Source organism: Streptomyces sp. NPDC054786, from assembly GCF_053611685.1.
In genome coordinates, this window is sequence record NZ_JBSHAW010000035.1 from 1 (window position 1) to 57671 (window position 57671).

50 protein-coding genes, 1 tRNA gene and 1 pseudogene are annotated in these 57671 nt (G+C 72.0%); 22 read left to right on the top strand and 30 right to left on the bottom strand.

The features are described from left to right. Window positions 1-148: 148 nt before the first annotated feature. The 6 genes from ACWGI6_RS27020 to ACWGI6_RS27045 form a co-directional block, all read right to left on the bottom strand. A complete protein-coding gene (locus tag ACWGI6_RS27020) occupies window positions 149-1336 on the bottom strand; it encodes a serine hydrolase domain-containing protein (RefSeq protein ID WP_453269912.1) in 1188 nt (395 codons plus the stop codon). 148 nt (window positions 1337-1484) lie between these two features. After that, entirely contained in the window at window positions 1485-2258 is a 774-nt protein-coding gene (locus ACWGI6_RS27025; RefSeq protein WP_453269913.1) for an energy-coupling factor ABC transporter ATP-binding protein, read from the bottom strand. Beyond that, a complete protein-coding gene (gene cbiQ, locus ACWGI6_RS27030) occupies window positions 2246-3007 on the bottom strand; it encodes a cobalt ECF transporter T component CbiQ (RefSeq protein WP_453269914.1) in 762 nt (253 codons plus the stop codon). Before cbiQ ends, ACWGI6_RS27025 begins: the two co-directional genes overlap by 13 nt. A gap of 1 nt (window position 3008) precedes the next feature. Further along, window positions 3009-4142, bottom strand: coding sequence for an energy-coupling factor ABC transporter permease (locus tag ACWGI6_RS27035; protein WP_453269915.1), 1134 nt, complete (start codon window positions 4140-4142; stop codon window positions 3009-3011). A 380-nt stretch (window positions 4143-4522) separates the two neighbouring features. Beyond that, the gene (locus ACWGI6_RS27040) at window positions 4523-6775 is read right to left on the bottom strand and encodes an MMPL family transporter (RefSeq protein ID WP_453269916.1); all 2253 of its coding nucleotides are present in this window, start codon (window positions 6773-6775) and stop codon (window positions 4523-4525) included. A gap of 116 nt (window positions 6776-6891) precedes the next feature. Continuing rightward, window positions 6892-7467 (bottom strand): TetR/AcrR family transcriptional regulator, encoded by a 576-nt coding sequence (locus ACWGI6_RS27045; protein ID WP_393907555.1) that lies wholly within the window; start codon window positions 7465-7467, stop codon window positions 6892-6894. 252 nt (window positions 7468-7719) lie between these two features. Here ACWGI6_RS27045 and ACWGI6_RS27050 point away from each other — a divergent pair, with 252 nt between their 5' ends. Continuing rightward, window positions 7720-11088, top strand: coding sequence for a S41 family peptidase (locus ACWGI6_RS27050; RefSeq protein WP_453269917.1), 3369 nt, complete (start codon window positions 7720-7722; stop codon window positions 11086-11088). A gap of 60 nt (window positions 11089-11148) precedes the next feature. Here ACWGI6_RS27050 and ACWGI6_RS27055 read toward each other — a convergent pair whose 3' ends face one another. Then, window positions 11149-12138 carry a hypothetical protein gene (locus ACWGI6_RS27055; protein WP_453269918.1) on the bottom strand — a complete coding sequence of 330 codons (990 nt, stop codon included), beginning with the start codon at window positions 12136-12138 and terminating at the stop codon, window positions 11149-11151. 240 nt (window positions 12139-12378) lie between these two features. Between ACWGI6_RS27055 and ACWGI6_RS27060 the strand changes: the two genes are divergently transcribed. Next, window positions 12379-13008 carry a hypothetical protein gene (locus ACWGI6_RS27060; protein ID WP_453269919.1) on the top strand — a complete coding sequence of 210 codons (630 nt, stop codon included), beginning with the start codon at window positions 12379-12381 and terminating at the stop codon, window positions 13006-13008. 166 nt (window positions 13009-13174) lie between these two features. Here the strand turns inward: ACWGI6_RS27060 and ACWGI6_RS27065 are convergent, their stop codons facing one another. The 4 genes from ACWGI6_RS27065 to ACWGI6_RS27080 all read right to left on the bottom strand — a co-directional run bounded on the left by ACWGI6_RS27065 (window position 13175) and on the right by ACWGI6_RS27080 (window position 17091). Next, on the bottom strand, window positions 13175-13459 hold the full coding sequence (locus ACWGI6_RS27065) for a hypothetical protein (RefSeq protein WP_453269920.1): 285 nt from the start codon (window positions 13457-13459) through the stop codon (window positions 13175-13177). A gap of 148 nt (window positions 13460-13607) precedes the next feature. Beyond that, window positions 13608-14489 carry an SDR family oxidoreductase gene (locus ACWGI6_RS27070; RefSeq protein ID WP_393907550.1) on the bottom strand — a complete coding sequence of 294 codons (882 nt, stop codon included), beginning with the start codon at window positions 14487-14489 and terminating at the stop codon, window positions 13608-13610. Further along, entirely contained in the window at window positions 14486-15565 is a 1080-nt protein-coding gene (locus tag ACWGI6_RS27075) for an alpha/beta fold hydrolase (protein ID WP_453269921.1), read from the bottom strand. Before ACWGI6_RS27075 ends, ACWGI6_RS27070 begins: the two co-directional genes overlap by 4 nt. After that, a complete protein-coding gene (locus ACWGI6_RS27080) occupies window positions 15562-17091 on the bottom strand; it encodes a flavin-containing monooxygenase (protein ID WP_453269922.1) in 1530 nt (509 codons plus the stop codon). Before ACWGI6_RS27080 ends, ACWGI6_RS27075 begins: the two co-directional genes overlap by 4 nt. A 211-nt stretch (window positions 17092-17302) precedes the next feature. Between ACWGI6_RS27080 and ACWGI6_RS27085 the strand changes: the two genes are divergently transcribed. Then, window positions 17303-18109, top strand: coding sequence for a MerR family transcriptional regulator (locus ACWGI6_RS27085; protein WP_453269923.1), 807 nt, complete (start codon window positions 17303-17305; stop codon window positions 18107-18109). Between the two features lie 25 nt (window positions 18110-18134). On the opposite strand, the gene ACWGI6_RS27090 is transcribed toward ACWGI6_RS27085, so the two are convergent. Continuing rightward, window positions 18135-19934: a BTAD domain-containing putative transcriptional regulator gene (locus ACWGI6_RS27090; RefSeq protein ID WP_453269924.1), complete on the bottom strand. Its 1800-nt coding sequence runs from the start codon at window positions 19932-19934 to the stop codon at window positions 18135-18137. Between the two features lie 416 nt (window positions 19935-20350). Between ACWGI6_RS27090 and ACWGI6_RS27095 the strand changes: the two genes are divergently transcribed. Further along, window positions 20351-20863 carry a stress protein gene (locus ACWGI6_RS27095; RefSeq protein WP_453269925.1) on the top strand — a complete coding sequence of 171 codons (513 nt, stop codon included), beginning with the start codon at window positions 20351-20353 and terminating at the stop codon, window positions 20861-20863. 108 nt (window positions 20864-20971) lie between these two features. Here the strand turns inward: ACWGI6_RS27095 and ACWGI6_RS27100 are convergent, their stop codons facing one another. Next, entirely contained in the window at window positions 20972-21775 is an 804-nt protein-coding gene (locus tag ACWGI6_RS27100; RefSeq protein WP_453269926.1) for an exodeoxyribonuclease III, read from the bottom strand. Between the two features lie 67 nt (window positions 21776-21842). On the opposite strand from ACWGI6_RS27100, the gene ACWGI6_RS27105 reads away from it, so the two are divergent. The 7 genes from ACWGI6_RS27105 to ACWGI6_RS27135 all read left to right on the top strand — a co-directional run bounded on the left by ACWGI6_RS27105 (window position 21843) and on the right by ACWGI6_RS27135 (window position 28338). Beyond that, the gene (locus ACWGI6_RS27105; protein WP_453269927.1) at window positions 21843-22325 is read left to right on the top strand and encodes a GNAT family N-acetyltransferase; all 483 of its coding nucleotides are present in this window, start codon (window positions 21843-21845) and stop codon (window positions 22323-22325) included. Between the two features lie 134 nt (window positions 22326-22459). Further along, a complete protein-coding gene (locus ACWGI6_RS27110) occupies window positions 22460-23389 on the top strand; it encodes an ABC transporter ATP-binding protein (RefSeq protein ID WP_453269928.1) in 930 nt (309 codons plus the stop codon). Next, the gene (locus tag ACWGI6_RS27115; protein ID WP_453269929.1) at window positions 23386-24402 is read left to right on the top strand and encodes an ABC transporter permease subunit; all 1017 of its coding nucleotides are present in this window, start codon (window positions 23386-23388) and stop codon (window positions 24400-24402) included. Before ACWGI6_RS27110 ends, ACWGI6_RS27115 begins: the two co-directional genes overlap by 4 nt. 169 nt (window positions 24403-24571) lie before the next feature. After that, window positions 24572-24967: a GntR family transcriptional regulator gene (locus ACWGI6_RS27120; protein ID WP_393907541.1), complete on the top strand. Its 396-nt coding sequence runs from the start codon at window positions 24572-24574 to the stop codon at window positions 24965-24967. Window positions 24968-25149: 182 nt separating this feature from the next. After that, a complete protein-coding gene (locus tag ACWGI6_RS27125) occupies window positions 25150-25935 on the top strand; it encodes a MerR family transcriptional regulator (protein ID WP_453269930.1) in 786 nt (261 codons plus the stop codon). A gap of 366 nt (window positions 25936-26301) precedes the next feature. Beyond that, entirely contained in the window at window positions 26302-27570 is a 1269-nt protein-coding gene (locus ACWGI6_RS27130; protein WP_453269931.1) for a glycosyltransferase, read from the top strand. Window positions 27571-27789: 219 nt separating this feature from the next. Next, window positions 27790-28338 (top strand): M23 family metallopeptidase, encoded by a 549-nt coding sequence (locus ACWGI6_RS27135; protein WP_453269932.1) that lies wholly within the window; start codon window positions 27790-27792, stop codon window positions 28336-28338. A gap of 293 nt (window positions 28339-28631) precedes the next feature. Here ACWGI6_RS27135 and ACWGI6_RS27140 read toward each other — a convergent pair whose 3' ends face one another. Then, window positions 28632-28832: a hypothetical protein gene (locus ACWGI6_RS27140; RefSeq protein ID WP_453269933.1), complete on the bottom strand. Its 201-nt coding sequence runs from the start codon at window positions 28830-28832 to the stop codon at window positions 28632-28634. 709 nt (window positions 28833-29541) lie between these two features. On the opposite strand from ACWGI6_RS27140, the gene ACWGI6_RS27145 reads away from it, so the two are divergent. Continuing rightward, window positions 29542-29850: a tyrosine-type recombinase/integrase gene (locus tag ACWGI6_RS27145; RefSeq protein WP_453269934.1), complete on the top strand. Its 309-nt coding sequence runs from the start codon at window positions 29542-29544 to the stop codon at window positions 29848-29850. Between the two features lie 73 nt (window positions 29851-29923). On the opposite strand, the gene ACWGI6_RS27150 is transcribed toward ACWGI6_RS27145, so the two are convergent. The 7 genes from ACWGI6_RS27150 to galU all read right to left on the bottom strand — a co-directional run bounded on the left by ACWGI6_RS27150 (window position 29924) and on the right by galU (window position 35165). Beyond that, window positions 29924-29996: transfer RNA gene (locus tag ACWGI6_RS27150), tRNA-Ala, on the bottom strand. Between the two features lie 75 nt (window positions 29997-30071). Continuing rightward, window positions 30072-31118, bottom strand: coding sequence for a divisome protein SepX/GlpR (gene sepX, locus ACWGI6_RS27155; RefSeq protein ID WP_453269935.1), 1047 nt, complete (start codon window positions 31116-31118; stop codon window positions 30072-30074). Window positions 31119-31269: 151 nt separating this feature from the next. After that, complete coding sequence (locus tag ACWGI6_RS27160; RefSeq protein ID WP_393907536.1) at window positions 31270-31884, bottom strand: GNAT family N-acetyltransferase; 615 nt, start codon at window positions 31882-31884, stop codon at window positions 31270-31272. Between the two features lie 14 nt (window positions 31885-31898). After that, window positions 31899-32402, bottom strand: a complete 504-nt coding sequence (locus ACWGI6_RS27165; protein WP_393907535.1) for a MogA/MoaB family molybdenum cofactor biosynthesis protein — start codon at window positions 32400-32402, stop codon at window positions 31899-31901. Next, complete coding sequence (gene moaC / locus ACWGI6_RS27170; protein WP_453269936.1) at window positions 32399-32881, bottom strand: cyclic pyranopterin monophosphate synthase MoaC; 483 nt, start codon at window positions 32879-32881, stop codon at window positions 32399-32401. Before moaC ends, ACWGI6_RS27165 begins: the two co-directional genes overlap by 4 nt. Before the next feature lie 60 nt (window positions 32882-32941). Further along, on the bottom strand, window positions 32942-34258 hold the full coding sequence (gene glp, locus ACWGI6_RS27175; RefSeq protein ID WP_453269937.1) for a molybdotransferase-like divisome protein Glp: 1317 nt from the start codon (window positions 34256-34258) through the stop codon (window positions 32942-32944). Between the two features lie 4 nt (window positions 34259-34262). After that, complete coding sequence (gene galU / locus ACWGI6_RS27180; RefSeq protein ID WP_453269938.1) at window positions 34263-35165, bottom strand: UTP--glucose-1-phosphate uridylyltransferase GalU; 903 nt, start codon at window positions 35163-35165, stop codon at window positions 34263-34265. Between the two features lie 144 nt (window positions 35166-35309). Between galU and ACWGI6_RS27185 the strand changes: the two genes are divergently transcribed. Then, entirely contained in the window at window positions 35310-35885 is a 576-nt protein-coding gene (locus ACWGI6_RS27185; protein WP_453269939.1) for a 5-formyltetrahydrofolate cyclo-ligase, read from the top strand. Between the two features lie 130 nt (window positions 35886-36015). Here ACWGI6_RS27185 and ACWGI6_RS27190 read toward each other — a convergent pair whose 3' ends face one another. Next, complete coding sequence (locus tag ACWGI6_RS27190; RefSeq protein ID WP_453269940.1) at window positions 36016-38739, bottom strand: penicillin acylase family protein; 2724 nt, start codon at window positions 38737-38739, stop codon at window positions 36016-36018. Window positions 38740-38919: 180 nt separating this feature from the next. Here ACWGI6_RS27190 and ACWGI6_RS27195 point away from each other — a divergent pair, with 180 nt between their 5' ends. The 5 genes from ACWGI6_RS27195 (at window position 38920) to mscL (ending at window position 44684) form a co-directional block, all read left to right on the top strand. Then, on the top strand, window positions 38920-40440 hold the full coding sequence (locus tag ACWGI6_RS27195) for a potassium/proton antiporter (protein WP_453269988.1): 1521 nt from the start codon (window positions 38920-38922) through the stop codon (window positions 40438-40440). 320 nt (window positions 40441-40760) lie between these two features. Further along, window positions 40761-42062 carry an MFS transporter gene (locus ACWGI6_RS27200; protein WP_453269941.1) on the top strand — a complete coding sequence of 434 codons (1302 nt, stop codon included), beginning with the start codon at window positions 40761-40763 and terminating at the stop codon, window positions 42060-42062. 112 nt (window positions 42063-42174) lie between these two features. Further along, a complete protein-coding gene (locus ACWGI6_RS27205; protein WP_453269942.1) occupies window positions 42175-42528 on the top strand; it encodes an FmdB family zinc ribbon protein in 354 nt (117 codons plus the stop codon). Window positions 42529-42643: 115 nt separating this feature from the next. Beyond that, window positions 42644-43477 carry an S-methyl-5'-thioadenosine phosphorylase gene (locus tag ACWGI6_RS27210; RefSeq protein WP_453269943.1) on the top strand — a complete coding sequence of 278 codons (834 nt, stop codon included), beginning with the start codon at window positions 42644-42646 and terminating at the stop codon, window positions 43475-43477. Window positions 43478-44183: 706 nt separating this feature from the next. After that, window positions 44184-44684 carry a large conductance mechanosensitive channel protein MscL gene (gene mscL / locus ACWGI6_RS27215; RefSeq protein ID WP_453269944.1) on the top strand — a complete coding sequence of 167 codons (501 nt, stop codon included), beginning with the start codon at window positions 44184-44186 and terminating at the stop codon, window positions 44682-44684. Between the two features lie 43 nt (window positions 44685-44727). Here mscL and ACWGI6_RS27220 read toward each other — a convergent pair whose 3' ends face one another. From ACWGI6_RS27220 to ACWGI6_RS27245, 6 genes and pseudogenes are all read right to left on the bottom strand, one after another. Further along, window positions 44728-44976: a hypothetical protein gene (locus ACWGI6_RS27220; protein ID WP_453269945.1), complete on the bottom strand. Its 249-nt coding sequence runs from the start codon at window positions 44974-44976 to the stop codon at window positions 44728-44730. Between the two features lie 226 nt (window positions 44977-45202). Continuing rightward, window positions 45203-45772 (bottom strand): MepB family protein, encoded by a 570-nt coding sequence (locus ACWGI6_RS27225; protein WP_453269946.1) that lies wholly within the window; start codon window positions 45770-45772, stop codon window positions 45203-45205. Between the two features lie 260 nt (window positions 45773-46032). Beyond that, a pseudogene (locus tag ACWGI6_RS27230) lies at window positions 46033-46510 on the bottom strand (GNAT family N-acetyltransferase). Between the two features lie 492 nt (window positions 46511-47002). Further along, window positions 47003-47236 (bottom strand): hypothetical protein, encoded by a 234-nt coding sequence (locus ACWGI6_RS27235; protein WP_453269947.1) that lies wholly within the window; start codon window positions 47234-47236, stop codon window positions 47003-47005. Window positions 47237-47654: 418 nt separating this feature from the next. Continuing rightward, on the bottom strand, window positions 47655-48188 hold the full coding sequence (locus tag ACWGI6_RS27240; protein WP_453269948.1) for an AMP-binding protein: 534 nt from the start codon (window positions 48186-48188) through the stop codon (window positions 47655-47657). 537 nt (window positions 48189-48725) lie between these two features. After that, window positions 48726-50318, bottom strand: a complete 1593-nt coding sequence (locus ACWGI6_RS27245) for an MBL fold metallo-hydrolase (RefSeq protein ID WP_453269949.1) — start codon at window positions 50316-50318, stop codon at window positions 48726-48728. A gap of 278 nt (window positions 50319-50596) precedes the next feature. Here ACWGI6_RS27245 and ACWGI6_RS27250 point away from each other — a divergent pair, with 278 nt between their 5' ends. The 3 genes from ACWGI6_RS27250 (at window position 50597) to ACWGI6_RS27260 (ending at window position 53640) form a co-directional block, all read left to right on the top strand. After that, window positions 50597-51397: a GntR family transcriptional regulator gene (locus ACWGI6_RS27250; RefSeq protein ID WP_453269950.1), complete on the top strand. Its 801-nt coding sequence runs from the start codon at window positions 50597-50599 to the stop codon at window positions 51395-51397. Next, complete coding sequence (locus ACWGI6_RS27255; protein ID WP_453269951.1) at window positions 51382-52347, top strand: sulfite exporter TauE/SafE family protein; 966 nt, start codon at window positions 51382-51384, stop codon at window positions 52345-52347. Before ACWGI6_RS27250 ends, ACWGI6_RS27255 begins: the two co-directional genes overlap by 16 nt. Window positions 52348-52425: 78 nt before the next feature. Further along, entirely contained in the window at window positions 52426-53640 is a 1215-nt protein-coding gene (locus ACWGI6_RS27260) for an FAD-dependent oxidoreductase (RefSeq protein ID WP_453269952.1), read from the top strand. Window positions 53641-53803: 163 nt separating this feature from the next. Here the strand turns inward: ACWGI6_RS27260 and ACWGI6_RS27265 are convergent, their stop codons facing one another. Then, window positions 53804-54919 (bottom strand): MerR family transcriptional regulator, encoded by a 1116-nt coding sequence (locus tag ACWGI6_RS27265; protein WP_453269953.1) that lies wholly within the window; start codon window positions 54917-54919, stop codon window positions 53804-53806. Between the two features lie 70 nt (window positions 54920-54989). After that, window positions 54990-56339: an amidohydrolase gene (locus tag ACWGI6_RS27270; RefSeq protein WP_453269954.1), complete on the bottom strand. Its 1350-nt coding sequence runs from the start codon at window positions 56337-56339 to the stop codon at window positions 54990-54992. A gap of 213 nt (window positions 56340-56552) precedes the next feature. On the opposite strand from ACWGI6_RS27270, the gene ACWGI6_RS27275 reads away from it, so the two are divergent. Then, window positions 56553-57584, top strand: coding sequence for a methyltransferase (locus ACWGI6_RS27275; RefSeq protein ID WP_453269955.1), 1032 nt, complete (start codon window positions 56553-56555; stop codon window positions 57582-57584). Window positions 57585-57671 lie beyond the last annotated feature (87 nt).

The window sequence follows — 57671 nt, forward strand, 5'->3', positions numbered from 1 at the left end:
GGGGTGTGCGGACGTAAAGCGCAGCAGTCCGCACACCCACCCCGGAGGCCCCGCCACCGGCACCCACCACCCAGGCCGGGCCCCACCCCACAACCCAACCCGCCCCCGCCAAAGGCGGGAAAAAACAACAGAAACAAAAACGGCGGCGTCACCCGGCAACGTGGGAAACCGCCCGCAGCAACGCCTGCGCACGGGGATCCGCCGTCACATTCCGCTGCATCCCATTGGTGACGTAGCCGAACGCGAACCCGGTCTCCGGGTCGGCGCAGGCGAGCGAGCCCCCGCGGCCGGGGTGGCCGAAGGAACCGGGCGCCAGGAGCGGCGAGGCCGGTCCGTGGAGCATGAAGCCCAGTCCGAACCGGGTGGGGACGAGGAGGGTGCGGTCGGGCCCCGCGGACTCCTCGGTCCGGGCGAGGGTGAGCGTCGCGGGCGCGAAGAGCCGGGGGTGGCCGTCGACGGCGCCGATGAGCGCGGCGTAACAGCGGGCCAGCGAACGGGCGGTGGCGATGCCGGCGGAGGCGGGCAGCTCGGCGGCCCGGTATGCCGGGGCGTTCTCGTCGGGCGCCGGAGTGATCGCGGCGAAGGCGCGGCTGGTGAGCGAGTCCGGATCGGCGTACGCATCGGCGACGGACTGTTTCGGGCGTACCCGCAGCCCCGTCGCGGCGGGCGGGGCCGGTGTGCCGACGGCGGCCAGCCGGCCGAGGCGGGACTGCGCCGCCTCGGGCAGGCCGATCCACAGATCGAGGCCGAGCGGCCCGGCTATCTCCTCGGCGATCCAGCTGCCGAGGGTGCGGCCGGTGACCCGCAGCACCAGCTCGCCGATCAGCCAGCTGAAGGTCTGCGCGTGGTAGCCGTGGTCGGTGCCGGGCTCCCAGACGGGTTCCTGGGCGGCGACCGCGGCGGGGCCGCTGACGCCGTCGATGGCCTGGTCGGGGGTGAGCGGGGTGTCCAGGACCGGCAGTCCGGCGCGGTGCGAGAGCAGATGACGGACGAGTACGCGTTCCTTGCCGGCGGCCTTGAACTCGGGCCAGTACGTGCCGACCGGCGCATCGAGGTCGAGCTGTCCGCGCTGGTGCAGCAGCAGCGGAACGAGGGCGGCGACGCCCTTGGACGCGGACCGGATCACCTGGGCCGTGCCGGCCTCCCAGGGCGCCGCATCCGCCGCTTCCTTGTCCGCGTCCCCGTCTTTCGTGCCGCCCCACAGGTCCACGACCTTGCGCCCGTGCCGGTACACGGCGACCGCCGCGCCCCGCTCCCCGCGCCGGGCGAAGTTGGCCATGAAGGCGTCCCGGACCGGCTCGAAGCCGTCCTCGACCGTGCCCTGGACGTCCACCACTGATTCCTGCTTCCGCTCATCCGTCGCATTCGTGACCCATCCATGGTGCAACGCGCGGATCAGTGCTGATGACCAGGACCGCAGCCCGTGGCGTTCGTCACACGAGAACGCCACGGCGGCGGAGCGCCGGAGACGGTTCAGCGGCGGGTCACCGCGGTACGTCGACCGACCGCGGGTCGAATCCGAAGGGGAGCTCCAGCCGGTGGGTGCGCATCAGTTCCTCGTCGCACAGCAGCTCCTGGGTGGTCCCGTCGGCCACGATCACGCCGCCGGAGAGCACGACGGAGCGCGGGCACAGCTCCAGCGCGTACGGCAGGTCGTGCGTGACCATCAGGACGGTGACGTCCAACGACCGCAGGATGTCGGCGAGTTCACGGCGGGAGGCCGGGTCGAGGTTGGAGGACGGCTCGTCGAGGACCAGGATCTCCGGCCGCATCGCCAGCACGGTCGCGACGGCGACCCGGCGGCGCTGCCCGAAGGAGAGGTGGTGCGGCGGCCGGTCGGCGAAGTCCGCCATGCCGACCCGGGCGAGCGCCTCGGTGACCCGCTCCTCCAGTGCGGCGCCGCGCAGTCCCGCGGAGGCCGGCCCGAAGGCGACGTCTTCGCGGACGGTGGGCATGAACAGCTGGTCGTCGGGGTCCTGGAAGACGATGCCGACGCGGCGGCGGATCTCGGCGAGGTGCTCCTTGGCGACCGGGAGCCCGGCGACCGCGACACTGCCGGCGCCCGCTTCGAGGATGCCGTTGAGGTGCAGCACGAGGGTGGTCTTGCCGGCGCCGTTGGGCCCGAGCAGCGCGACCCGCTCGCCGCGGCCGACGGTCAGGTCGACGCCGAAGAGCGCCTGGTGGCCGTCGGGGTAGGCGTAGGCGAGCCGGGAGACGGCGAGGGAGGGGGCGGGTGTGGTGGTGCTCAAAGGGTCCATCCCAGGAGGCAGACGGCGAGCGCGGCGAGGGGGAGGGCGGCCGCGCGGGTCCATTGTGTGCCGGTGGCGGTGGTCTCGGTGACCTGGGGCATGGTGCCGGTGTAGCCGCGGCTGACCATGGCGAGGTGGACCCGCTCACCGCGCTCGTAGGAGCGGATGAACAGCGCGCCGGCCGACTTGGCGAGCACACCCCAGTGGCGCATGCCGCGCGCTTCGAAGCCGCGGGAGAGCCGGGCGATCCGCATCCGCCGCATCTCGTCGGCGATCACATCGCCGTAGCGGATCATGAACGAGGCGATCTGGACGAGCAGTGGCGGCATCCTGAGCCGCTGCAGGCCCAGCAGGAGTGCGCGCAGTTCGGTGGTGGAGGCGAGCAGCACGGAAGCGGCGACGCCCAGCGTCCCCTTGGCGAGGATGTTCCAGGCGCCCCACAGCCCCGACTCGCTCAGGCTCATCCCGAGGGCCTCGACGCGCGGCCCCTCGGCGACGAACGGCATCAGCAGGGCGAAGGCGACGAACGGCACCTCGATCAGCAGTCGCTTGAGCAGGAATCCGGCCGGGATCCGGGCGGCCCCGGCGGCGGCCGCGATCAGCAGCGCGTAGAGCCCGAACGCCCAGGTGGCCTCCCGCGGGGTGGAGACGACGACGAGGACGAAGCAGAAGACCGCGGCGATCTTGCAGTGCGCCGGCAGGGCGTGGACCGGTGAATGCCCGTGCCGGTACAGCTTGTGCGCATGCCCGGCACCCATCTCAGACGCCCTCCGACGGGCGCTCGGTGCCCACGCCCGGCTGCTCGCCGCTGCCGGCGTTCCTGCGCCGCCGCAGGACGACGAACACGCCGGTTCCCACGGCCAGCGTCGCGCCGACCCCGATGACGCCGGCCAGGCCGCCGGCCAGGCGCGGGTCGGTGATGTCCTTGACGCTGTAGTCGGCGAGCGGGGAGTCCTTGGCGGCGTGGTCCCTGGCCTTCGCGTCGATGCCCTGGTCGTGGGCGACCTTCTCCAGGCCGTCGGGGCTGGCGGAGGCGTAGTAGCTGATGCCGCCCGCGCACACCAGGGCGGCGGCGAGCCCGGCCAGCCAGACGCGGCGGGCGGAGCGGCGCGGGGCCGCGGCGGCCGGGGCCACGGGCTCGGACGCGGGAGCGGCGGCCGGGGCGGGCTCGTCGGCCGGGGCGGCGAGCGGCGAGGTCCGCAGCTCCAGCGGCTCGGCCAGACCACGTGCGCCGTACACCAGGTCGGGGCGTACGGCGATCACCGCGCCGACGGTCAGGGCGGTGATCGCCGCCTCGCCGATCCCGATCAGTACATGGACGCCCACCATGGCGGTGAAGACCTTGCCGATCGGCACGTCCGCGGTCCCGCCGAGCGCATAGATGGCGGTGAAGGCCACCGCGGCCGCGGGCACCGACAGCAGCGCGGCGACGAACGAGGCCACGGTGATCGAGCGACGGCGTCGCGGCAGCACCTTCACCAGCCCGCGGAACAGGCCGTAGGCGACCACGGTCGTCACGAGCGCCATATCGGTGATGTTCACGCCCAGTGCGGTCAGCCCGCCGTCGGCGAACAGCACGCCCTGCATGAGCAGCACGACGGAGACACACAGCACACCGGTGTACGGGCCGACGAGTATCGCCGCCAGCGCACCGCCCAGCAGATGCCCGCTGGTGCCCGCCGCGACCGGGAAGTTCAGCATCTGCACGGCGAAGATGAACGCCGCGACCAGTCCGGCCAGCGGCGCCGTGCGCTCGGCACCCGCGGTGCCGCCCGCTCCCGCACCCGCCAACTCACGCCGGGCGCCGCGCAGGCTGACCGCGACCGCGACGGCGGCGACCGCACCGGTCGCCACCGACACCGGCGCATTGATGAATCCATCGGGTACGTGCATCTCAGGCTTCTCCGCTTCAGGCTCTGCAACCCACCAATGGTGGTGCCTCCTGCAAATAACTTGCAAGAGCGCCCATGATGCGAAACGGCCACGGCGACCGCAAAACCGGGCCCCATCTGCACACCCCGCCCCCAGGGGCACATCCGTACGAACGGGCCGAGGGTGCGCCGTACCCCGGCGTGCGGTGCGGCCCCGGCCCCGGCACCTCCTCCGCACCCGGCCCGGCGACGGCCCCGCCCCCAGGGGAGGCCGTCGCCGGGCCCTTTGGTGCGCCGCTCCCCGTCCCCACGGGCCGGCGCCGGCTCCGGGTGACCGCTCCGCTCATACAGCGGTCCCGGAGGTCTGGGCGCACCGGCCGGAGCCGGTGCGGTGGCGGACCGTCAGACGCGCGCCGGTTCCGGTGCGGTGCTCGCGTCCGGTCCGTCGGCGGTGCCGGCGTCGCCGAGCTCCGTACGCAGGCCCTCGCCTTCGACATCCACGTTCGGCAGGAGCTTCTGGAGCCACCGCGGGAGCCACCAGGCGGAGCGGCCCAGCAGCGCCAGGACCGCGGGGACCACGGCCATGCGGACGATGAAGGCGTCGAAGAAGACGGCGATGGCGAGGCCGAAGCCGATCATCTTGATCATCGAGTCGGTGGAGCCGATGAAGCCGGCGAAGACGCTGATCATGATGACCGCGGCGGCGGTGACCACTCGCGCGCCGTGCCGGAAGCCGGTGACGACGGCCTCGCCCGGCCGCTCGCCGTGGACGAAGGCCTCGCGCATCCGCGTGACGAGGAAGACCTCGTAGTCCATCGCCAGGCCGAAGACCACGCCCACCATGAAGATCGGCATCATGCTCATGATCGGCCCGGTCTGCTCGACTCCGAACACGTCGCCCAGCCAGCCCCATTGGAAGACCGCGACGACCGCGCCGAGCGCCGCCACCACCGAGAGCAGGAAGCCGAGGGCCGCCTTGAGCGGGACGAGCACCGAGCGGAAGACCACCATCAGCAGGAGGAAGGCCAGGCCGACGACCAGCGCCAGGTAGGGCACGAGCGCGTCGTTGAGCTTCTGCGAGACATCGACATTCATCGCGGTGGTGCCGGTGACCAGGGTCTTCGCCCCGGTGTCCTGGGCGATACCGCTCGCCGTGGACCGGATGTCGTGCACCAGGTCCTCGGTCCCGACGCTGCTGGGCTTGGACTTGGGGACGACGTTCAGCATCGCGGTGTCGCCGGCCTTGTTGAAGGCGGGCCGGGTGACGACGGCGACGTCGTCCAGCTTGCCGACCTCCTTCGCGACCCGCGCGGCGGCGGACCTGGCGGTCTGCCCGGTGTGCGCGTCCCGGCCGTCGACGACCAGCATCAGCGGGCCGTTGACGCCGGGGCCGAAGCCGTCGGACAGCAGGTCGTAGGCCTTGCGCTGGGTGGTGTGGGCGGGCTGTGAGCCGTCGTCCGGCAGGCCCAGTTCCAGCGAGGTGGCGGGGATCGCGACGGCGCCGAGGCCGACCACGGCCGCGAGCAGTACGGCGACGGGGCGGCGCAGCACGAAGCGCGCCCAGCGGGTGCCCATGTTGGGCCGCTCCCCGCCGGTGCCGGGCCGGCCGGGCCCCTCGCCGGCCGCACTCGCCTTACGGGCCTTGCGGGGCAGCACCCGCGCCCCCGCGAAGCCCAGCAGCGCCGGGATGAGGGTCAGCGCGATGAGTACGGCGATGACGACGGTGCCGGCCGCGGCCAGGCCCATCTTCGTCAGCATCGGGATGTTGACGACGGTGAGGCCGACCAGCGCGATCACCACGGTCAGCCCGGCGAAGACGACCGCGGAGCCCGCGGTGCCCGCCGCGCGTCCGGCGGCATCCTCGCGCTCGCGGCCCTCGGTGATCTCGGCGCGGTAGCGGGAGACGATGAACAGGGCGTAGTCGATGCCGACGGCGAGGCCGATCATCGTGGCCAGCGTCGAGGTGGTGCTGGACAGGTCGAGCGCACTGCTCAGCGCGGCGATGGTGGAGACGCCGATGCCGACGCCGATCAGCGCGGTCAGCAGCGGCAGTCCGGCCGCGATCAGCGCGCCGAAGGTGATGACGAGGACCACCGCGGAGATCGCGATACCGATGACCTCGGTGGCGCCGGTCTCGGGGATGGCCTGCAGGGCGTTGCCGCCGGTCTCGACGGTCAGCCCGGCGTCCCGGCCGCCCTTGGCCGCGTCCTTGAGGGCGTCCTTGGAGGCGTCGGTCAGCTCGAAGCCGGTGACCTTGTAGGAGACCTGCGCGTAGGCGGTGCGGCCGTCCTTGCTGAGGGCCTTGGCGGTGTACGGGTCGGTGACCCGGTCGACCTGCGGGGAGCCCGACTGCAGGGCGTGGACGGTCCGTTCGACGGCCGCCTTGTTCGCCGGGTCCTTCATCGACTCGCCCCCGGGGGGCCGGAAGACCACCCGGGCCGTGGCGCCGTCGGCGTTCGTGCCGGGGAAGCGCTGGTCGAGGAGGTCGAAGGCGCGCTGAGCCTCCGTGCCGGGGATCGAGAAGGAGTCGGCGGCAGGTGCGGAGGCGGTGGCGGCCCCGACGCCGGCAACGGCCAGCAGGGCGACCCATATCAGGGCGACGAAGCGGCGTCGCCGGAAGGCGAAGCGGCCGAGCTTGTAGAGGAAGGTGGCCATCGGACCGGGTGCTCCCGTCGGAGGAGGGGCGTACAGAGGCGTGCGCCACCGCCCCGGCGACGAGAGCGGCGAGCCGGGTACGGGGGCTGGGACGAAGGGGAGTCGGGCGGGTGGGGTCAGACGCCGAGGGCGGGGAGGACCACGGCGTCGAGATAGGCGGAGAGGAACGCGGCATCGGCGCTGCGGTCCTCGATGAGCTGCCGGGCGATGAGCGCACCGACGAGCATGTGCGGGGCGAACTGGAGCGCGGGGCAGTCGGCCGCGATCTCGCCGCGGTCGATGGCGCGCTGCAGCATCGCGTTCAGTCCGGTCACCTCGGGGTCGAGGAGGACTTCACGCAGGGCCTGGTGCAGATCGGGGTTGCCGTGGATGGCCATCCCCAGCCCCCGCATCAGGGCCGCGTCCTTCTCCACCTGCCCCTCGTCGTCGGCCCGGCGCACCAGCTCGGCGAAGTCGCCGCGCAGGCTGCCGGTGTCGACGTCCACGGTGCTGACCGGCTTGCAGTGCCGCAACGCCCTGGCCACCAGCTCCGGCTTGCCCTGCCACTGGCGGTAGAGGGTGGCCTTGCTGGAGCGCGTACGGGCGGCGACGGCGTCCATGGTCAACGCGTCGTAGCCGACCTCACGCAGCAGATCGAGCACGGCGTTGAAGAGCTCGGCCTCCCGCTCGGGAGTCAGCCGGCTGCGTCCCATGACACGCACCTCTCGGTCGGACCGTACGAACGCGGCCACCCTATCGGCGACTGCGAACGAAACGGTTTCGTACACTTCGAAGCTACTGCCGGACCGAGCGAAACGGAACCGTTTCGCTTGTGGTCTGCGTCACCCGACCGACTTGCCGCCGCACCCACGTCCCGGAACGATGGGTGAGTGAGCGATGCACCCGAGGCTGTCGGGCCGCGCCCGGAGCCGAACCCCGCAGAGTCCCGCGGTCGGTTGCGCCGGATGCCGGCCACACCGGGCCCGCCGAGCTCGTCCGACGGCGCGTATCTGCGCTATCCCCATGTGCACGGTGATCTGCTCTGCTTCGCCACCGAGGACGATCTGTGGCTCGCCCCGGTCGCCCCCGACGGGCAGGAGCCCGGCCGCGCCTGGCGGCTGACCGTCGACCGCACCCGCGTCGGCCACCCCCGTTTCTCCCCCGACGGACAGCACATCGCCTTCACCACCTGGCGCAGCCTCGACCCGGAGATCCACCTCACGGCGGTCGACGGCGGCCCGGCCCGCCGGCTGACGTACTGGGGCAGCACCGACGCCCGGGTCTGCGGCTGGACCCCGCCCGACCACGAAGGCCAGTCGCACATCCTCGCGGTCTCCTCGCACGGCCAGCCGTTCTCGTACTACTCGTGGGCCTACAGCCTGTCCACCGACGGCAGCCCCGGCGGACAGCTGCCCTGGGGACCGGTCTCCGACATCGCGGTCACCGACGTCGAGGGGGAGCGCCGCACCCTGCTGCTCAGCGGCAAGCCGCCGCACGAGCCCGCGTCCTGGAAGCGCTACCGGGGCGGCGCGATGGGCCGGATGTGGCTGCACGGCACCCGGCTGATGCCGGACCTGTACGGGCACCTCGACTCGGTGATGTTCGTCGGCGGCCGGGTCGCCTTCCTCTCCGACCACGAGGGCATCGGCAACATCTACTCCTGTCTTCCCGACAGCACCGATCTGCGCCGGCACACCGACCACGCCGACTTCTACGCCCGGCACGCCTCCAGCGACGGCTCGCGCATCGTCTACCAGTGCGCCGGCGACCTCTGGCTGATCGACGACATGGGCCCGGACGCGGTACCGCGCAAGCTGGCCGTACGCCTGGGCGGTCCGCGGGCCGGACGGCGGACCTACCAGGTCCCCGCCGCCTCGCACGTCACCTCGCTCGCGGTGGACACCACCGGGCGGGCCAGCGCGGTCGGCGTACGCGGCAGCCTGTACTGGCTCACCCACCGCGACGGCCCGGCCCGCACGATCCATGACGTGCCGGGCGTACGGGTCCGGCTTCCCGAAATGCTGGGCGCCACCGGCCGGATCGCCTACGTCACCGACGCAGAGGGCGCGGACGCGATCGAGATCACCAATCTGCCGCGGGCCGGGGCGCCGGGCGAACCGCGCCGGCTGGCCGCCGGTGAGCTGGGCCTGGTCCAGGAGATGAGCTCCGCGCCGGACGGGGAGCGGCTGGCGGTGGCCTCGAACGACGGGCGGCTGCTGCTGGTGGACGTGTCCCGGCCGGAGGAGGGGTCGACCGAGGAGGACCGGTCCGCGGAGGAGGCGGCCGCCGGTCCCGGCGGCGTCACCGAGCTGATCCGCTCCGTCAACGGCCCGGTCCGCGACCTGGCGTTCTCCCCCGACTCCCGCTGGCTGACCTGGTCGCACCCCGGCATCGGCCGGACGCTGCGGCAGATCAAGATGGCCCGGCTGGCCGACCGGCACATCGTGGATGTCACCAACGGCCGGTTCGAGGACGAGCAGCCGGTGTTCACCCGCGACGGCCGCTATCTGGCGTTCTTGTCCTGGCGCGGCTTCGACCCGGTCTACGACGTGCACACCGGCGATCTGTCGTTCCCGCTGGGCTGCCGCCCCTATCTCGTACCGCTGTCGTCGGCGACCCCCTCCCCCTTCGCGCTGTCCCCGGAGGGACGGCCCGCGGCGGGCGGTCTGGACCCGGACGAGAATCCGCCGCCAGCCGGTGAGGGGCCGGTACTGGTGGAGGTGGAGGGGCTGGAGAACCGTGTCACCCCGTTCCCGGTGTCGGCGTCCAAGTACTCCTCGCTGAAACCGGTCAGCGGCGGTGGGCTGGTCTGGCTGCGCTGGCCCATCTCCGGCGCGCTGGGCGAGACCTTCGCCAACCCGGCCGACACCTCGGGCCGGCCCACCCTCGAACACTTCGATCTGACCAAGGCGCGGCGCACCGAACTCACCAGCTCCCTGGACGGGTTCGCGCTCAGCGGCGACGGCACGCGGCTGGTCGTCAACGACGAGGGCGAACTGCGCGCGGTGCCCGCGACCGAGCCGCCGGACAGCGATTCGACGGTCTTCCTGGACCTGCGGCGCATCCTGCACGATGTCGATCCGCCGGCGGAGTGGCGCCAGGCGTTCGACGAGGCGGGCCGGATCACCCGGGCCTATTTCTGGGATCCGCAGATGTGCGGCCTCGACTGGGACGGGGTGCTGGCGCAGTACCGGCCACTGCTCGAACGGATCGCCTCCCCCGACGAGTTCGCCGATCTGCTGCGCGAGGTGATGGGCGAACTGGGGACGTCGCACGCCTATGTCGCGGGCGCCCGGCGCAACGAGGGGCCGCCGCACTACCAGCGCGCCATGGGCCTGCTCGGCGCCAACCTCGTGTGCCGGGACGGCCGTTGGACGGTGACCCGGATCCTGCCCGGTGAGTCCTCGGACTCCAGGGCCCGCTCACCGCTGGCCGGTACGGGAATCCGTGAGGGCGCGGCGCTCACCCATGTCGACGGCCGCCGGGTGGACCCGGTGACCGGCCCGTATCCGCTGCTGGCCGCGGCCGGCGGCACCACCGTGGAGCTCACCTTCTCCCCGCCGGAGGGCGAGGGCCCGCCCCGCCGGGTCGCGGTGGTCCCGCTGATCGACGAACGGCCGCTGCGCTACCAGGACTGGGTGGCCAAACGCCGGGCGGTGGTACGGGAGCTGAGCGGCGGGCGGTGCGGCTATCTGCACATCCCCGACATGGGCGGCTCCGGCTGGGCACAGTTCAACCGCGATCTGCGCATGGAGGTCTCCCGGCCCGCGCTGATCGTGGACGTACGGGGCAACGCGGGCGGCAACATCTCCGAGCTGGTGATCGAGAAGCTGACCCGCACCATCATGGGCTGGGACCTGACCCGCGACGCCGAGCCCGTCTCGTACGCCAGCAATGCGCCGCGCGGCCCGGTCGTGGCGGTCGCCGACGAGATGACCTCGTCCGACGGCGACATGATCACCGCGGCCTTCAAACTGCTGGGCATCGGCCCGGTGGTCGGCATGCGCACCTGGGGCGGGGTGGTCGGGATGACCGGCCGGCACCGGCTCGCCGACGGCACCACGATCACCGTCCCGATGAACGCCGCGTGGTTCCGGCTCTACGGCTGGGACGTGGAGAACCACGGCGTCGAGGTCGACATCGAGGCGCTGCGCTCCCCGCTGCACTGGGCCGAGGGCCGGCATCCGCAGCTGGGCGTCGCGGTGCGCACGGTGCTGGAGCTGCTGGAGCGGCATCCAGCGGCGACTCCTCCGGACCTGTCGGACGTGCCGGACCGTCGGCGGCCCCCGCTGCCGCCACGGAGCGGGGACGCGTCCACGGCGGCCGGCGCCTGAACCGCGCCGTCCCCGCCGCACCGTTCAGCCCCCGGGACCGCTCGGCCCCGGACCGACCGCTCACGCCGGGCCGATCAGGAACTTCTGGTCGTCGGCTCCGGTGCAGCGCTGTGCCAGTGCCGTGACGCCGGGCCCCTCACCGCTGAGCGCGACACAGCGGTTGCCGTCCTCGCCGCTCAGCCGCAGCCGGTACGCCGTCCCGCCGGTCCCCGCCCGCCCGCCGGCCGGCTCGATACGGAACAGCGCGGCGGGCCCGCCCGCCGTGCAGTCCTCCCACGGCTCCAACAGCCCCGCAAGCCCCGGCTGCTGCAGCAGGACCAGACAGCCCTTGCCCTGGTCACGATGGGTCCACTGGATACGGTGGCGCCCCGCTCCGGCCGCCGTCAGATGCGTATGCGGCGGCACCGCTTCCGTACAGGGCCGCTGTACGGCGACCGTGCGGTACCGGTGCCGGCGCAGCACCCGTCCGTCCGTCAGACACAGGGCGGGAGCCCGCAGCGGACGGATCCGGACCTCGCCCGCAGGCAGCGGCGCGCTCGCCGTGGCGGACGGCCGGGGCGTCTCCGCCGTGGCGCGGGGCTGCCCACCGCCGTCCCCGGTCAGCAGCGGTATGCCCACCACGAGCAGCAGCGCCACCAGCGCGACGGCGCCGCCCGTCAGCACCTTCCGGTTCCCGTAAGGGCTCCGGCGCACAACGCCCGGTGCGGCGGCGCCGGACGTCTCCCCGGCGCCCGGTGGCTCCCCGGCCGTGGCCGCTTCCCGCTCCTCGATGCGCTGCCGGGCCGCGAGCCACTCCCCGGCCTCGTCCTCCGTGCAGCCGCACGCGCGGACGAAGACGGCGAGCAGCTCGGCCCTCGGCAGGGTCCGTCTGCGCAGGACATCGGCGAGCGTGCTGCGGGCGAGGACCTCGCCCCTTTCCGCCGCCCGCTGTTCGAGCCGGCGGTACGTCAATTGTGTGCGGTCCTTGAGCTGTTGCATCAGCTCGACGAGTGCGGCCGCATCACCGGCCTCCCGTGGGCATAAGCCGCCGGATCCCCCCGTGCTTCCCATGCGAGCCATTGAACCGTCGCCCGGCCGCGGCCACAACACCCGTTCCCGTCGCCCCGGACAGCGTCCTTCCGCCCTCCGGACAAGACCTCGCCCCCTCGTCCGGCCTGCCCGGACAGCCGCGGCGTGTCCGGGTCGGCCGTTTCCCCTTGCCGGACACCGCCGACCCCAGCATCGTCATGTCCTGCCCGGCCGGCACCGTCCAGATCATCAACGGCTCACCACACAACGGGAGATATTCCGATGGGAATGCGTCACCGGATCGTTCCGCTCGCCGCCGCACTGGCTCTCACCGGCGGTCTCGCCGCCACCGAGGCCGCCCCCGCGCTCGCCGCCCACCCGGCGTCCGGACCGTCAGCGCGGGCGGCCGCCGCGGGCGGGACGTACCTCTACTTCAACAAGAACCGGAGCAACCCGAGCAACTCGGCGCTCTACCTGATGAAGAGCGTCCCGAACGCCAAGGACAAGGTGCTCGCCAAGTACCGTGCGGGCTCCGGCAACGGCGGGCGCAACGGCAAGAACGAGTGCGCGAGCATGCAGGGCTGGCTGCCCAACGGCAACTACCGGGTGCTGGCCCACACCCCGCACCACAACGGCGGGTCCCGGGGCATCAACGGCTACGCGATCCAGGTCCAGGACAAGGTGTGCAAGAACGGCAGGACCAAGCGCACCGAGCTGTTCGTCCACAGCGAGATGAAGCCCAACGGCACCCAGGGCGCCCGGCAGCCCGGCCGGGACAACCCCTACCGCTGGGACGGCGTCCGCGACTACTACTCGCTGGGCTGCATCAAGCTGACCCCGGCCCACATCAAGAACCTCTTCTCGAAGGCCGCGCACTACGGCTGGCCGAAGAAGCTCAAGGTCGTCAGCTGAACCGTCGGCACCGGCCGACCCGGTAGGCACGGGGGCCACGGGGGGTACGGGGGTACGGGGGTACGGGGGTACGGGGGAACACTGGTGGGGCGCACCCGGTCGACCGGGTGCGCCCCTTCACGCATGACGCGTACGCCGCCGCGCGTGATGTTCAGGACGAGCCACGTCAGCTCTGGAAGCGGCCCTCGGCGGCGTCCATCGAGTCCTGGGCGGGCTGGCGGCTCTGCTGGCCACGCTCACGCGGCTGCGTGCCACGCTCCTGGCCACCCTGGCGCCGGTCCTGGTCCTGGCGCTGACCGCCACGCTCCTGGTCCTGACGCTGACCGCCGTGCTCGCGGTCCTGGCGCTGGCCGCCGCGCTCGTTACCCTGCTCGCGAGCGTCGCCCACGGCCTTGTTCGCCTGGTCCTTGAGCTCGTTGGCCTTGTCCTGGAACTGGTCCTTGATGCCCATGCTGTTCACTCCTAGTGGGGTGTAGGGGGGTTGGGCCCCGTTCAGCGTGACACGCCCGGACATTGCTCGCATTTCGATCACGAATGACTACTCTCCGTGATATGCAAGGCCGCTCACCAGCCGGCCCGGCGGCCGCTCACCGCCCGGTTCACCGGCCCGCCCGAGCCTTCTCGTCCGCCTCACCTCCGGCGCCCACCAGGCCGACCCGCATGCCGTCCAGCCGGTCCCCGAACCGCCGCATCTCCCGCTGGCCCACCGACCCGATGAGCGAGGGCAGATACCCGCGGAGCGACTGCATCCCGCGCAGCCACCACTGCCCGTAGACATGCGCGGAGCGGCGCTCGACGCCCGCGACGATCCGGTCGACGGCGGGGCCCAGCGGATAGGTCTTGTTCGACGGCCAGGGCAGCCGGGAGCGCAGCTCGCGCATGACGTCGTCCTGGTCCGCGCCGCGCACCATGTCGGTGTCGGTCCAGCTGAGATAGCCGACCCCGACCCGTACGCCCTTGTGGCCGACCTCGGCGCGCAGGCTGTGCGCGAACGCCTCGACGCCCGACTTGGAGGCGCAGTAGGCGGTCATCATCGGCGCCGGGGTGATCGCGGCCAGCGAGGCGATCTGCAGGAAGTAGCCGCGGGATGCCATGAGGGCGGGAAGGAAGGCGCGGCCGGTGACCGCACCGCCGATGAGGTTGACCTCGATGACCCGCCGCCAGGAGACCGGGTCGGAGTCGGCGAACGGGCCGCCGGTCGCCACCCCGGCGTTGGCGACGACCACATCCACCTTCCCGAAGCGGTCCTTGACCTCGCCCGCCACCCGGGCCATCTCCTCGTGGTCGGTGACATCGGCGTGCCAGTGGTGCACCGGACCGTGCAGCGAGGCGGCAACGCCCCGCAGCTCGTCCGGCTCCAGGCCGACCAGCGCCAGCGTCGCACCGCGCGCCGACAGCTTGCGGGCCAGCAGCGCACCGACCCCACGGGCCGCGCCGGTGACGACGACGACCTGCCCCTCCAGGCTCCTGCTCGCACTCATACCGTCTTCTCCTTCTTCTGCCGCGTGGAGCGGGGGACTTCGGGGGCCGCGGCCTCCCCGGCCTCGGCGTCGGTGGCGGGCCCGGCGTCGGTGCCGGTGGCGGGTCCGGCGTCGGTGCCGGTGGCGGGTCCGGCGTCAGGTCCGGCGTCGGTGCCGGTGCCCGGCGACCGCAGATGGTCCTTGACGAGCGCGCGCAGCAGGCCGGCGACCGCGCCGGGGTCCTCGATCGGCGTCATATGTCCCAGGCCCGGCAGCTCGGTCAGACCGAGGCAGTCGGGGAGGACCGAGGCCAGCCGGCGGGCGTGCACGATCGGGGTGAGCCGGTCGGCGGTGCCCGCGATGACCGCGGTCGGCAGCTCCAGCCTGCCGACGCCGCCGGTCAGTTCGAGACCGGCCAGCACCTTGCCCCAGCGGGCCCGCACCCCGGTCGGGCAGGCGTGCACGATCTGCGCACAGGCCTCGATCTGCTCGGCGGTGGCGCCGGGGCCCATGGTGGCGTACTTCAGGGCGCGCTTGGTGAGCGGCGACACCGGGCCGAGCGGCGCCCGCGAGCGCAGCATCACACGGTGCGCACGGCGCCGGCCCTGTGGGCTGCGCAGCGGGAACACCCTGGATTCGGCGGGCAGATCGGCGCTTCCGGTGCTGCACAACAGCGCGGCGGCGGCCCGCTCGCGCAGCTGCGGCCGCTCGGCGGCGGCCATGATCGTCATGCCGCCCATGGAGTGGCCGCCCACCACGGCGCGTTCGTCCGGCCGCAGGGTGGCTTCCAGTACGGCCACCAGGTCGTCGGCGAGCGCAGGGGTGCTGTGGCCCGCCGGACCGGCGGCGGGGCTGCGGCCGTGACCGCGCTGGTCGTAGACGACGACCTTGTGGTCGGCGGCCAGGTCCCGGACGACCGGGGCCCAGAAGGCGGTCGAGCAGGTCCAGCCGTGCGCCAGGACGACGGCCGGCGCGTCCTCGGGGCCGTGGATCTCGGCGTACAGCCGGGCGCCGTCGGCCGAGACGGCGGTCAGCGTCGTACGGGGCACCGGCGGCGCGTAGGGGCCGGTGGTGACGTATCCGGGCCGGCGGCTCATGCGGCCACCTCCGTACGCGTGCCGTCGGTCCGGTCCGCGGGCGGGCCGGCCGGTGGCCGCAGCACCTCGTACTCCGCGAGGTCGACCTGCCGGGTGGCCTTCTTGAACTCCCCGGTCGTCCCCGGCCAGACGGTGGTGTTGCGGCCGCCGGCGTCCAGATACCAGCTGTCGCAGCCGCCGGTGCTCCACACCGTGCGCGCCATCCGCTGCTGGATCATGTGGTTCCACTCCTGTACGGCGGACGGCCGGGCGTCGAGTGCGATCTTTCCGCCGAGGACGTCCAGCTGGCGCATGAAGTCGGCCAGGTAGTTCAGCTGCGCCTCGATCATCAGGATCATCGAGCTGTTCCCGAGGCCGGTGTTGGGCCCGATGAGGGTGAGGAAGTTGGGGAATCCGGCCGCGCTGGCACCGCGCAGCGACTCCATGCCGTCCTTCCACTCCTCGGCCACCGTCGTCCCGTTGGCGCCGGTCACCCGCTGCGCGATCGGCATGTCCGTCACATGGAACCCGGTGCCGAAGACGATCGCGTCGGCCTCCGTCTCGCTCCCGTCGGACCCCACGAGGGTGCTGCCGCGCACCTCCTTCAACCCCGCGGCGACCACCTCCACATTGGGCTGCGCCAGGGCCGGGTAATACGTGTTGGAGAGCAGGATCCGCTTGCAGCCGATGCGGTAGTCGGGGGTCAGCGCGGCCCGCAGCACCGGATCCTTGATGGCCTTCTTCATATGGTTCCTGGCCAGGAACTCGATCAGCCCCAGCTCCTTGGGGCGCTTGGTGAAGGCGCTGACCTGCAGCTCACGGATGCCCCACAGCAGCCCGCGGCGCGCGGCCCGGGTCGCCGGCAGCTTGGTGTGCAGCCATTTCTCGGCCGCGCTGATCTTGCGGTCGGCGCGCGGCAGCACCCAGGGCGGGGTGCGCTGGAAGAGCGTGAGGCGCTCCACGTCCGGCTGGATGGCCGGCACGATCTGGATCGCCGAGGCCCCCGTACCGATCATGGCGACGCGCTTGCCGCGCAGGTCGTCGTCGTGGTCCCAGCGGGCGGAGTGCGAGACGGTGCCGGGGAAGGTGTCCAGCCCCGGTATGTCGGGGACCTTGGGGTCCGACAGCGGCCCGGTCGCCGAGACCACGACATCCGCGGTCAGCGCCCCACCGGCCGTCTCCACCTCCCAGTGCAGCGCCTCGGCGTCCCACCGCATGCCGAGCACCTCCGAGTTGAAGCGGAGGTGCGGACGCAGTCCGAAGGTGTCGGTGACCCGCTCCAGGTACGCCCGGATGTGCGGCTGCCCGGAGAAGTTCCGCGGCCACTCCGGGTTGGGCGCGAAGGAGAAGGAGTACAGATGCGAGGGCACATCGCACGCGCATCCCGGATAGGTGTTGTCCCGCCAGGTGCCGCCCACCGCGTCGGCCCGCTCCAGGACCACGAAGTCGGTGATCCCCTGGCGCCGCAGCCGGACGGCCGCGCCCAGACCACCGAAGCCCGATCCGATCACCGCAACCCGCACATGCCTGCGCTCGCGCTCGGCCATCCCGCCGCCTCCCGAGTTCGACGTACTTCACTGCCATCTTCGATGCCGTGACACCCGACGCCACAGCCGCCCCCGCCAGACCACGCCAGCAATCACTGGCGCAATTGGAGACTAGGGCAGCTACGTACCGAGCGGTAGGGGTCGGGCGGCAGGAAGTTACCGCTGGTTGCACCGCGGTCCCGCGCCGTACCCCCGGGCATAGGCTGAACCCGTGGCAGCGAACGAGAACCCCCAGGACGCGCGCACAGAACCCGCGGCACACCTCCCGGCGCGCGAATTCCGCATGGCCGACCTGGCCAGGGAAGCCGGTATCACCGTCCGTACGCTGCGCTTCTACCGCGAGCGCAAGCTCATCCCGCCCCCGCGCCGCGAGGGCCGGATCGCCTGGTACAACGAGCACCACCTCGCCCGCCTGCGCACCATCGGCGCCCTCCTGGAGCGCGGCCACACCCTCGGCGGCATCGCCGAACTCCTCTCGGCCTTCGACACCGGCCGCGACGTGGGCGAACTGCTCGGCCTGGAGAACCCCCTCGTTGCGCCCTGGTCAGAGGAGACACCGGTACGCCTGACCCCCGAGGAACTCGCCGACCACTTCAGCGAGGACATCACCGCCGAGAACCTCACCGCGTCCCTGGACATCGGCTACCTCGCCGTCGACGGCGACGAGTTCGTCCACATCAGCCGCCGCCTGCTGGACGCCTCCACCGAACTCGTCAACCGGGGCATCCCGTTGGCCGCCGTCCTCGAAGCCGGCCGCCAGGTACGCGCCCATGCCGACGCCCTCGCCGACATCTTCACCACCCTCATCCGCACCCACGTCCTCGCCGACGTCCTCGCCCGCAGCTCGGCGGGCGAGCCCCCCGGCCCCCACGAGGTCGACCACATCGCCGAGACCATCGAAAAGCTCCGCCCGCTCTCCAAGGGCGTGGTCGAGGCCGAACTCTCGATGGCCGTGGACCGCCGCGTCCGCACGGAGCTGGCGACATGGCTGCGGGAACAGGAGCGGGAGGGGGAGTGAGCACGGGCCGCCGGGCGGCCGGGGCTCATCCGGGCCGCGGCGGGGCCCCGGCAAAGTGGTCGGACAGGCGCCGCAGGGCGAGGTCCCGTTCGGCCGATGTCTCCTCGGACGCGACGAGTTTCCCGGCGTAGATGCGCACCATCCCGGCCCGCGCGAAGTGGCCCTCGGCCTGTTCCTCGAGAAGGTGCCCCTCGCACAGCTCGGCGAGATGACGGCGGGTGCGCTCCAGATCGCGTCCGGCCAGTGCCGCGGCGGCGTGGACCTCCACGTCCGGGCCGGGGACCAGCCCGAGGAGGCGGAACAGCCGGGCGGCACCGCTCGACAGCGCGCGATAGCTGAGGTGGAGACCGGCCTCCATGGACAGGTCCGGATCGGCCGCGGACAGCTCACACAGCCGGTGCCGCTCATCGGCCAGCTTCTTCGTCCAGTCCGCCAGCGACCATCCGACGTGCGCCATCAGCCGTGCGGCGGCGATCCGCAGCGCCAGCGGCAGCCGGTCGCACCGCTCGACGAGCTCCCGGGCAGCGGCTCCCTCCGCCGCGATGCGCTGCCGCCCCAGCGCGGTGCCCAGCAGCTCCAGGGCGTCGTCCGCCGGCAGCGGCCCCACCGTGACCAGCGCCGCCCCGTCGCGGATCACCAGTCCGCTCAGCCGTCTTCGGCTGGTCACCACGGCCGGACAGCCCGGGGTCGCGGGCAGCAGAGGACGGACCTGGTCGGCCGTTCCGGCATTGTCCAGCAGGACGAGCATCCGCCGTCCGGCGAGCAGCGAACGGTAGAGCGCCGAGCGCTCCGGCACGGAGTCGGGGATCTGTGCGTCCGGTATCCCCAGCGCCCGCAGAAAGGCCGACAGAACGGTGCCCGCCCTCATCGGGGGACGCTCGAAGCCCCGCAGGTCGGCGAAGAGCTGTCCGTCGGGGAACTCGGCCTTGAGCCGGTGCGCCCAGTGAACCGCCAGCGTGGTCTTGCCGGCCCCTCCCCCGCCCGCGAGCACCACACAGCCCGGTGCCGGTACGCGGTCCAGGTTCTGGTCCAGCGCGGCGATCTCGCTCGCACGCCCGCAGAAGTCGGCGATGCGGGGCGGGAGTTGCGCAACGGAGGGCGGCGGAGCCGGCGGGCGGTCGGAGGCGTGCAGCGCGGCGGGGCCGGGACCGGCCGGCGGGCGGTGGGAGAGGTGCGGCACGACCGCCGGCTTCCCGCCGAGCACCGCCAGATACGTCTCGCCGAGGGCCGGGCCCGGATCGATGCCCAGCTGGTCCTTCAGGTGCCGTCTGGTCCGGTGGAAATGATCGAGGGCTTCGGCCTGTCTGCCGCTCGCCTGCAGCGCCCGCATCAGCAGAGCGGTCAGCTCCTCGTGCAGCGGATGCTCCGCGAGCCAGGCGGCCAACTCCGTGACCAGCTCCCCGTAACGGCCGAGCAGCAACAGCTTCGCCCCGAGCTCCTGCAGCGCCGCCACCCTCGCCTGGGTCAGGCCGACGCCCAGCGTCCGCCTGACCCGGTCGCCGGCCACATCCGCCAGCGCCTCACCACGCCACAGACCGAGCGCCTGGCGCAGCTTCGCGACGGCGGTCCACGGTTCGGCCTCGCGGGCGCCGGACACCAGTTCCCTGAACCGGTTGACATCCACCGCACACGGGTCGGCGATCAGCACATACCCCTGGCCGCGGGTGGCGATTTCGGCCTGGCCCGCCAGCAACTGCCGCAAGCGATGCACATGGTTGTGGACCACGCCTCTGGCCCTGGCCGGCGGATCCGCGTCCCATGCCAGGTCGATCAGTCTGCCCACCGGGATCACGTGATTGACCTCGCTGATCAGAATCGCGGCCACGGTACGCAATCGGCCCGCTCCCAGACTCAGCAGGCGCCCATTGTTCACTTCAATTTCAACCGGCCCCAGTAGCCGCAACTGAACCATTGTGCCCCCGAGTTCATGCCGTCGATGCGCGCACAGCAAACCGCCGTTTTGTCAGCGAAGACCACCGGGGGGAACACCGGGTTCCGTTTCACTCGCCCGCTCTCACTATGTGGACGCGGACGGTGAATTGACGGAAAGTCAGTGAAACATGCGGACCATCTGCGGAGTACGTGATCACGATGTGAGCGGTTCATGAGCGAGGCCGCGAAACATCGTTCCTGCCCGTCGCAGCGGCAATCCCCTGGCGGCTGCCCGGGCCGGCTCTCCGATCCCCGATACCCGCATCGGGGATCGGAGAGGACCGCCATCCGTACCCATGGAGGAGAACCATGTTCACCAAGACTGTTGCGAAGAAGGGCCTTGCGGCGGCAGCGCTGTGCGCAGCACTGAGCGGCACGGCCGTCGCCTTCCCGGCGACGGCGTCGGCCGCCCCGGTCGCTGCCGCCGCCGCGGCGGGCGAATCGCCGGTCGATGTCGGCGCCAACGCGAACCTGAACTTCAACGTCGACGTTCTCGGCATTGCCAACAAGATCGAAGCGTCGATCAAGACCGCCCAGAACCGCGAAGGCTTCGTCAAGAACCTCATGGAGTCCGCGTTCTACGCGAGCGGCCAGCACTACAACGTCATGGTCCACAACCTCAGCCAGGGATATGAGGACCACCTCAACGGAGTGAAGCAGTACGGCTCGGCCACTTACGACGGCGTCACCTACGGAATCTGGATCTTCGAGGACGGCGAGTTCACCAACAAGGGCGACGGCGGCTTCATCAACTGGGCCTTCAGGGGCGTCTGGGAGCGCCCCGACAACGGCGGCTACGTGAAGTTCTCCCGCATCTCCTGACGCACCGGCCGGGCAACCGCCCCGGCCACCTCGCATGACGGCCCGCCGGAACATCCAGCGGGCCGTTCTGCTGCGGGGAAGCGCCCGCCGGGGATGACGGGACAGCCCTCAGCGGTCGAAGACGACCGTCACCGGCGCATGGTCGGACCACCGCTGGTCATAGCTGGCCGCCCGCTCCACGTACGCCTTCACCGCTCGCTGCGCCAGGCCGGGCGTGGCCATGGCGTAGTCGATGCGCCATCCCGCGTCGTTGTCGAAGGCGCGGCCCCGGTAGGACCACCACGAGTACGGGCCCTCGGTGTCCGGGTACAGGCTGCGGACGACGTCCACATAACCGCCGTGGGTCTCGTCGAGGACATCGGTCAGCCAGCCGCGCTCCTCCGGGAGGAAGCCGGACTTCTTCTGGTTGGCCTTCCAGTTCTTCAGGTCGGCCTCCTGGTGGGCGATGTTCCAGTCACCGCACACCACCACCTCACGGCCGTCCGCGGCGGAGCGCTTGCGCAGGTCGACGAGGTAGGGCAGGAACTCCGCCATGAAGCGTTCCTTCTCGTCCTGCCGCTCCGTGCCGACCTCGCCGGAGGGCAGGTAGAGGCTGGCGACGGTCACACCGGGCAGGTCCGCCTCGGCATACCGCCCGCTGCCGTCGAATTCCGCCGACCCGAAGCCCACCTGCACCCGCTCCGGCTCCCGCCGGGTGTACAGCGAGACCCCGGCCCGGCCCTTGGCCGCCGCCGGGGCATGCACGGTGTGCCACCCCGCGGGCTCCCGCACCTCCTCCGGGAGCTGAGCGGTCTCGGCCCGCACCTCCTGCAGGCACAGCACATCGGCCGCGGTCTCCGCCAGCCACGGGACAAAGCCCTTCTTGGCCGCGGCGCGGAGTCCGTTCACATTCACAGAGGTCACGGTGAGCATCCCGGCACGATACCCATCCCCCGGACCTCGTCGCGCCGGGCACCCGCTCACCCGTACGATTTCTGGAATGGAGATACGCCCCGTCCGCTACGACCACCCCGACGCGATCACGCTCGATGCGCTGGTCCAGCAGGAGTACGTCCGGCGCTACGGCGACGGCGACATGACGCCGCTGGACCCGGAGATGTTCACCCCTCCGCACGGTACGTATCTGATCGCCTACGACGGCGCCCGTCCGCTGGCCACCGGTGGATGGCGGCGGCAGGAGGACGCGGCGGAGGGGTACGCGGCCGGCGACGCCGAGATCAAGCGGATGTTCGTGGTCGCCGAGGCGCGCGGCCGGGGGCTGGCCCGGCGGATCCTGGCCGCCCTGGAAGCGGACGCACGGGCCGCGGGGCGCTCCCGCATGGTGCTGGAGACCGGCACCGAGCAGCCCGAAGCGCTGGCACTGTATGCGTCCAGCGGTTATGCGCTGGTCGAGAAGTTCGGGCTGTACCGGACGTATGACGAGAGCCGGTGCATGGCGAAGTCGCTGGTGGCGGCTGTCTGAGGAGCCCCGCGGCGGCCCTGGGCCCGTCGGCGGCCGGCCCGTGCGCGCGACCGGCCCGGAACCCTTTGTTGACATGCCTCCGGGCCGCTCCCCATACTCATTCCACTAATCAACTAGCTAAAGGGGGGATCCGGGTGAGCGACCCGAGCCCGTGGGCCGTCGAGGCCGTAGGACTGGGGAAGAAGTACCGCCGCGGCTGGGCACTGCGCGACTGCTCCTTCCGGCTCCCCGCCGGCCACATCTGTGCACTCGTCGGGCCCAACGGCGCGGGCAAGAGCACGTTCCTGGGCACCGCGACCCGGCTGCTGCAACCGACCACCGGGACGCTGAAGCTGTTCGGCGTCCCGGTCTCCGACCCGGCCGTCCTGCAGCGGGTCGCCTTCCTCGCGCAGGACAAGCCCCTCTACCCGCGCTTCACCGTGGCCGAGACCCTGCGGCTGGGCCGTGAGCTGAACCCGCGCTGGGACCAGGCGCTGGCCGAGCGGATCGTACGGTCCGGGAAGGTGCCGCTCAGCGCCCGGATCGGCACCCTCTCGGGCGGCCAGCGCACCCGCGTCGCCTTCGCCCTCGCCTTCGGCAAGCGGCCGGAGCTGCTGCTGCTCGACGAGCCGATGTCCGACCTCGACCCGCTCGCCCGGCACGAGTTGTCGGGGCTGCTGATGGCCGAGGCCGCCGAGCACGGCACGACGGTCCTGATGTCGTCCCACATGCTCGCCGAGATGGAGGTCATGTGTGACTACCTCCTCGTCCTCGCCGAGGGCCGGCTGCGGATGGCCGGCCAGACCGAGGAGCTGGTGCCCGCGCACCTGCTGGTGACGGGGGTGGCCGACGGCGCCGACGGGGTGCCCGAGGAGCTGCGACGCCGGCACACCGTGGTCGAATCCCGGGTCACCGGGCGGCAGTTCAACGCCCTGATCCGGCCGCACGGCCCGCTCTCCGACAGCTGGGAGGCGCTGTCGCCGAGCCTGGAGGAGGTCCTGCTGGCCTATCTGCGTTCGCCCGACGCACCCACCCTGATCGCGGACGAGGCCCGTATCGACGGGCCGCGGGAGGCCGCCGCGTGAGCCGGACCGACACCGTCGGCCCATCGGGCGAAACGCGCGCGGACAGCGACCCCGCCCTGGCGGCCGCCCCGCGCCGCGGCCTGCTGCACGGCCTGCCCTGGCTGGTCTGGCGCCGGCACCGCTCGCTGCTGCGCCTCGCCCTGCTGATCACCGTCGTGGGCTGTGGCACCTTCGCCTACCAGCGCATTGGCGTGATGGACTTCCTGCACGCCAAGGGCGCCTCGCCGGGCGCCGGGGGGCAGGTGTCCACCGATTTCCAGAACAGCTTCGGCACGATGTTCAACAACGACACCCAGTTCCTGGAGCTCCTGCCGGTGCTCGCGGGCATGTTCCTCGGCGCGCCGCTGATCGCGGCCGAGCAGGAGCGCGGCACCATCAAGCTGGTCACCACCCAGTCGGTGAGCCGCGGCCGCTGGATCGCCGCCACGCTCGGTCTGCCGCTGGCCCTCGTCGTGCTGTGCACCACCCTGCTGTCGGCCGCCTTCACCTGGCTGTGGTCACCGGCCCACTCCCTGGTCGCCGACGGCGACTGGATGGAGAGCGGCGCATTCGACACCACCGGGCCGGTCCCGGTCGCCACGACCCTGTTCCTGACCGCCTGCGGCATCGCCCTCGGCATGCTGATCAAGCGGGTGACGGCGGCGATGGCGGCCACCGCCGTCCTCGCTGCCGTCACCGCCGTGGTCTGGGGCGCAAAGGTGCGCCCCCTCCTCGGCACGCTGCGCAGCGTGCGCTACCCGTACGACGGCGACGGCCCCCGGCTGCCGCCCGGCGCCGTACGGATCGACGACTGGGTGTCCACCGCGGACGGCAAGCTCTACGGCTACGGCACCTGCGTCAACGGCGACGCCGAGGCCTGCCGGGCCAGGCTGGGCATCGTCAACCGGGTGACGCAGTACTTCGACTACGGGCAGATGGCGGGGATGCAGTGGCTGGGCGCGGGAATTCTGCTGGCGCTGACCGCCGTGGTCCTCGTGTTCGTCGTGTGGCGGGCACACCGGCGGCCGTTCTGAACGGCGAGACGCGCGAGCGACGGTGCGCGCGCCGGCCCGCCGGTTCCTCCCGTACGGGGAACACCCCGGGAGGCGCTTTGACACCCGGCACGGCCGGCCCGATCATCAAGCGGTCGGGCAGCACGGTCCCGGCGGCAGACAGGGCGGCTCGGTCGGAAGAAGCAGAGAGGTGGTGAGCGTCGTCGAGTTCCGGATCGACCGCCGCAGCGGCGTCGCCACCTATCTCCAGATCGTCCAACAGGTCCAGCAGGCACTGCGGTTGGGCATCCTGGTGGAGGGCGACCGCCTGCCGACCGCCGCGCAGGTCGCCGCCACGACCAAGGTCAACCCCAATACGACCCTCAAGGCGTACCGCGAACTGGAGCGCGAGGGCCTGGTCGAACCGCGCCCCGGCCTCGGCACCTTCGTCAGCCGTACGCTCGCCCGCCCGGAATCCGCGGCGGACGCCCTGCTGCGCGAGGAGCTCCGCTCCTGGATGGACCGCGCCCGCGGGGAGGGGCTGGACCGGGAGGACGTCCAGGCGCTGGTGAACTCGGTGCTGCAGGACCGGTATCCGGACGGCTGAGCGGGACGGGGCGGGCTCCCGCCTGCTCGCCCCGCCGCGGCCGGCCGCCCGTACCGCACCGCGCTTGACCCTCACGCCACGTCAGGCCCCAGCCTGAAGACGGCACGCCCCGCCACCGGTGACACCACCACCGCGCCGGAAGGGGCGGGACGGCCGGACATGACGGGACGAAGGGCGCTGCGATGAGCTACTCGGTCGGGCAGGTCTCCGGCTTCGCCGGGATCACGGTGCGGACCGTGCACCACTACGACAAGGCCGGCCTGCTCTCCCCCAGTGACCGCAGCCCCGCCGGCTACCGCCTCTACAGCGACGCCGACCTCGCCCGGCTGCAGCAGATCCTCTTCTACCGGGAGCTCGGCTTCCCCCTCGACGAGATCGCCGCCCTCCTGGAAGACCCGCAGGCCAACGCCCTCGACCAGCTCCGCGCCCGGCACCGCCTCCTCAACGACCGGATCACCAAGCTGCAGCGGCTGGTCGAGGTCGCCGAACAGGCCATGGAGGTCCAGCAGACCGGTGTGGAGCTGACACCCGAGGAGCGGTTCGAGGTCTTCGGCGAGGTGACCTTCGACCTCACCTATGCCACCCAGACCCATCTGAAGTGGCAGCACCGCGAGAGCTACCAGCGCTCGATGGCACGGGCCGCCGAGCACTCCAAGGAGGACTGGGCGGAGATCATGGCCGAGGCCGCCGACTGGCGCCTGCGGCTCACCGCCGCCTTCGACGCCGAGGAACCCGCCGACGGCGAGCGCGCCATGGACCTCGCCGAGGAACACCGGCAGCACGTCACCCGCTGGTTCACCCCGTGCCCCACCGACATGCACGGCCGGATCGCCGACGGCTTCGTCACCGATCCCCGCTCCTTCGCCCTGGTCGTCCCGCCCACCGAACAACGGCCGGCCCTCGCCCCGTACCTGCGCACGGCCGTACACGCCAACGCCGCACGCCGCTCTCCGCCCCACGAAGCCTGAACGAGGCCGGAGCGAAGCCCGCACGAAGCCTGAACAAGGCCGGGGCGAAGCCCGCACGAAGCCTGAACGAGGCCGGAGCAAAACCCGCACGGAACCTGAACGAGGCCGGAGCGAAGCCTGATCGAGGCCTGAGCCCGCACCGCGCCCTCGGCCACCACACCGGCGCAGCCCGCCCGAACTCACCTCCCCCACCGCACATGCCACTCCGAACTCCCCCGGCCCGACCGTCAGACATCCGCCCACGGCCGGCTCACCTTCCCCCCGCGCGCACCCACGGCACCCCCATGCCCGGCCCCGGCCGTATCGCTCCCCTCCCCTCCCCTCCCCTGACGCCACTCCACTCCCTGCCCGAAAGCGGACCGACCCATGACGAAGATCCTCATCACGGCCGCCGGATCGTACGGCGACGTCGCCCCGTACACCGGCGTGGGCACCCGGCTCCGCGCGGCCGGGCACGAGGTCGCCCTCGCCACCCACAACACCTACGCCGGCCTCGTACGCGCCGCCGGCCTGGAGTTCCGCCGCTTGCCGGCCGACCCCCGCACCCGGCGCCCCGACAGCGCCGGACAGGCGCAGCCCGCCGGCCCCGTCAGCAAACGCGCCCTCATGCGCCAGGCCGCCGCCTTCATCAAGGAACTGGGCGGCGGAATCGCCGACGCCGCCCACGAGGACACCGGCCTCCTCCTGCTCTCCACCACCACCGCACCACTCGGCCACCACCTCGCCGAGGCGCTGGAGATCCCATCCCTGGACCTGCCCCTGGTGCCCAGCGCCCCCACCGGCGACTTCGCCCCGGTCGTCAGCGGCGGCCGCTCACTGGGCCGCTGGGGCAACCGCGCCGCCGGCCGCCTCTCGCTCCGCATCATCGACCGCCTCTACGCCGATGCGGCCCGCGACCTCCGGGCCCGCCTCGGCCTGCCGCCCGCCACCCCCCGTGCAGTCCGCCGCCGCGCCGAAGCCGCCGGCCGGCCGGTCCTGCACGGCTTCAGCGAGGTTCTGGTGCCCCGCCCCGCGGACTGGCGTCCCGGCCTGGACGTGGTCGGAAACTGGTGGCCCTGGCATGCACCGGACGCCCAACTCCCGCCCGTGGTGGAGGACTTCCTCGCCGCGGGCCCGCCCCCGGTCTACCTCGGCTTCGGCAGCATGGCGGGTGGCGACGGCGAGCGCCTGAGCACCCTCGCGGTACGCGCCCTGCGTCGCGCCAAGGTCCGCGGCATCCTCCAGTCCGGCCGGGCCGGGCTGACCACCCGCCACACACCCGAGCACGCCGACGTCCTCAGCATCGGCGACGTCCCGCACGCTCTGCTCTTCCCGCGGATGTCCGCCGTGGTGCACCACTGCGGCGCCGGCACCACCGCCGCGGGACTGCGCGCAGGCGTCCCCACCGTCCCGGTCCCGGTCACCGCCGACCAGCCGTTCTGGGCCGCCCGCCTGGCCTCCCTGGGCGCCGCCACCGCCCCGATCCCCTTCCAGGAGCTGTCCGCCGACCACGCCGTCGCCCGCCTGGCCCACGCCCTCACCCAGGCCACCGCCACCCCCGCCCGCCGCGACCACGCCACCGAGGCCGCCCACCGCCTCACCTCCGAGGACGGCGCCGGCGCGGTCCTCAAGGCGGTCGAGCGCCTGGGGTGGTGACACGACCGGGGCCGCAGCGGCGAGACGACGGGGCACGAAGTGGCGAGACCACCGGAGGCCTTGGAGTGTGAGACGGCCGGCCCCCATCCGCTCCCCCGCTCACCCATCCGGACGCCCGGCCCGGCAAGGCTCACCCGCCGGGCCAACCTCCACCCGTTCGGCGGCCCGGCGGCCCGCCCCAGGATGCGACCACCCGCCACAAGGCGTGGGCTCACCACTATGACCACATTCCGCAAACGCCCCCTGCTTCGCAGAATGCTGCTCCACGCCATAGCCACGGCGGCCATGGGCTCCGTCCTCACGCTGGCGGCATCCCAGGCGGCCCAGGCCGCCCCCGCCGGCAGCTGGACCCACCCCACGACCGCCCACTACCGCATCAGCTCGCCCTATGGCGTACGCGGCACCTGGCGTGCCGGCCACCACACCGGCATCGACCTCGCCGTCCGCTCCGGAACCCGGGTCAGATCCGTGGGGTCGGGCACCGTCGTCCTCGCCAAGAGGTCAGGCGCCTACGGCAAGGCCGTGACGATCCGGATGAACGACGGCCGCTACATCCTCTTCGGTCATCTCTCGCGCATCACCGTCCGCCCGGGCCAGAAAGTCCGCGCCCGCACCCGCCTCGGCTACAGCGGCGCCACCGGCCGCGTCACCGGCCCCCACCTCCACTTCGAGGTACGCAAGAGCCGCCGCTACGGCTCGGACATCAATCCCCTCACCTACCTCGCCAGACACGGCGTCCGTCTCACCTCGCGCTCCTTCGCCCGCTGAACCCCGCAGGCGGCGCAAGTGCGGACCCGGCCCACCGGCATCGGACGCCGGGCATCGGACGCCGGTGGGCGGCAACCACCCCGGCGACCGGGCGCCTCACCCGTAGTTGCCGTACCCCACTGTCACTCGGCACGAAAAAGCCCCCACCGGATATCCCCGGCAGGGGCTTTGACGTGTTGTCTGTGGACCTGAGGGGATTCGAACCCCTGACCCCCTCGTTGCGAACTACCGGCGGGCTGGCCGTTGAGGTCTGCTGGCGTGGTCAGCAGGGCGCTGGAGGGGGATGGTGGGCGTTACCGGTTCCTGCGGTTGCGGTACTTCGCTGCTGTACAGCAGGTGGCGCCGAAGAGTCCTGCGACGGTCACGGCAGTGCCGTAGGCGCTTGCCACTTGGGCCGCCGGCGCCCACACGATCACCAGAATCATGATGACCGTGACCGTCCACGGCCGTACGTCAATTGACAGCCCCCCAGGGGGGTTGGGCACACTCGTCATTGAGCCTCCATGGTTCATTGGCCCGCCTGTCTCTCCGCCCGCGAAAGTGGTTCGACATGGCGGGCCTTCGCCTGTTCGGACAACAGCAATGGTGCCTCGTCCCCGAACCCTCCAGGACGACATCAGGAAAGATCAACACCCCCCTAACAGGCCCTCTGACCTGCGGAAACCATTGCGTCGCAATGAGAATTTGCTAGCGCAGGCACCGCGCCACACCCAGCACGTTTACGCTCCTTCCGCTGCCCCGAATGACGGCCGGCCGGCTGACCTGCACGCTCTCCAAGCCCGGAACATCGCGCTCCACCCCCTCAATGGGATTGGCCGAAACTTGTCGTTTTCCCACGGAGGGTCACTCAGCGGAGCGCCCGTGACGAGCTCAGGCACATCGCGGCAGCAGCTGCTCCCCCTCAGCCACGTCTCAGGGCGCGGTCCGCTCACGCTCTCGCATCTGTGACGGTGGCGGTACGGCGATCGGCCCTTGCCCGCCTGTGTGCCCGGAGTGCTGGGGTCTCACCTGGGACAGCGTGAATCTCGATGCCGGAGAGATCACGGTGGAACGACAGCTCCAGCGCGTCGCGCGGCGACTGGTGCACGACGAGACGAAGACCGAGGCTTCGACCGCGATGCTTCCCCTGCCGGACATCTGCGTGACGGCTCTTCAGCTTCGCCGAAAGGCCCAGGAAGCAGCCAAACAGGCGGCCGGAGAGCTGTGGTCGGACTCCGGGTTCGTATTCACCACGCGCTACGGCACCCGATCGAGCCGAGGAACTTCAACCGGGAGTTCGCCGCCCGGTCGGTCAAGGCCGGCGTCCGGAAGATCCGCTTGCATGACACGCGCCACACCTGTGGATCGCTCCTCGCCGCCCTCGACGTACACCCCCGGATCGCCATGCAGATCCTGCGGCACAGCAAGATCGCGGTAACCATGGAGATCTACACGCACGTGCCCTCGGAGTCGACGCGAAAGGCCCTGCGGAAGCTCGGCAAGCACCTCGGCAACCAGGCCGATCCCACGTAGTTGCTGTACTTCGCTGCTGTACCGCGTGAAAAAGCCCCCACCGGATCATCCCGGTGGGGGCTTTGACGTGCGGTGGACCTGAGGGGATTCGAACCCCTGACCCCCTCGTTGCGAACGAGGTGCGCTACCAGCTGCGCCACAGGCCCTTGCGACGAATGAAACTCTAGCATCTCGGTCGCGGTGCTCGGAAATCGCTTCCGGTGCTGGTCAGCGGAGGGCCGTCACTCGTTCGCCGCGCGCGGGCGGTCCTCGTTCTCGTACTGGTCGAAGAGGGGGGTGCGGCCTCGGGTGCGGCGGCCGGGGTGGGTGGGGCGGTCCCGTTGGGGGGTGTCGGGCTGGGGGCGGTCGGGGGCGGCGCTGGAGCGGGCGGAGCTCCAGGCGTCTTCGGCGTCCAGGTCGACATGGCTGGTGGCGCGGGGGGCGACCGGCGCGGTGACGTACGTGGGGAGGGGGACCGGGACCGGGTCCCAGCTGCCGGCGGCGGGGCGCGGGCGTTCGCGTTCGCGCTGCTGGTCGACCCACTCGGCGTGGTCGGTCTCCTCGACCAGGGCGCGGCGGCCCGCGGTGTGGGCGGGGGTTGCGGGGCGGGGCGGTTCCGGGGCGGCGTCGGCCGGGGTGTCAGCGCGGACGTCGGCCGGGTGGTCGTCGGCGGGCGGCGGCTCGGCCGCCTGCTGAGGGCGGGGCCGGCGTTCCCGCAGTCGCTGTGCTGCCGCCTCCGCCTTGCGCCGGTCCATGGTGAAGGTGAAGCGCCGCCGCTCCTGGGCGCGCAGGTAAATGATGTACGCGGTCAGGAGGAGGGCGGGGAGGGCGGGGGCCCAGAGGAAGGGGAGGCCGCCGACCGCGGCGACGATGGCGCCGGCGGTGAAGGTGAGGAAGAGGACGGTGGTGGTGCGCCGGCGGCGGGCGAGGGCCTTGGCGCGCTTGGTCCGCTCGGCGGCGGAGGGGCGCGGCGGGGCGGTCTGCACCCGGGTGTGGGGAGCCTCGGCCGGGTTCGCCGGCGCGGGGTCGCCGAAGGCCCGGGCGGCGGCCTCGTCGGCCGGGGCGTCCGGGTCCGCGTCGCCGCCCGCATCGTCGGCGGGGTACTCCCCGTGCGCCTTGTCGTAACGGCGCTGCATGGCCGCCCGTCCGGACAGCAGCCGGATGGCGGTGCTGAAGCGCTCGGTCGGACGGGCCTCGTTGAGCTCGTCCTGCCTACGGAGCCACATCGGCACCAAGTAGGCGGCCCAGGCCCCGACGATGACTGCGTAGATGAGGCCGCTGCTTCTCACAACTCACACGGTAGAGGGGTTTGCATGGGGCCATCCGCCAATTGGGCCGGTGTGTCGCACGATCTGGCTGATATCTCGAACTTTTTTGTGATGGTAGAGATCAGCGCGTCCGCCAATCCGGTCAATCAGGGAATGCATTCGAACATTTATTTTATTTGTGGGGTGTGCCGGGAGTACTGGGCTTCTCCCGCCGCCAGCGGTTGAGCAGGCCTTCGGGCACTTCTTCCGCGGTGAGGGCGAAAACCAAGTGGTCGCGCCAGCCGCCGTCGATGTGGAGGTAGCGCGGGCGCATGCCCTCTTCGCGAAAGCCGAGTTTTTCGACCACCCGGCGGCTGGGAACGTTCTCCGGGCGAATGCAGACCTCGATGCGGTGCAGTCCCACGGACCGGAAACAGTGGTCGACGGCGAGCGCCACCGCGGTCGGGATGACGCCGCGGCCGGCGACTTCCCGGTCGACCCAGTAGCCGATATGGCCGGAGCACATGGAGCCCCAGGTGATGCCCGCGACCGTCAGCTGACCGACGACCTGGCCGCGGTACTCGACGACGAACGGCAGCATCCGCCCGGCGTGTGCCTCGGCGCGGAGATGGCGGACCATCTGACGGTACGTGGGGCGGTGCGGCGGGGCGAGGCCGGGCGGGGGCGGCGGGATGGTCGCTTCCCAGGGGCGCAGCCAGTCGCGGTTACGGCGGTTCACCTCGCGCCAGGCCCGTTGGTCGCGCAGCTTTATCGGGCGGAGGGTCACCACTCCGTCCGTGAGGACCACCGGCCAGGGCGCGTTCAGCTCGGGCTCCCGGAAGGTCTGGGGTGGTCGCCGCCGCGGATCTGGTCGACGGCGTGCGACAGCAGGTCGGTGAGGACGGCGAGGCCGTCGCGGACTCCGCCGGAGGAACCGGGGAGGTTGACGATCAGGGTCGTACCGGCGACGCCCGCCAGGCCCCGGGAGAGCGCGGCGGTGGGGACCTTCGTACGGCCGGCGGCGCGGATCGCCTCGGGGATGCCGGGGACCTCGTAGTCCAGGACCCGGCGGGTGGCCTCGGGGGTGCGGTCGGTGGGCGAGAGGCCCGTGCCGCCGGTGGTGAGGACGACGGCGTAGCGGGAGGAGGAGACGGCTCCGCGCAGGGCGGCTTCGACCGGGTCGCCGTCCGGCACCACCTGCGGGCCGTCGACCTCGAAGCCCATGGCGGTCAGGCCCTCGGCGAGCAGCGGGCCGCTCTTGTCGGCGTAGATGCCGGCCGCGGCACGGTTGGAGGCGGTGATGACCAGGGCGCGGGCGGGGCTCATGACCGGCTCCAGTCGCCGGACTTGCCGCCGGTCTTCTCCTCCACACGGATGTCGGAGATCACCGCGGTCTTGTCAACGGCCTTGATCATGTCGATGACGGTGAGCGCGGCGATCGAGACGGCGGTCAGGGCCTCCATCTCGACGCCCGTGCGGTCGGTGGTCTTGACCGTGGCCGCGATCTCGACGGCGTCGTCGGTGAGGGAAAGATCCACCGTGACGCCGGAGACGGACAGCGGGTGGCAGAGCGGGATCAGCTCGGGGGTGCGCTTGGCGCCCATGATGCCGGCGATCCTGGCGGTGGCCAGGGCGTCGCCCTTGGGCATGCCCTCGCCCCGCAGCAGCTCGATGACCTGCGAGGAGACCAGAACGCGGCCGCGGGCGGCGGCCGTGCGGGCGGTGACGTCCTTCGCGGAGACGTCGACCATTCGCGCCGCGCCCGCCGCGTCGAGATGGGTGAGGTGTTGCTGGCCGCTGCTCATCGTTCTCCCGTTACCAAACTGCCGCCTGTGGGACGACACCGTACCCCCGGCGGCAGCGGGCTACCCGAGCAGGACGATGTCCACGTCCGCGCCCGCGGCGACCTCGGTGGTGTCCTCGGGGACGATGATCAGCGCGTTGGCGTGCGCCATGGCCTTGATCAGGTGGGAGCCGGAGCCGCCGACCGGGGTGACCGTACCGGCCTCGGCGTCGTAGGAGCCGCGCAGGAACTGGCGCTTCCCCTCGGGTGAGGAGGTGATGGCGTCGGTGCACCGGGCGGGGGTGGTGGGGCGGTGCACATCGGGCAGACCCATCAGGGCCCGGATGGCGGGGCGGACGAACAGCTCGAAGGAGACGTACGAGCTGACGGGGTTGCCGGGCAGCGCGAGGAGCGGGGTGCGGTCGGGGCCGATGAGGCCGAAGCCCTGGGGCTTGCCGGGCTGCATGGCGAGCTTGCGGAACTCGACGGCGCCCTCCTCCGCGGACAGGGCGGTCAGGGTCTCCTTGACCACGTCGTACGCGCCGACGCTGACGCCGCCGCTGGTGACGAGGATGTCGGCCCGGATGAGCTGGTCCTCCAGGGTGGAGCGGAGGGTCTCGGCGTCGTCGGCGACGGCGCCGACGCGGTAGGGGATGGCGCCGGCGGCTCGGGCGGCGGCGGTGAGCTGGAAGCTGTTGGAGTCGTGGATCTGGCCGGGGCCCAACGCCTCGCCGGGCTGGACCAGTTCGCTGCCGGTCGACATCACCACGACGCGGGGGCGGGGGCGCACCTTGACCGTGCCGCGGCCGATGGCGGCGAGCAGGCCGATCTGGGAGGGGCCGAGCACCGTGCCCGCCCGCAGGGCCGGCTCGCCTTCGGTGACGTCGCTGCCGCGGACGCGGATGTGGGCTCCCGCGGCGGCCGGGCGGTGGACACGGACCTCGCCGGCCGCGTCCTGCGGGGCGGCGCTGTGGGCGCGCATCGTGGCGGCCGGTCCCTCGCCCGTGCCGCCGTCGGTCCATTCGACGGGGACGACGGCCTCGGCGCCGGGCGGCAGCGGGGCGCCGGTCATGATGCGGACGGCCTGGCCGGGACCGACTTCCGGCAGCTCGCCGCTGCCCGCCGCGACGTCGCCGATGACGGTGAGGGCGACCGGAGCCGCTTCCGTGGCGCCCGCGACATCGGCGGTCCGGACCGCGTAGCCGTCCATGGAGCTGTTGTCGAAGGGCGGCAGGGCCACGGGGACCGTGATGTCCTCGACCAGGACGCAGCCCTGGGCTTCGAGGAGCTGCAGCTCGATCGGGTCCAGCGGGGCGATCCTCGCCAGGACGTCGTCGAGATGCTCGGCCACCGACCAGACGCGGTCCTGGTGGCGGGTCTGGCCGGTGGTGCCGTTCAACGTCTTACATCTCCTCGGTGACGTAACTGCGCAGCCAGGTCCGGAAGTCCGGGCCCAGGTCCTCACGTTCGCATGCCAGTCTGACAATGGCACGCAGATAGTCGCCGCGGTCGCCGGTGTCATAGCGGCGGCCCTTGAAGACCACGCCGTGCACCGGGCCGCCGAGGGCGGGGTCGGCGGCCAGCGCCTGGAGGGCGTCGGTGAGCTGGATTTCACCGCCGCGGCCCGGGGCCGTCTTGCGCAGCACCTCGAAGACGGCCGGGTCGAGGACGTAGCGGCCGATGATGGCGAGGTTGCTGGGAGCCTCGGCCGGGTCGGGCTTCTCGACCAGGTCGGAGACGACCACGACATCGTCGTCGTCGGTGGGGGCGGCGGCCGCGCAGCCGTAGAGGTGGATCTGCGCCGGGTCGACCTCCATGAGGGCGATGACGGAGCCGCCGTGCTGCTCCTGTATCTCGACCATGCGCTGCAGCAGCGGGTCGCGGGGGTCGATCAGGTCGTCGCCGAGGAGGACCGCGAAGGGCTGGTCGCCCACGTGCGGTGCGGCACACAGCACCGCATGGCCCAGGCCCCTGGGGTCGCCCTGCCGTACGTAGTGCATGGTCGCCAGGTCGCTGGATTCCTGCACCTTGGCGAGCCGGGACTCGTCGCCCTTGCGGTGCAGGGCCTCTTCGAGCTCGTAGTTGCGGTCGAAGTGGTCTTCCAGCGGGCGCTTGTTGCGGCCGGTCACCATCAGGACGTCGGAGAGTCCGGCGGCGGCCGCCTCCTCCACCACGTATTGGATGGCGGGCTTGTCGACGACCGGGAGCATCTCCTTGGGTGTGGCCTTTGTGGCGGGGAGAAACCGGGTGCCGAGGCCGGCTGCGGGGATGACAGCCTTGCTGATCCGTGTGTGCGATGGGGTCATGCGCGACACCATAACCGGCCCTATCGGAACGATGATGAGGGTCTGGTGAATAGAGCATGAGAGCGGGAGCAAGGGCGCACAGTGAGCATTGATCACGATAGAAAGCACAGGTTGCGGCGGGATCTCCTGGAGGTGAGGAGAGCGTTGCCACCGGATGTCATCGCCGCGACGGGTGAGGCGCTGGCCCGGCGGACGCTGGAGCTGGACGAGTTGGCCGCGCCCGTCCCCCCGCGCCGAGGCACCCCGCCGACCGTCGCCGCCTATGTGTCGATAGGTGGCGAACCCTCCACCCGCGCCCTGCTGGACCGGCTGCGGGCGGCCGGGGTGCGGGTGCTGCTGCCCGTCCTGCTGGCGGACAACGATCTGGACTGGGCGCGCTACGAGGGCGCCGAGCGGCTGGTACGGGCCGGCCGCGGACTGCTGGAGCCGGACGGGCGGCGGCTGGGCCCCGAGGCCGTCACGGAGGCGGATGTGGTGCTGCTGCCGGGGCTCGCGGTGGACCGCGGCGGGCTGCGGCTGGGGCGCGGCGGCGGCTCCTACGACCGGGTGCTGGCCCGGCTGGAGCGGGCCGATGCGCGGGCGTCGCTGGTGGTGCTGCTCTACGACGCGGAGGTGCTGGCCGAGGTGCCGGCCGAGCCGCACGACCGGCATGTGCATGCCGCGGTGACCCCGTCGGCGGTGCACCGGTTCACGGCGCCGGGGGCCCGTACGGAGGACTGAAGCGCGCTGTATACGGGCGGCCGGCAGTCACGGCCGGCGCGGAGCACGAAAGCCGTCGGGCGGACCGGAGACGTCCGGCCCGCCCGACGGCGCAGCGATCACCAGGTGGTGGCGGGAGCGCCGCCCGCCCCTACGGCGACAGGGTCAGCGTGTCCTTGCCCGCCTTCTTGACGGCGTCCTCGCTGTACGCCCAGGGCAGCAGGTCGCCCTTGGCCCACTTGTCGGTCTGGTCGTAGTAGTGGGCGTCGTAGGCGTGCCCGGAGGCGCCCGTGAGGTTGATCCAGCGGGACTTGTCGAGGTCGGCGAGGTTGACCACCATCCGCATCGACGGGACCCAGGTGACCTTGTAGCCGCCCGCGGCGTTCCAGCCGGTGGCGTCGACCGCGGCCTCGCCGCCGCCCAGGTTCCAGGGGCCGCGGTTGAACAGGCCCTGCAGCATGCCGGGACCGTCCGTGCCCAGGGTCTGGTTCTTCAGGAACATCTGGTGCAGCCGTCCCCAGCTCCAGTTGTCGATGTTCTTGCCCAGCTTGGAGGTCAGCTCGTAGCGCGCGTCCGTCATGGCGTGCGCCAGGAGCTGGTCGCGGTTCTTGTCGCCGGGGCGGTTCGGCCGGTCCTCGGTCTTCCACCAGGCGTTGTTGGGGTCGTCCAGGATGCCGCGGACGACCTCGTACCACCGGTCGCCGCCGTCGGGCTGGGCGCTGTCACCGTCCCGCTCGCCGCATTCGCGGACGTACTTGTCGTTCTCGTCGGCGGGTCCGGTCTCGTCGGCCGGGCGGACGGTCAGGCACTGGCCGTCGGGGCGCAGCTCCTTGGGCATCTTGTTGCCGAAGGCGAGCTTGAGGGTGTTGCGCCAGACGGCGTTGAAGTAGGCGGCCGCGGCGGAGTCGGGCTCCTGGGTGAAGTCCCAGCCCTCCAGCAGCTGCTGGGCGTCGCGGACGTACTTGTCCTTGATGTCGATCTTCGTGAGGTAGGGCGTCAGCAGCCGGGCGATCTCGCTGCTGTTGTCCTTCTGGAAGGCCTGCATGTCGTCGGTGGAGACCTTGCCGCCGTCCTTGATCTTCGACTCGATCAGGTCGTTGATCCGCTGGCTGCGGGAGCCGTAGCCCCAGTCCTTGGTGAGCAGGTAGGGGTACTTCTCGTCGGTGACGGCCTGGTTGGCGGTGACGATGTAGCCGCGCTGGGGGTTGTACTCGTACGGCAGCGCCTTCTGCGGGATGTAGCCGCTCCACTGGTACTTCGGGTCCCAGCCGGGCGCCGGGAGGGTGCCGTCGAAGTGGCCGTCGCCCTTGCCGCGGACCGGGATCCGGCCCGGGGCCTGGTAGCCGATGTTGCCCTTGGTGTCGGCGTAGATCAGGTTCTGCGAGGGGACCTCGAAGTGGCCGGCGGCCTTGCGGAAGCCGTTCCAGTCCTTGGCGCGGTCGAGCTCGAAGATGGAGTCCATGGACTTGCCGGGGTTCAGCGCGGTCCAGCGCAGCGATACGGCGTAGCCGTCGCCGCGGTCCGGTGCGGCGTTGCCGACCGGGGCGTCCTTGCCGACATTGGCCAGTTCGCTGTCGCGGTCGGAGACGATCGGCCCGTTGTTGGTGGAGCGGACGGTGATCTCGCGGCTCTCGCCGTCGGCGACCTTGATGGTCTCCTTGCGGGTTATGAAGGGCTGCTGCTTGTTGTCGTAGAGGTAGCCGTTGGCGGTGACCTTCTCCAGGTAGAGGTCGGTGACGTCGGCACCGAGGTTGGTCATGCCCCAGGAGATGTCCTGGTTGTGACCGATGACGACGCCGGGCATACCGGAGAAGGTGAAGCCGGAGGCGTCGTAGTTGCACTTGGGTCCGGTATTACGGCAGTGCAGGCCCATCTGGTACCAGAGTGAGGGCATCTGCGGTGCCAGGTGCGGGTCGTTGGCGAGCAGCGGCTTGCCGGTGGTGGTGTGCGCACCGGAGACGACCCAGGAGTTGGAGCCGATGCCGTTGCCGTTGGGGCCGAGCAGCGCCGGGACCTTGTCGAGGGTCTTGGACAGCGAGGACAGCTGCGACTGCAGGCCCGCGGTGGCGCCGACGGCGGTGGCGGGGGCGGCGTTCGCCGAACCCTTGGGCGAGAACTCCTTGCCGCCGCGGTCGACCTCGCCGCCCTCGACGATCGGCTTGTTCCGCCTGTACGGGTAGGCCGGGTAGAGCTGGGCGATCTGCGCCGGGGTGAAGCGGCTGGTCATCAGGGAACGGTCGATCTCCTCCTGCATGTTGCCGCGGAGGTCCCAGGCCATCGCCTTGAGCCAGGCCACCGAGTCGACCGGCGTCCACTTCTCGGGCTTGTAGTCGTTCTGGAGGTCCAGCGCCGCGTACTCCAGGGACACCGCCGAACCCTCGTGGTCCTTGAGGTAGGCGTTGACGCCCGCGGAGTAGGACTGGAGGTACTTCTTGGTGCTGGGCGACAGCTTGGTGTCGTACTCCTTCTGCGCCACGTCGTGCCAGCCGAGGGTGCGCAGGAACGAGTCGGACTTGACCTGATCCTTGCCGAACATCTCCGAGAGCCGGCCGGAGGTCATGTGGCGCCGTACGTCCATCTCCCAGAAGCGGTCCTGGGCCTGGACGTACCCCTGGGCGCGGAAGAGGTCCTCGTCGGTGTCGGCGTAGATCTGCGGAATGCCGTTGGCGTCGCGGGTGACGTCCACCGGGTTGGTCAGGCCCGGGAGTTTGAGCGAGCCGGTGGTCTGCGGGAACGAGGCGCGGACGGTACTGACACCCCAGAACGCGCCGGAGCCGATGCCCGCCACGAGCAGCAGCACGACCGTGATCGCTACGAGGCGGCCGCGCCGCCCCTTCTTTTTCCTGGGGACTGGGCCGGACTTGTTGGCGGGCATCTCTGTCCTTCGAGGGGCAGGGTGGGAGTGCTGGAGCAACCATAGGCGCACGGGTTCGGCGACCCCTACGCGGAGTCACCGCCAGCACATTCAACCTTCAAGCAATGGTAAATTGTTAGCCTTAGTAACTAGATACGGTAAGGAAAGACCTCCGGAACCCGTGCGAGGAAGGACCAGCTCCTGACTGTCGACCACCTCAACGAACTCCTGCTGATCTGCTCGCTCGTACTGCTCATCGCGGTTGCTGCGGTACGGCTCTCCTCGCGCAGCGGGCTCCCCAGCCTGCTCATTTATCTGGGGATAGGCATCGCCATAGGACAGGACGGCCTGGGCGGTGTCGTCTTCGACAACGCCGAGCTGACCCAACTCCTCGGCTATACCGCGCTGGTCGTGATCCTCGCCGAGGGCGGACTGGGCACCAAGTGGAAAGAGATCAAGCCGGCACTGCCCCGGGCGGTGGCTCTTTCGACGGTCGGCGTCGCGGTGAGCGTGGGGGTCACCGCGGCCGGAGCGCACTATCTGGCCGGGCTCGACTGGCGCCAGGCACTGCTGATCGGCGCCGTGGTGTCCTCCACGGACGCCGCGGCCGTCTTCTCCGTGCTGCGCAGCGTGCCGCTGCCGGCCCGGCTGACCGGTGTGCTCGAAGCCGAATCCGGCTTCAACGACGCCCCCGTGGTCATCCTCGTCGTCGCCTTCTCCACCGCTGGACCGGTCGAACACTGGTACGTCCTGCTCGGTGAGATCGCCCTGGAGCTGGCCATCGGCGCCGCGATCGGGCTGGCCTTCGGCTGGCTCGGCGCGTACGGGCTGCGGCATGTGGCACTGCCCGCGTCCGGCCTGTACCCGATCGCCGTCATGGCCATCGCGGTCTCCGCCTACGCGGCCGGTGCGCTGGCGCACGGCTCGGGTTTCCTCGCCGTCTATCTGGCCGCGATGATCCTCGGCAACGCCAAGCTGCCGCACGCCCCTGCCACCCGCGGCTTCGCCGAAGGCCTCGGCTGGATCGGCCAGATCGGCATGTTCGTGCTGCTCGGCCTGCTGGTCACCCCGCACAACCTGCTCGACGACTTCGTGCCCGCGCTGCTGATCGGCATGATCCTGACGCTGGTGGCCCGGCCGATGTCCGTCTTCGCGGCGCTACTGCCCTTCCGGGTGCCCTGGCGGGAGAAGACCCTGCTGTCGTGGGCCGGGCTGCGCGGTGCGGTGCCGATTGTGCTGGCGACGATCCCGATGGTGAGCAATGTTCCCGGCAGCGACCGGGTCTTCAACATCGTCTTCGTGCTGGTCGTGGTCTACACCCTCGTCCAGGGGCCGACCCTGCCCTGGCTCGCCAGGCGGCTGCGGCTGGGCGACGGCGAGGAGGCCGCGGACCTGGGCATCGAGTCGGCGCCGCTGGAGCGGCTGCGCGGCCATCTGCTGTCCACGTCCATCGGCCCGTCGTCCCGTATGCACGGCGTCGAGGTCGGCGAGCTGCGGATGCCCGCTGGCGCCGCGGTCACCCTCATCGTCCGGGAGGGCTCCAGCTTCGTACCGTCGCCCTCGACGGTGCTGCGGCACGGCGACGAGCTGCTCGTGGTCGCCACCGACCCGGTGCGCGACGCGGCCGAGCGGCGGCTGCAGGCGGTCTCGCAGGGCGGCAAGCTGGCCGGCTGGCTGGGGACGTCCGGCCCCTCGGGGCGTCGGGGACACCACCACCGCTGACGACCGGCCGAGGTCGCGGGAAGCGGGAAATGTGCTGCAGATCTCCACGGATCCCAAGGAAAACTGCGTGAAGCCCTGGCCAATCCCAGGACTTCACGCACTGCGGCCTGTAGTATGAAGAGGCAACATCGACGAACCAACTCTGCCTGATGCAGAGCTGGCGCGACCGCTCGGCGGCCGCGGTCCCCTGCCCCACGCAGCCACCCTCCCCGGTGCGGACCACGCGGTATCACTCGGTCCTGCGCGAGAGGACAGCTCTCGGCGCGTGCCCGTGACGACCTCGCGGGTGGCGCGCTACCAGGCGGCAGAAAGGCCCGGCCGTGGCATCCGCGGTCAAGGACTCCCGTTCCGGATACGGACCACTGCTCCGCACCCCCGGTGCATGGACATTCCTGCTGCCCGGCTTTCTGGCCCGGCAGCCCTTCGCCATGCTGACGATCGGCATCGTGCTGCTCGTCGAATCCACCACCGGCTCGTACGGCACCGCGGGCGCGGTGTCCGCCGCGACCGGTGTCTCGATGGCCCTGTTCGCCCCGCAGAGCGGCAAGCTCGCCGACCGCTTCGGCCAGCGCGCGGTGCTGATCCCCGGCGTACTGGTGCATGTCACCGGCGTCGCCGCACTGACCACCCTCGCCCTCGCCCACGCCCCCCTGTGGGCGCTGTTCGCGGTGGCCGTCCCTACGGGCGCCTCGACGCCGCAGGTCGGCCCGATGGTGCGGGCCCGCTGGGCCGCCCGGCTCGGCGGCAGCCCGCTGATGCCGACGGCCGCCGCCTTCGAGTCGGTGACCGACGAGTTCACCTTCGTCGTCGGCCCCGTACTGGCGACCGCGCTGTGCACCGGCATCCATCCGGCGGCCGGTCTGGTCGCCGAGGCCGCGCTGACGCTGGCCGGCGGGCTGCTGTTCGCCTCCCAGCGGCGCAGCCAGCCTCCGGTGCACCGGCCGCAGGACGGCGACCGGCCGCGTGTCTCGGCGCTGTCGGTGCCCGGCGTACGCGTACTGATCGTGGCGTTCCTCGGCATCGGCGCCGTCTTCGGCGGTATGCAGGTCTCGCTGACCGCGTTCACCCAGCACATCGGGCAGCCCGGTATCAACGGCGTGCTCTACGGGATCTTCGCCGGCGGCAACATGCTCGCCGGTATCGCCTGCGGGGCCATCGCCTGGAAGGTCGGCCCGCGGCGCCGGCTGCTGGTCGCGTACGGGCTGCTGGCACTGGCCACCACCCCGTTGTGGGCGGTGACCGCGGTGCCGCTGCTCGGCGCGGTCGGCCTGGTCGTCGGCCTGTGCATCGCCCCGGCCCTGATCACCGGCTACACGCTGGTCGAATCGCTGGTGCCGGCCGGCGCCCGCACCGAGGCCTTCACCTGGCTGACCGGCGCGGTCGCCCTGGGCCAGGCGGCCGCGGCCACCTCCGCAGGTCAGCTCGCGGACGGCTTCGGGCCGAGCACCGGATTCCTGGTGCCGCTGGCCGGTACGGCACTGGCACTGACGGTGCTGCTGGCGCTCCGCGTCCATCTGCTGCCGCGCTCGTCGACCGTGGCCGCCGGCGCCCTCGCGCACGGCGTGGATGCCCAGGTCCCGGCCCCTTCCGAGGACCGGCAACGGGAGCTGGCGCGCGCCTGACCGAACGTGGAGTCGGTCACCGTACGGCGGTCACGGTGGACTGACGGGCGGGAATACTGCAAGATGGAGCGTCGTTAGCACTCATCGAGTGAGAGTGCCAGGAGGAAGACAAGTGCCGACGTACCAGTACCAGTGCACCGAGTGCGGCGAGGGCCTCGAGGCGGTGCAGAAGTTCACCGACGACGCGCTCACCGAGTGCCCCGGCTGCAACGGACGCCTCAAGAAGGTGTTCTCCGCGGTCGGCATCGTCTTCAAGGGCTCCGGCTTCTACCGCAACGACAGCCGCGGCTCGTCGTCCAGCAGCAGCCCCTCGAAGAACGCCTCCGCGTCGGGCACCTCGTCCTCCTCGGACTCGTCGAGCTCCTCGTCCGGCAGCTCCTCGTCCGGCGGCTCGGACACCAAGTCCTCGGCCCCGGCCGCCGCGTCGTCGTCCGGCAGCACCTCGGGCTCCAGCTCAGCGGCCTGAACCACAGCTCTTCGGACCCCGCCGTCACCGACGGCGGGGTCCGCTGTCTTACGGGTTTCTTTCGCCTCCACCACCCGGCCGTCCGCGACCGCCATGCCCCGATAGTGTGACCGGCATGGCTGACGCGGAGATTGGCGTTATCGGCGGATCGGGGTTCTACTCCTTCCTCGACGACGTGACCGAGATCACGGTGGACACCCCCTACGGGCGCCCCAGCGACTCGCTGTTCCTGGGAGAGATCGCCGGCCGCCAGGTCGCGTTCCTGCCCCGGCACGGCCGCGGCCACCACCTCCCGCCGCACCGCATCAACTACCGCGCCAACCTGTGGGCGCTGCGCTCGCTCGGTGTGCGCCAGGTCCTCGCCCCGTGCGCGGTCGGCGGTCTGCGCCCCGAATACGGCCCCGGCACGCTCCTGGTCCCCGACCAGCTCGTCGACCGCACCAAGGCCCGCACCCAGACCTACTTCGACGGCGAGGCCCTCCCGGACGGGAGCGTCCCGAACGTGGTCCATCTGACCTTCGCCGACCCGTACTGCCCCGCCGGGCGCGAGGCGGCCCTCGCGGCGGCCCGCGGCCGGGAGTGGGAGCCGGTCGACGGCGGCACCCTCGTCGTCATCGAGGGCCCGCGCTTCTCGACCCGCGCCGAATCGCGCTGGCATGCCGCTCAGGGCTGGTCTGTGGTCGGCATGACCGGCCACCCCGAAGCCGTCCTGGCCCGTGAACTGGGCCTGTGCTACGCGTCATTGGCCCTGGTCACCGACCTGGACGCGGGCACCGAGACCGGCGACGGCGTCTCCCACGAGGAAGTCTTCCGGGTGTTCGCCGAGAACGTGGACCGACTGCGCGAGGTCCTGTTCGACGCGGTCGCCGCCCTGCCCGGCGCCACCGCCCGCAACTGCCTGTGCACCGACGCCCACGCCGGCTGGGACCTGGGCATCGACCTGCCGTAACGCCCCGGCGGACCGCTCGGCCTCCCCCTCCCGGGTGGCCGGGTTGTCCACAAGGAAGGGGTCGTCCACAGCCCGCAGCGGGCCGGTGCGGATTCCGGCACGGTGATGAGCGCCGGTTCATCCGAAGCCCTCACCGCAGGCGGTGCCCACCATGTCCCGTACGCCTTCCGTTCCCCCTCGCCTCGCCGACCCCGACCTCCTCTTCCCGCCACTCCCCACTCCCCCGCCGTGTGAGGTGCCGCACTTCACTCCGGTACGGGCCGGCGGCATCCGGCACCGATGGGGACGGGGCGCACGGCAGCGGATGCTGACCGCCTGCCTGGCGATGGCCGCCGCAGCACTGGCCGGCGGAGCCTCGTACGGTGCCGTACGAGCCGCTCCCGCTCCCGGCTGCCCGTCGGCAACGGCCTCGGGAGCGCGGTGACCATGCTCCAAGATCAAGTGGCATCCGCACCTCCCTCACGCGAAACTGCTGCGAGTGGCGGGGCATCCGCCGCGCGCCAACGGGGGCGCACTCACCGCACCACCACCGCGGTATTCGTCCACGGCGTCCGCAGGGCCGACACCCTCCGCCGGATGCACACCGGGGCTTCGGCCGATCGCCGGCTCGTGGTGCGGGACTGGACACCTCCGCCCTGCCCTGCCGTAAGTTGCGGTGCTGATTGTTGGTGCACCATCCGTAGTGAGCGTGGAAAGAGGCTGTCAGGTGAGCGAGAGCAAGGGCGTCCTGCAGGGGTTCAAGGAATTCCTGATGCGCGGCAACGTCATCGAACTCGCGGTCGCGGTCGTCGTCGGTGCTGCCTTCACGAACATCGTGAACGCCGTGGTCAAGGGCGTGATCAACCCGATCATCGGCGCCCTGGGCTCGCAGAACCTCGACAACTACAAGGCCTGCCTCACCGTCTGCCACACGGACAAGAAGACGGGTGCCTTCACCGACGGCATCTACATCCTCTGGGGCTCGGTGCTCAGCGCCGCCCTGACGTTCCTGATCACCGCCGCGGTCGTCTACTTCCTCATGATCCTTCCGATCAACAAGTGGAAGGAGCGCCAGGCGGCCAGGAGGCCGGTCGACACCCCCATGGACCCGACCGAGATCGAGCTGCTCACCGAGATCCGCGATGCGCTGGTCGCGCAGCGCACCGGCTCACCGTCCGTGCCCTCCCCCACCTCGGGGTTCATCGGCACGCAGAAGACTCAGCAGTAGCAGGCGCCAGCGGCGGCCGGCACACGCCGCCCCCTCGCCTCGCTCAGAGGTGGTGGGGCGGCTTTTCGTCGAGGAAGCGGGCGAGGTCGGCGGCGCTGTCGCTGCCGTACGGGCGCTCGCCCCAGCCACGGTCGGTGTCGTCCGAGGACTGCTGGTTCAGCGGATCGTCGAAGATCAGTCGCGCCGCGGGCTTGGGGGCCGGGCGCCCGGTGGACGAAGGCGCAGGATCCTGCGCGGCGTCGGACGCGTCCTGGGGCGCGGGGGCCGACTCGGGTTCGGGGGTGGTGCTCACCCCTCCAGGGTACGGGCGGGCCGGGGGCGGTCGACGCTCAGCGCGGGCCCCGGCATCCTTCCGACCGCGGGAGCCCTCGGCACGGGGCCGACCCCGCCCGACGGCTCAGCCTCTTGTTCCGCAGCCTCTCGATCCGCAGCCTCTTGATCGGCAGCCTCTTGTTCCGCAGCCGCCGGCCCGGCGGGCGGCAGCGTACGCCCGCGCGGCCCCTGTCGGCGCCCGTCGCTCAGGGTCGGTACAGCGCCTGGGCTCGGGCCGCGTCGAGGGGGGCGTCCTCCGGGATCGACAGGAAGTGCTTCACCTGCCACGCCTGGGTGCTGCGGGCCTGGCGGTTGGTCGTCTCCACCCACGGCGGATAGACGCGGAACGCCCGCTTTCCGCCGGAGCCGTTCCTGGAAACGATGTCCCGTTCGCAGAGCACGTCCCGGGGAAAGATGAAGTGCCCGAAATTCCGCTCGTCGCGAGAGCTGATGACGAAGAGATCGACCGGGTCCTCGGAGTCGAACGGCGCAATCGGCCCGCCGGGGCTCCGCTTCCACACCGTGACGAACTGGCCGACCTTCGTCGGGGTCGTCTTGGCCACCCGGAACCTGACGGAGCAGCCATCGAGCGTGAATTCATGCGCCGCGTACTCGGCACTCTCGGCCTCGGGCACCGGCCGGGAGCAAGTGAACCCACACGGGTCGTACACCCGCGTCTTCGCGGCGAGAAGGTCCTCGTGCAGCGAATCCCCACCCGTCCAAGGCTCGATCTCTGCGGGACGTTGCCCCGAAGGGCCCGAGGGTTTTGTCGCCATTGCGCCATCGTGTCATTGCCGAGCAGGGGGCAGGCCGGTGGGGTACCGGTGGCCGCGTGGTCCGGCCGCGGCTGCTCGGTCTGCGGGATGCGCGGCACGACGGGCGGACCGGCCGACGCACCGCGCCCGGCCGGGTTCCGGCGCCCGGCCGGAGTTCGGGGTGCGGTTCGGGGTGCGGTTCGGAGCCCGGTTTGGAGTCCCGTTCGGGGTGCGGTCCGGAGCCCGGATTGGGGCCCCGTCCGGAGTGTGGTCCGGCGCGCTCAGCCCCCGGTCAGGTCTCGTTCACCGACGACCTGATCGCCGCTCATCTCTCCGGTCCGGCGGAAACCGAGCCGCAGGTAGAACCGCTCGGGCCCGTGCTCGCCCGGAACCCAACTCACCGTGGCACATGTCTGCCCACGCCTTCGGACCTCCTCGCACAAGGACTCCACGGCGAACCGGCCGTACCCGTGGCCTTGGTGGCCGGCGGCTATGTTCAGCCGCCAGATCCCGGAGCGCGGCCTGTCCTCCGGGTTGTCGGGGTCGAAAACGCACCAGAAAGAACCCCATGACGAAGCCCACGAGTTGCTCACCGTCGAAGATCAACCGAGGCCAGGCGACCTCGGGTTGTGCATACGCCTCCGCCAGTGAACGTGCAACCGGCGCCACCAGCCCCTCCTGGTCGGGCCGAACCGTCAGCCGGCACGCGGCTTCCACGTTGTCCGGAGTGACCTTGTCCAAGCGCAGAGATGACGTCATGCCGGGAACGTATCCGCCGCCCGAGGCGACATCGACGGAATAAGCGTCGCCTGGCTGCGCAATGGCGGTACGGGGAGGGCGGAGGAGGGGCGAGGGGGGAGGAGGGGCGAGGGGGAGGAGGGGAGGGGGAGGGGGCAGGAGGGGGAGCCGCCGTCCTGGGAAGGGCCCCGAACAAGGGGCTCCCAGCAACGGGCCCGTGCACGCCTCGCGTTCTGACGGCCCGTTGCTGGCCTCGCGCACTGACGGTCCGTGCACTCCTCGCGTTCTGACGGCCCGTGCACTCCTCGCGCACTGACGGGCCTGCACACGCCGCCTCTCATAGCGACAGGGCGGCCGTCCACGGCCCCGTACTAGCGGCCCTTGTCGTGGGTGGGTATGGGATGCGGGCGGTGGCTGTCCTTCGGGCGGGTCGGCGGGCCCTGTGAGGCGTGGCCGCGCCTCAGGGGCCGGCTCCGGTCGGTGCCGGGCAGCGGGTGGCGGGGGTGTGCGTACTCATGGCGGGCCATGGGACAGCAGCCTTTCCGGTCGGGGGAGGGTGCGACGGCCCGGTCGGAAGAGTCGACGGGCGGCCGGTTCGTTGACCCGGGCGGTAGGGCGGCAGGCAACGCCGAGGGCGCGGAAGGTGGTGACCGCGGCGTCGGGGAGCAGTGCGGGGGCGAAGGTCCGCAGCGTGCGGGTGCCCAGGACGATGGCCACGATCAGGAGAAACGCGACGGCCGAGCCCACCGGCGTCGCATGGACCGCCGATGGCCTCGGCCTGGGCGGCGCCACTGGTGCCTCCGGGTCCGCAGCCGGGGCAGGTGGGGCGTCTGATGGCTGTGGCACGGTCCCCACGCTAGGCACAGATGAGGCAAATGGCTCGTTCTATGGTCTTGGTGGGTGAAGCTGCGGCACATCACTGGACGTGGGCCGCGCCTCCCGTCCCGTCAGTAGGCGGCGGGCCGCGCCTCGTCGTCATGAGTGAGGGCCCGCACCTGTCCCGATGGGCGCGGGCCCTCACCTCTTCTCACCGGGTGTAAGCCGCACCTCCCCCGACGGCGCGGACCCTCACCCCTTCCCACCGGGCGTGGCCCGCACCTCCCCCGACGGGCGCGGGCCACGCCGCCCTGGAAAGTTGCTGTCCCCCCAGCGGGCGGCGGCCGGGTCAGCGAGTGGCGGCCGAGGTGCCCAGCGCGTCGTGCCACCACAGGTCGCGGCCCGGCTTCCAGGAGACCGGCCGCGAGCACCGGTTCACCACCAGCACGGTGCGGTCCGGCACACCCCCCGAGGCCGCACCCCGTGCCAGCGCGTGGTCCAGCAGCGCCTTCACCGGCCGTACGGCCCCGTCCCAGAACGCCGCATCGGCCGTGATCAGCACCCGGGCCGAGGACTCACGAGTCCGTGCGACCAGTTCGGGCACCGTCAACGAGACCGGCAGCGTGGTGCGTATCGCATCCAGCCGGCCGCAGGCGAGCGTGGCGATCACCGACTCGGGCACCAGCGGGAGGTGCACCGCGACGCGGTCGCCGGCCCGTACCCCGAGCCGGGTGAGCGTGGCCGCGGCCCGCTCGGCCTGGTCGAGGAGCATGCCGTGCGTCAACTCCTCCTGGCGCCCGGGCTCTCCGCTCCAGGTGAGGGCGATCCGCGACGCCTCCGGTTCCTGTACTTCCCGGGCGTCATCTACATGCTCTGAGGTCACACGGCGCAACATGCGGACCAGGATGTAGATCATCGATCAACATTCGCTGAACGTCCGCTGTATGAGGCCTGCGATCGCCCCTCCGCCGCACCTGGGCGACGTCACTCGCGCCGGGTCTCTCCGGCTCACCGCAGCGGACTCCCCGCCGCATCGCGGGGCTCCGGCCTCACCGTAACGGCCCCACCGGCCGTGCGCGCCGCCCTCTCCGGCCGTGCGGCACCCGTCGGCCCGGGGTTCCTGCCCCTTTCGGGGGCATTCCATCCCCCTCCCCGCCCTCCTTTTCCGTTTCTCTGACGGCCACGGCGGGGATCGGCCTCGCACTCACCGGTGTTGCGAGAACAGGACGCCGTACCCACCACGCCGTACCCACCACGCCGTACCCACCCGTCGCCGGCTCTCCCCGCCGCCACCCGCCTGGCCGCCGCCGCGGGTCTCGCGCTCGCCCGGGGAGGTGTACGCCGCCGGGCGCGCTCGGCCCGGGACACGTCGCCACCGGGCGGCCCGACGTGACTGAGGCAGCGGCCACCGGCCGCTCGCTCACCCCACGTCCGCCGCCACCGCCTCGTATCCCCCGACCACATCGCACACGTCCCCGAACCCGCGCGCCTCCAGCAGTGCCGCCGCGATCACCGACCGATTGCCGCTGCGGCAGTACAGGACCACCGGGCGGGCCGGGTCCAGTTCGTTGATGCGCTGCGGGAGCGCGGCCAGCGGGATATTGCGGGCGCCGGGGAGGGCGCCCGCCTCGTACTCGGCCGGATTGCGGACATCGATCAACTGGATGCCGGACGAGTGAGCAGCGGCGGCCGAGCGGGTTCCGGACGAGTGAGCCCCAGCCGATGCGACGCCGGCCGGGTGGCCACCGGCCGACTGGCCACCGGCGGGCTGCCCAACGGCCGACTGGGCATCGAGCGATGGGCCGTCGGCGGATGAAGCCGACGACGCATCGACCAACGAGGCGGCGAGCAACGGATCATCCGCCGCGTCGGCATCCGACAATTCCGGCTGCATCTGCGGAAGTTCCTCATGACGGACGCGGTGGCTGCGGCGGGCGAGGGTGGGTGTGCCGTCCAGTACGGCGGCCGGGTCGGGCAGATGGCCAAGGACGCGGTCGTAGCCGATGCGGGCGAGGCGGAGGCGGGCTTCCTGCTCCGTGCCGGGATCGGCGAGCAGCACGATGGGGGTGCCCGGGGTGACCACGCTGCCGGCGTACTCCGCGAACCGGGTGTCCAGGCTCGTGTGGAGCGAACCGGCCAGGTGCGCGCGTGTGTAGGCGGCCGGCGGGCGGCAGTCCAGAAGGACGGCGCCTTGCCGGTCGCGGGCCGCGAGTGCCTCGTCCAGGGTGAGGGCGGCGGGCGGGCCGGGCTCCAGCAGGGGGTGGCCGTCGCGGTTGAGGGCCGCGTCGTGCGCGAAGTAACCGGGGGTGGTGGGCTGCCCCGCGGTGATCAGCCGGACGAAGTCGGCCTCCGGCATGGGTTGCAGGGCGTAGTTGAGGCGGCGTTGGTCGCCGATGGTGGAGCTGGTCTCGGTGGAGAGGCTGCGGCCGCAGGCGGAGCCGGCGCCGTGTGCGGGAAAGACCCGGGTCGCGTCCGGGAGGGCCATGAGTTTGGTGTGCAGGGAGCGGTGGAGACGGATGGCCATGTCGCGGGGTGAGTGCCCGGCGGCGGAGAGCAGGTCGGGGCGGCCGACATCGCCGACGAAGAGGGTGTCGCCGGTGAGCACGCCGAAGGGAACCTGGTCGTCGGGGTGTTCGCGGAGGACCAGGCAGATGGATTCGAGGGTGTGGCCGGGGGTGGCGAGGACGGTGAGGGTGACCCCCGCGTCGTCCGCCCCGAGCGAGATGCGCTCGCCGTCCCGTAACCGCCGTATGGGGAAGCCGGTTTCGGCGGCCTCGCCGAAGGCGATGGCAGCGCCGGTGGCCCGTGCGAGTTCGAGGTGGCCGGAGAGGAAGTCGGCGTGAATGTGCGTCTCGATGACGAGTTCGATGCACAGGCCGGCGACTTCCGCATCGTGCAGATAGTCGTCGATATCGCGGCGTGGGTCGACGAGGACGGCGCGTCCGGTGGCCTCGTCCCCGATCAGATACGAGGCCTGGGAAAGGCAGTCGAGGTAGTACTGCGCGAAGTGCACGGTCGGCCTCCAGGGGTGCGCGGGGCCCGTGCGCGGCGGCTGGGGCCCGCTCGGGCGGGGTGCGTTGTGCGGATGCACGGATGTACGTACATTAGGTAGCCGGGTGGCGGGCGACAAGCCGAGGTCGCCGCCCGGCGCTCCATGTGACCTCACATCAGGCGCACGTGACATGACATCTGACACTGCGTCACGCGCGATTGCCGTGTCTCACCTGCATCGGCCGGTCGGCATCGGCCACCGCACCCACACCGCCCCGTACGCCCGCGGAGGATTTCACCATGACGACCGAGCCGCCGGACGGCGCGCACGGCCCGCGTCCCCTGGACCGGCGCTCGCCGCTGCCCCTGTGGGCGCAGCTCTTCGCCGATCTGCGCCGCCGGATGGAAACCGGCGAATTCAGCGCGGAGTTCCCGGCCGAGCACCGGCTCACCGGCGAGTACGAGGTCAGCCGGCACACCGTCCGTGAGGCGCTGCGCAAGCTGCGCGCGGACGGGCTGGTGATCGCCGAGCGCGGCCGCACCAGCCGGCTGGACACCCGCCGCATACAGCAGCCGCTGGGCTCGCTCTACAGCCTCTTCCGCGAGCTGGAGGGCCAGGGCGTGGAGCAGCGCAGCGAGGTGCTGCGGCTGGAGCGGACCGTTGACGGGACGATCGCCGGGCATCTGGGGCTGGTTGCTGATGCACCGCTGGTCGTACTGGAGCGGCTACGGCTCGCGGATGGCGAACCGCTCGCCCACGACACCGCGTATCTGCCCGCCGAGGTCGCCGAGCCGCTGCTGGACGCCGACTTCGGGCACACCTCGCTCTACGGCGAGCTGACGCGGCGCTGCGGGGTGAAGGTCACCGGCGGCCGGGAACGGATCCAGCCGTTCCTGCCGGACATCCGGCAGGCGTGGCTGCTGGGGCTGGCCGACCGGGAGGCGGCGTTCACCATCGAGCGGCTGGGGCGGGCCGGGGAGCGGCCGGTGGAGTGGCGCGAGACGGTGGTACGCGGCGACCGGTTCGCCTTCGTCGCGGAGTGGTCCGACGAGAGCCGGGCCGTCGCCCTTGCGCCGCGGGCCTCGTGTCCGTCCTCATAGCCGTCGCGGCGCTGCCGTGCGGACTGCTGATCGGGCTGCTGCTGGGCGCGCTCGGCGGCGGCGGGTCGGTGCTGGCGGTGCCGGCGCTGGTCTATCTGCTGGGGCAGTCGCCGCACGAGGCGACCGCGGGCGCGCTGATCGTCGTCACGGTCGGCGCGGTGACCGGGCTGCTCTGCCATGCCCGTGCCGGGCGGGTCCGGTGGGCGGCCGGTGCGGCCTTCGGGGCGCTGGGGACGGCCGGCAGCTACCTCGGCTCCCGGTGGAGCGCGGCGCTGGACCCCACGGTGCTGATGGCGGCGTTCGCGGGTCTGCTGCTCGTGGTGGCGGCGATGCTGGTGTTACGGGGGCTGCGCGAGCGGCGGGCGGCGCACGGTGTCCGCCCCTTAGGGGTGTCCACGGAGGCGGCGCCCTCAGGGGAGCCGAGGGAGCCTGTGCCCTTATATGACGTCCCGGAGCCCGCGCCCTTCCGGGACACCCCGGATCCGGCCCTTCCCCGTGGCGGTACCGGACCCGCCCGTCGAATACACCCCCCACTCGACCGGCCCGACAGCCCCGACCGCTCCGTCCGCCCCGTCCGCATCGTCCGGTTCGCCGTGACCGCCTCCGCCGTCGGGCTGCTCACCGGGTTCTTCGGGGTCGGCGGCGGCTTTGTCGTCGTACCGGCCCTCACCCTGGTCCTGGGCCTGGAGATGCCGGTCGCCATCGGCACCTCACTCCTCGTCATCCTCGTCAACTCCCTCACGGCGCTGGGCACCAGGGCCGGCACGGGGGCTCTGGACTGGCCGCTGCTGGCCGGCTTCGCGGCCTGTGCGGCGCTCGGCAGCCACCTCGGCAACCGCCTCACCACCCGCCTGCGCCCACAGACCCTGACGACGGCCTTCGCCGCCCTCGTCACCGTCCTCGCCGTCACCATGGCGGCCACCGCCCTCCCCCGCCTCTGGGCCCCCTAGCCCCGTCGGCCCCACACGGGCGCCGCCCCCATCCCGCCGTCCGTCGTCCCGTTCCACCCACCCATCAGGAGGAAGCACATGGCCCCCGCACCCGCCGCCCCGTCCCACCACCAGGTCCTCATCATCGGCGGCGGCACCGCAGGCATCACCGTCGCCGCCCGGTTACGCCGCGCCGGAATCCGGGACATCGCGCTGCTGGAGCCCTCCGAAACGCACTGGTACCAGCCGCTGTGGACGCTGGTCGGCGGCGGCCAGGCCCCGCTGCGCGCCGCACTGCGCACCGAGGCGGACGTCATGCCGCCCGGCGTGCGCTGGCTGCGTGAGCGCGCCACCGCCGTCGACCCGGCCGCCCGGACGGTCACCACCGCCTCCGGGCGGGTCCTCTCCTACGGGCGGCTGGTGCTCGCCCCCGGCCTGCAGCTCGACTGGGACGGCGTGCCCGGCCTGGCCGCGGCCCTCGGGCACGGCGGGGTGAGCAGTAACTACCGGCCCGATCTCGCCCCGCTCACATGGGAGTTGATCCGCCGGATGCGGAGCGGGACGGCCGTGTTCACCATGCCGTCCGGGCCGGTGAAGTGCGGCGGCGCCCCGCAGAAGATCGCGTATCTGGCGGCCGACCACTGGCGCAAGCGCGGTGTGCTGGGCGCGATCCGCACCATCCTGGTGCTCCCGGAGCCCGCGATGTTCAAGGTGCCGGTCTTCTCCCGCGCGCTGACGGAGACGGCCCGGCGGTACGGCATCGAGGTGCGGCTGAACTCGGAGATGACCCGGCTCGACGGCACGGCCCGCGAGGCGGTGATCACCGATCACGCCACCGGCACCGCCGAGACCGTCCACTACGACCTCCTGCACGCCGTACCGCCGCAGCGCGCCCCCGAATGGCTCGCCGACGGCCCGCTCGCCGACCCCGACTCCCCGTACGGGTACGTCAAAACCGACCGGGAAACCCTCCAACACCCCGACTTCCCGAAGGTGTTCGCGCTCGGTGACGTCGCCAGTCTGCCGACGTCCAAAACGGGTGCCGCGATCCGCAAGCAGGCCCCGGTCGTCGTCGCCAACCTCCTCGCCGGTCTGCGCGGGCGCCCCGCCACCGCCCGCTACGACGGCTACACCTCCTGCCCCCTGGTCACCGCCCGGCACAAGATGCTGCTCGCCGAGTTCGACTACGACCTGCAGCCCACTCCCTCGATCCCCTTCCTCGACACCACCCGGGAACGCACCGACATGTGGTTCCTCAAGCGCTACGGGCTGCCGCAGCTCTACTTCAAGGGGATGCTCAAGGGCCTGGCCTGAGCCCCGCCGACGGCCGGACGCGGGGGGAGGCGCGGGGGAGGGCGCGGGGCCCTGTCCCCGGCCGCCGCGCCATGCCTCAGGGGACAGTGCGCTCCCTGAGGCCGGCCCCCGGACGGATTCGGGTCCCCGCCGGTATGTACCCGAAGACCGTAGGGGTGTCCCCCTAAACAGCCGCCCCCACGGCCAGCAACTCCCCCACCACGCACGCCACGTTGTCCGGCGCCCCCGCCTCGCGGGCCTGCCGGATCAGTTCCCGTACGGCCTGGTCGGGGTCGTCGGCCGCGGCCAGTACGTCCTGGATCGTCTCGGCCGGCACCACTGAGGTCAGGCCGTCGGTGCACAGCAGATAGCGCTCACCGGGCCGGGCCTCCAGCAGTTCCAGGTCGGGGGCGAACTCGGTGGCCCCGTCGAGCGATCGCAGCAGCAGCGCGCGCTGGGGGTGCGAGGAGGCCTCCTCGGGGGTGAGCCGGCCCTCGTCGACCAGCGACTGGACCAAGCTGTGGTCGTGGGTGATGCGGAAGAGGCCGGAGTCCCGCAGGACATAGGCCCGCGAGTCACCGATGTGCAGCAGCGCCAGCTGCGAGCCGGAGCGGAGCAGTGCGGTGAGGGTGGTGCCGCTCGCCTCGTCCGCTGACGGGGCGGCACGGTGTGCGCGATGAGCCGCCTCCTCCAGGACGGCCGGCAGATCCGCCGAGGTCAGGTCCCGGTGCTCCAGGTCCTTGAGCGCCTCGATCGCGGCCGTCGCGACGGGGCCGCCACTCGGGCCGTAGCCGTCGGCCACGGCCAGCAGCCGCGGTCCCGCGTAGGCGGCGTCCTGGTGGGCCGGGCGCACCAGGCCCTGATCGGTCAGGGCGGCGCAGCGCAGCGTCAGAGGGGTACGCGGTTCGGTCATGACGGTGTCCTTCCTGGACAGCTGGTCGACGAGGAAGGCGGCCAGGTCCCGGCGGGCGGCGGTGTCGGCCTCGACCTGTGTCCAGTACGCGGCGACCGCCGCGGCTGCCGCGGCCGGCGCCAGCTCGCACACCTCACGGATGCGGGCCAGCGGCATACCGAGCCGGCGCAGCCAGGCCACCAGCCGGGCCCGCTCCAGCTGGGCCGGGGCGTAGTGGCGGTAGCCGCTCCGCGGGTCGACCTGGGCCGGGGTCAGCAGGCCGAGCTCGTCGTAGAGCCGCAGCGCCTTCGGCGAGAGCCGGGAGGCCCGTGCGAACGCACCGATGGTCAGCAGCTCACCCTCCCCGTACGGCGCCCCGCCCACGCCTCCGGTCACCCGTCGGTCCACCCGTCCGCCCTCCTCGTTCCGGGCGTCTCGCCCGGTACGGCCGATGCTGGGGCTTCCCCCAAGGACAAGGTCAAACGGTTGCCGCCCCGCCCTGACCGGCCCGTCCCGCCGCCTCTTCCGTGTGCGCCGGAGCCAGCTGGTTGAGCGCCGCGGCGGTCAGCGCCTCGACGCCCATGGTGAGGGTCGGCCTGACCACCGGTACGAAGCGCGGCGAATGGTTGGACGGGATGTCCTGCGCGAGCCGTCCGGCCGCCAGCGCCGTCCGGAACTCCTCCGGGTCCCAGCCGCCCAGCCACCAGTAGTAGAGGGGTGCCCCGGCGGCGGTCGCCAGCAGTCCGGCGTCCTCGCTGCCGGTCGCCGGCTCGTAGGCGAACAGCCGCTGCTCGCCGAAGAGTCCGGTGAACTGCTCATTGACCTGTTGCAGGGTCGCGGGGTCGTTGACGGTGACGGGGAAGGAGTCCAGGACCTCGGTCTCGGGTGCGCGGTCGGCACCGGAGGCGGCGGCCTCGGCGCGCGCGATGCGGTCGATGGCGGCCAGCACGGCCGTGCGCACCGTCTCGTCGAAGGTGCGGACGCTGAGCCGTACGACGGCCCGGTCGGGGATGACGTTGGCGGTGTCCCCGGCGTGGAAGGAGCCGACGCTGACCACCGCCCGGTCCTTCGGGGCGACCTCGCGGGCCACCACGGACTGCACCCGCTGCACGAAGGCCGCCGCCATCAGGATCGGGTCGACGGTGGTCTCGGGCCGCGAGCCGTGGCCGCCGGTGCCGTGGAAGGTGATCTGCAGGCTGTCGGCGGCGGCCATGCAGGCTCCGGGGCAGTACGCGATCAGCCCGGCGCCGAAGGGGGCGACATGCTGGGCCAGCACCACATCGGGGGTGGGCACCAGGCCCTTGCTGTAGAGGCCGGCGTCGAGCATGGCGCGGGCACCGCTGCCGACCTCCTCGGCGGGCTGGAAGAGCACGATCAGCGTGCCGGACCAGTGCGCGCGGCCCGCCGCGAGCAGGTCGGCGGCGCCCAGCAGACAGGTCACATGGACGTCGTGCCCGCAGGCGTGCATCCGGCCGGGGACCGTGGAGGCGTAGTCCAGGCCGGAGTTCTCGGTGACGGGCAGCGCGTCCATGTCGGCGCGCAGCAGGATGACGGGTCCCGGGCCGTTGCGCAGCAGGCCGACGACGCCGGTCTCGGCGATGCCGGTGGTGACGTCATAGCCCCAGCCGGTCAGCCGCCGGGCGGCCTCGGCGGCCGTACGGGTCTCCTGGAAGCCGAGTTCGGGGTGGCGGTGCAGGTCTTCGTAGAGGGCCACGAGGTCCGCGAGGCGGTCGTCGAGCGGGGCCAGGACGGCAGCGGAGTCGTCACTGTGCTCGGCGTCATCGGTCGGGCGGGTCGTGTCTGTGCCTGTCGTGTCGCTGTCGCTCATACACGCATTCGACCATGAATCGCCACCCCGCACCGAGCGACGGTCCCCCACCCGCCCCGGAGCCGTCCCGTAGGGGCCAACTCCGCCTTGCCCTGGCCGGACTTCGCGGGTGCCGCTGCGCCCGTTCGTGACACCGAAGGCGGCGACTGCAACCGTGGATCACCCTGCTGCGACCGGGACCAGCAAGCCCAAGCCGACGACTGGAGGCCGACGTTGGCCACTACCCCCAACCCACGGACCGGCGAGCCGCTCGACCTCACGACGCACCTGATGGACCAGGCCATGGGCCATCTCTTCTCCGCCGCCCTGCGCACCGCGGCGCAGCACCGCATCGCCGACCATCTCGCCGGGGGCCCGCGCACCGCCGAGCAGCTGGCCGCCGCCACCGGCACACACGCCCCGCATCTGCGCCGCGTACTGCGTTATCTCGCCACCCGCGGCATCTTCCGGGAGGACGCCGCGGGCGCCTACCACCTGACGCCGGCCGCCGGCCCACTGCGCACCGACGCCCCCGACTCGCTGCACCCCGCCGTCATGATGATGACCGACGAGCTGTTCCTGCGGACCTCGGCCGCCATCCCGGAGTCCGTACGGCACGGCGGCGCATCCTTCGAGCGGCTCTTCGGGGTGCCCCTCTTCGAGCATCTGAGGACGGAGCCGGCCATCCGCCGGCTCTTCGACGACGGGATGTCCTCGCTGTCCGGCCCGGTCGACGAGGCGGTGGCGGCGGTGTACCCGTTCCCCGAGGCCGGCACGGTCGTGGACATCGGCGGGGGCCGCGGCGGGCTGCTGCGCGCCGCGCTGCGCCGCCACCCGCAGCTGACCGGTGTGCTCTTCGACCAGGCGCCGCCGCTGACCCACCACCTCCTGGACGGCGACGAGTTGAAGGGCCGCTGGCGCACCCAGGAGGGCGACTTCTTCGCGTCCGTACCGGAGGGGGGTGACGTCTATGTCCTCAAGCACGTGCTGCACGACTGGACGGACGAGGCCTGCCGGCGCATCCTGCGCACCTGCCACCGGGCGATGGCGGCCGGCCGCCGGCTGCTGGTCATCGACGCCGTACTGCCGCCGGGCAACGCCCCGCACTTCGGCAAGACCCTGGACGTGGCGATGATGGGGGTGGTCGACGGGCAGGAGCGGACCGCGGAGGAGTTCGCGACGCTGCTGTCGGCCGGCGGGTTCCGGCTCACGCGGGTGCTGCCCACGCCTGCCTTCCCCTCGATCGTGGAGGCGGTCGCCGAGTAGCCGCCCCACGGGCCGACACGACACGCCGCACGCCGCTCCGATCGTGGGCGGCCTCGCCCGCCCGCGCTGTACTGATGCCGGCCGCAT

What these genes read in the sequence shown, in the direction of transcription:
- ACWGI6_RS27025 (WP_453269913.1), bottom strand. Translation starts at nt 2,258, where the DNA reads ATGGACCCTTTGAGCACCACCACACCCGCCCCCTCCCTCGCCGTCTCC.
- cbiQ (WP_453269914.1), bottom strand. Translation starts at nt 3,007, where the DNA reads ATGGGTGCCGGGCATGCGCACAAGCTGTACCGGCACGGGCATTCACCG.
- ACWGI6_RS27035 (WP_453269915.1), bottom strand. Translation starts at nt 4,142, where the DNA reads ATGCACGTACCCGATGGATTCATCAATGCGCCGGTGTCGGTGGCGACC.
- ACWGI6_RS27040 (WP_453269916.1), bottom strand. Translation starts at nt 6,775, where the DNA reads ATGGCCACCTTCCTCTACAAGCTCGGCCGCTTCGCCTTCCGGCGACGC.
- ACWGI6_RS27045 (WP_393907555.1), bottom strand. Translation starts at nt 7,467, where the DNA reads ATGGGACGCAGCCGGCTGACTCCCGAGCGGGAGGCCGAGCTCTTCAAC.
- ACWGI6_RS27050 (WP_453269917.1), top strand. Translation starts at nt 7,720, where the DNA reads ATGCCGGCCACACCGGGCCCGCCGAGCTCGTCCGACGGCGCGTATCTG.
- ACWGI6_RS27055 (WP_453269918.1), bottom strand. Translation starts at nt 12,138, where the DNA reads ATGGGAAGCACGGGGGGATCCGGCGGCTTATGCCCACGGGAGGCCGGT.
- ACWGI6_RS27060 (WP_453269919.1), top strand. Translation starts at nt 12,379, where the DNA reads ATGGGAATGCGTCACCGGATCGTTCCGCTCGCCGCCGCACTGGCTCTC.
- ACWGI6_RS27065 (WP_453269920.1), bottom strand. Translation starts at nt 13,459, where the DNA reads ATGGGCATCAAGGACCAGTTCCAGGACAAGGCCAACGAGCTCAAGGAC.
- ACWGI6_RS27070 (WP_393907550.1), bottom strand. Translation starts at nt 14,489, where the DNA reads ATGAGTGCGAGCAGGAGCCTGGAGGGGCAGGTCGTCGTCGTCACCGGC.
- ACWGI6_RS27075 (WP_453269921.1), bottom strand. Translation starts at nt 15,565, where the DNA reads ATGAGCCGCCGGCCCGGATACGTCACCACCGGCCCCTACGCGCCGCCG.
- ACWGI6_RS27080 (WP_453269922.1), bottom strand. Translation starts at nt 17,091, where the DNA reads ATGGCCGAGCGCGAGCGCAGGCATGTGCGGGTTGCGGTGATCGGATCG.
- ACWGI6_RS27095 (WP_453269925.1), top strand. Translation starts at nt 20,351, where the DNA reads ATGTTCACCAAGACTGTTGCGAAGAAGGGCCTTGCGGCGGCAGCGCTG.
- ACWGI6_RS27100 (WP_453269926.1), bottom strand. Translation starts at nt 21,775, where the DNA reads ATGCTCACCGTGACCTCTGTGAATGTGAACGGACTCCGCGCCGCGGCC.
- ACWGI6_RS27105 (WP_453269927.1), top strand. Translation starts at nt 21,843, where the DNA reads ATGGAGATACGCCCCGTCCGCTACGACCACCCCGACGCGATCACGCTC.
- ACWGI6_RS27125 (WP_453269930.1), top strand. Translation starts at nt 25,150, where the DNA reads ATGAGCTACTCGGTCGGGCAGGTCTCCGGCTTCGCCGGGATCACGGTG.
- ACWGI6_RS27130 (WP_453269931.1), top strand. Translation starts at nt 26,302, where the DNA reads ATGACGAAGATCCTCATCACGGCCGCCGGATCGTACGGCGACGTCGCC.
- ACWGI6_RS27135 (WP_453269932.1), top strand. Translation starts at nt 27,790, where the DNA reads ATGACCACATTCCGCAAACGCCCCCTGCTTCGCAGAATGCTGCTCCAC.
- ACWGI6_RS27140 (WP_453269933.1), bottom strand. Translation starts at nt 28,832, where the DNA reads ATGACGAGTGTGCCCAACCCCCCTGGGGGGCTGTCAATTGACGTACGG.
- ACWGI6_RS27165 (WP_393907535.1), bottom strand. Translation starts at nt 32,402, where the DNA reads ATGAGCCCCGCCCGCGCCCTGGTCATCACCGCCTCCAACCGTGCCGCG.
- moaC (WP_453269936.1), bottom strand. Translation starts at nt 32,881, where the DNA reads ATGAGCAGCGGCCAGCAACACCTCACCCATCTCGACGCGGCGGGCGCG.
- galU (WP_453269938.1), bottom strand. Translation starts at nt 35,165, where the DNA reads ATGACCCCATCGCACACACGGATCAGCAAGGCTGTCATCCCCGCAGCC.
- ACWGI6_RS27190 (WP_453269940.1), bottom strand. Translation starts at nt 38,739, where the DNA reads ATGCCCGCCAACAAGTCCGGCCCAGTCCCCAGGAAAAAGAAGGGGCGG.
- ACWGI6_RS27210 (WP_453269943.1), top strand. Translation starts at nt 42,644, where the DNA reads ATGGCTGACGCGGAGATTGGCGTTATCGGCGGATCGGGGTTCTACTCC.
- ACWGI6_RS27225 (WP_453269946.1), bottom strand. Translation starts at nt 45,772, where the DNA reads ATGGCGACAAAACCCTCGGGCCCTTCGGGGCAACGTCCCGCAGAGATC.
- ACWGI6_RS27250 (WP_453269950.1), top strand. Translation starts at nt 50,597, where the DNA reads ATGACGACCGAGCCGCCGGACGGCGCGCACGGCCCGCGTCCCCTGGAC.
- ACWGI6_RS27260 (WP_453269952.1), top strand. Translation starts at nt 52,426, where the DNA reads ATGGCCCCCGCACCCGCCGCCCCGTCCCACCACCAGGTCCTCATCATC.
- ACWGI6_RS27270 (WP_453269954.1), bottom strand. Translation starts at nt 56,339, where the DNA reads ATGAGCGACAGCGACACGACAGGCACAGACACGACCCGCCCGACCGAT.